The sequence below is a fragment of the Streptomyces albireticuli genome, from assembly GCF_002192455.1.
Lineage (GTDB): Bacteria > Actinomycetota > Actinomycetes > Streptomycetales > Streptomycetaceae > Streptomyces > Streptomyces albireticuli_B.
This window is the reverse complement of sequence record NZ_CP021744.1, coordinates 4,473,248-4,530,918: the sequence shown is the minus strand read 5'-3', so window position 1 is coordinate 4,530,918 and position 57,671 is coordinate 4,473,248. Positions and strand designations below refer to the sequence as shown.

Annotated in this window: 39 protein-coding genes (1 of these 39 cut by a window edge); 20 read left to right on the top strand and 19 right to left on the bottom strand. The window is 73.5% G+C overall.

Translation table 11 applies throughout. The features are described 5' to 3' along the window. Window positions 1-419, top strand: partial view of a MarR family winged helix-turn-helix transcriptional regulator gene (locus SMD11_RS19610; protein WP_087927679.1) — the 3' portion only. 121 nt of this gene lie to the left of the window's left edge; only the last 419 of its 540 coding nucleotides appear in the window; the start codon falls outside the window, past its left edge; the stop codon is at window positions 417-419. Here the strand turns inward: SMD11_RS19610 and SMD11_RS19605 are convergent. Both SMD11_RS19605 and SMD11_RS19600 read right to left on the bottom strand, forming a co-directional pair. Next, the gene (locus SMD11_RS19605) at window positions 349-999 is read right to left on the bottom strand and encodes a class F sortase (protein ID WP_234366427.1); all 651 of its coding nucleotides are present in this window, start codon (window positions 997-999) and stop codon (window positions 349-351) included. The genes SMD11_RS19610 and SMD11_RS19605 overlap by 71 nt on opposite strands. A 1,284-nt stretch (window positions 1,000-2,283) precedes the next feature. Further along, on the bottom strand, window positions 2,284-2,820 hold the full coding sequence (locus SMD11_RS19600) for a hypothetical protein (RefSeq protein WP_087927677.1): 537 nt from the start codon (window positions 2,818-2,820) through the stop codon (window positions 2,284-2,286). A gap of 419 nt (window positions 2,821-3,239) precedes the next feature. On the opposite strand from SMD11_RS19600, the gene SMD11_RS19595 reads away from it, so the two are divergent. The 4 genes from SMD11_RS19595 to SMD11_RS34985 are packed head-to-tail and all read left to right on the top strand — an operon-like array spanning window position 3,240 to window position 11,203. Next, window positions 3,240-5,039 (top strand): S1 family peptidase, encoded by a 1,800-nt coding sequence (locus tag SMD11_RS19595; RefSeq protein ID WP_087927676.1) that lies wholly within the window; start codon window positions 3,240-3,242, stop codon window positions 5,037-5,039. After that, the gene (locus SMD11_RS35490) at window positions 5,036-7,348 is read left to right on the top strand and encodes a serine/threonine-protein kinase (RefSeq protein WP_159395325.1); all 2,313 of its coding nucleotides are present in this window, start codon (window positions 5,036-5,038) and stop codon (window positions 7,346-7,348) included. The genes SMD11_RS19595 and SMD11_RS35490 overlap by 4 nt, the downstream gene beginning before the upstream one ends. Window positions 7,349-7,361: 13 nt before the next feature. Beyond that, a complete protein-coding gene (locus tag SMD11_RS19575; protein ID WP_087927674.1) occupies window positions 7,362-8,933 on the top strand; it encodes a VWA domain-containing protein in 1,572 nt (523 codons plus the stop codon). Next, window positions 8,930-11,203, top strand: coding sequence for an extracellular solute-binding protein (locus SMD11_RS34985; protein WP_107421966.1), 2,274 nt, complete (start codon window positions 8,930-8,932; stop codon window positions 11,201-11,203). The genes SMD11_RS19575 and SMD11_RS34985 overlap by 4 nt, the downstream gene beginning before the upstream one ends. Before the next feature lie 33 nt (window positions 11,204-11,236). Here the strand turns inward: SMD11_RS34985 and SMD11_RS19565 are convergent, their stop codons facing one another. Continuing rightward, window positions 11,237-13,123, bottom strand: a complete 1,887-nt coding sequence (locus SMD11_RS19565; RefSeq protein ID WP_087927673.1) for a hypothetical protein — start codon at window positions 13,121-13,123, stop codon at window positions 11,237-11,239. Window positions 13,124-13,344: 221 nt separating this feature from the next. Next, window positions 13,345-15,864 (bottom strand): D-alanyl-D-alanine carboxypeptidase, encoded by a 2,520-nt coding sequence (locus SMD11_RS19560; protein WP_234366090.1) that lies wholly within the window; start codon window positions 15,862-15,864, stop codon window positions 13,345-13,347. Window positions 15,865-16,350: 486 nt separating this feature from the next. On the opposite strand from SMD11_RS19560, the gene SMD11_RS19555 reads away from it, so the two are divergent. The 3 genes from SMD11_RS19555 (at window position 16,351) to SMD11_RS19545 (ending at window position 18,752) form a co-directional block, all read left to right on the top strand. Further along, complete coding sequence (locus SMD11_RS19555) at window positions 16,351-17,121, top strand: GOLPH3/VPS74 family protein (protein WP_087927671.1); 771 nt, start codon at window positions 16,351-16,353, stop codon at window positions 17,119-17,121. Between the two features lie 373 nt (window positions 17,122-17,494). After that, window positions 17,495-18,352 (top strand): helix-turn-helix domain-containing protein, encoded by an 858-nt coding sequence (locus SMD11_RS19550; RefSeq protein ID WP_087930610.1) that lies wholly within the window; start codon window positions 17,495-17,497, stop codon window positions 18,350-18,352. A gap of 196 nt (window positions 18,353-18,548) precedes the next feature. Next, the gene (locus tag SMD11_RS19545) at window positions 18,549-18,752 is read left to right on the top strand and encodes a DUF397 domain-containing protein (protein WP_087930609.1); all 204 of its coding nucleotides are present in this window, start codon (window positions 18,549-18,551) and stop codon (window positions 18,750-18,752) included. A 111-nt stretch (window positions 18,753-18,863) separates the two neighbouring features. On the opposite strand, the gene SMD11_RS19540 is transcribed toward SMD11_RS19545, so the two are convergent. The 3 genes from SMD11_RS19540 to SMD11_RS19530 all read right to left on the bottom strand — a co-directional run bounded on the left by SMD11_RS19540 (window position 18,864) and on the right by SMD11_RS19530 (window position 24,080). Next, window positions 18,864-20,009, bottom strand: a complete 1,146-nt coding sequence (locus SMD11_RS19540; protein WP_087927670.1) for an ADP-ribosylglycohydrolase family protein — start codon at window positions 20,007-20,009, stop codon at window positions 18,864-18,866. Window positions 20,010-20,086: 77 nt separating this feature from the next. After that, a complete protein-coding gene (locus tag SMD11_RS19535) occupies window positions 20,087-21,232 on the bottom strand; it encodes a hypothetical protein (protein WP_234366089.1) in 1,146 nt (381 codons plus the stop codon). 253 nt (window positions 21,233-21,485) lie between these two features. Then, complete coding sequence (locus SMD11_RS19530; protein ID WP_087927669.1) at window positions 21,486-24,080, bottom strand: bifunctional FO biosynthesis protein CofGH; 2,595 nt, start codon at window positions 24,078-24,080, stop codon at window positions 21,486-21,488. Between the two features lie 414 nt (window positions 24,081-24,494). Between SMD11_RS19530 and SMD11_RS19525 the strand changes: the two genes are divergently transcribed. Both SMD11_RS19525 and SMD11_RS19520 read left to right on the top strand, forming a co-directional pair. Next, window positions 24,495-26,546: a WD40 repeat domain-containing serine/threonine protein kinase gene (locus tag SMD11_RS19525; RefSeq protein ID WP_087927668.1), complete on the top strand. Its 2,052-nt coding sequence runs from the start codon at window positions 24,495-24,497 to the stop codon at window positions 26,544-26,546. Between the two features lie 110 nt (window positions 26,547-26,656). Continuing rightward, window positions 26,657-28,750 (top strand): WD40 repeat domain-containing serine/threonine protein kinase, encoded by a 2,094-nt coding sequence (locus tag SMD11_RS19520; protein ID WP_087927667.1) that lies wholly within the window; start codon window positions 26,657-26,659, stop codon window positions 28,748-28,750. A gap of 193 nt (window positions 28,751-28,943) precedes the next feature. Here the strand turns inward: SMD11_RS19520 and SMD11_RS19515 are convergent, their stop codons facing one another. After that, window positions 28,944-29,804, bottom strand: coding sequence for a TIGR03619 family F420-dependent LLM class oxidoreductase (locus tag SMD11_RS19515; protein ID WP_087927666.1), 861 nt, complete (start codon window positions 29,802-29,804; stop codon window positions 28,944-28,946). Between the two features lie 388 nt (window positions 29,805-30,192). On the opposite strand from SMD11_RS19515, the gene SMD11_RS19510 reads away from it, so the two are divergent. Together SMD11_RS19510 and SMD11_RS19505 are read left to right on the top strand one after the other, a co-directional pair. Further along, on the top strand, window positions 30,193-31,728 hold the full coding sequence (locus SMD11_RS19510) for a CehA/McbA family metallohydrolase (RefSeq protein WP_199843911.1): 1,536 nt from the start codon (window positions 30,193-30,195) through the stop codon (window positions 31,726-31,728). A gap of 47 nt (window positions 31,729-31,775) precedes the next feature. Beyond that, window positions 31,776-32,843, top strand: coding sequence for a GTP-binding protein (locus tag SMD11_RS19505; protein WP_087927665.1), 1,068 nt, complete (start codon window positions 31,776-31,778; stop codon window positions 32,841-32,843). Here SMD11_RS19505 and SMD11_RS19500 read toward each other — a convergent pair. Next, window positions 32,824-33,225: a DUF6415 family natural product biosynthesis protein gene (locus SMD11_RS19500; protein ID WP_087927664.1), complete on the bottom strand. Its 402-nt coding sequence runs from the start codon at window positions 33,223-33,225 to the stop codon at window positions 32,824-32,826. The two genes, SMD11_RS19505 and SMD11_RS19500, sit on opposite strands and share 20 nt — an antisense overlap. Window positions 33,226-33,488: 263 nt before the next feature. Between SMD11_RS19500 and SMD11_RS19495 the strand changes: the two genes are divergently transcribed. Continuing rightward, window positions 33,489-34,358, top strand: coding sequence for a helix-turn-helix domain-containing protein (locus tag SMD11_RS19495; protein ID WP_087927663.1), 870 nt, complete (start codon window positions 33,489-33,491; stop codon window positions 34,356-34,358). Next, window positions 34,348-34,578 carry a DUF397 domain-containing protein gene (locus SMD11_RS19490; RefSeq protein ID WP_087927662.1) on the top strand — a complete coding sequence of 77 codons (231 nt, stop codon included), beginning with the start codon at window positions 34,348-34,350 and terminating at the stop codon, window positions 34,576-34,578. The genes SMD11_RS19495 and SMD11_RS19490 overlap by 11 nt, the downstream gene beginning before the upstream one ends. Before the next feature lie 27 nt (window positions 34,579-34,605). Here SMD11_RS19490 and SMD11_RS19485 read toward each other — a convergent pair whose 3' ends face one another. The 8 genes from SMD11_RS19485 to SMD11_RS19450 all read right to left on the bottom strand — a co-directional run bounded on the left by SMD11_RS19485 (window position 34,606) and on the right by SMD11_RS19450 (window position 44,825). Further along, window positions 34,606-35,670: a class I SAM-dependent methyltransferase gene (locus SMD11_RS19485; protein WP_087927661.1), complete on the bottom strand. Its 1,065-nt coding sequence runs from the start codon at window positions 35,668-35,670 to the stop codon at window positions 34,606-34,608. Window positions 35,671-35,772: 102 nt separating this feature from the next. After that, window positions 35,773-36,180, bottom strand: coding sequence for a hypothetical protein (locus SMD11_RS19480; RefSeq protein ID WP_159395324.1), 408 nt, complete (start codon window positions 36,178-36,180; stop codon window positions 35,773-35,775). A gap of 137 nt (window positions 36,181-36,317) precedes the next feature. Then, window positions 36,318-37,934 (bottom strand): APC family permease, encoded by a 1,617-nt coding sequence (locus SMD11_RS19475; RefSeq protein ID WP_087927659.1) that lies wholly within the window; start codon window positions 37,932-37,934, stop codon window positions 36,318-36,320. A gap of 263 nt (window positions 37,935-38,197) precedes the next feature. Next, window positions 38,198-39,952 (bottom strand): N-acyl-D-amino-acid deacylase family protein, encoded by a 1,755-nt coding sequence (locus SMD11_RS19470; RefSeq protein ID WP_087927658.1) that lies wholly within the window; start codon window positions 39,950-39,952, stop codon window positions 38,198-38,200. 309 nt (window positions 39,953-40,261) lie between these two features. Continuing rightward, window positions 40,262-41,386 (bottom strand): LLM class flavin-dependent oxidoreductase, encoded by a 1,125-nt coding sequence (locus SMD11_RS19465; protein WP_087927657.1) that lies wholly within the window; start codon window positions 41,384-41,386, stop codon window positions 40,262-40,264. 141 nt (window positions 41,387-41,527) lie between these two features. After that, window positions 41,528-42,316: an SDR family NAD(P)-dependent oxidoreductase gene (locus tag SMD11_RS19460; RefSeq protein ID WP_087927656.1), complete on the bottom strand. Its 789-nt coding sequence runs from the start codon at window positions 42,314-42,316 to the stop codon at window positions 41,528-41,530. Window positions 42,317-42,520: 204 nt separating this feature from the next. After that, entirely contained in the window at window positions 42,521-43,432 is a 912-nt protein-coding gene (locus SMD11_RS19455) for a TIGR03619 family F420-dependent LLM class oxidoreductase (protein WP_234366426.1), read from the bottom strand. Between the two features lie 163 nt (window positions 43,433-43,595). Further along, complete coding sequence (locus tag SMD11_RS19450; protein ID WP_087927655.1) at window positions 43,596-44,825, bottom strand: amidohydrolase family protein; 1,230 nt, start codon at window positions 44,823-44,825, stop codon at window positions 43,596-43,598. Between the two features lie 154 nt (window positions 44,826-44,979). Here SMD11_RS19450 and SMD11_RS19445 point away from each other — a divergent pair, with 154 nt between their 5' ends. The 3 genes from SMD11_RS19445 to SMD11_RS19435 all read left to right on the top strand — a co-directional run bounded on the left by SMD11_RS19445 (window position 44,980) and on the right by SMD11_RS19435 (window position 49,976). After that, on the top strand, window positions 44,980-47,913 hold the full coding sequence (locus SMD11_RS19445) for an AfsR/SARP family transcriptional regulator (protein ID WP_087927654.1): 2,934 nt from the start codon (window positions 44,980-44,982) through the stop codon (window positions 47,911-47,913). A 561-nt stretch (window positions 47,914-48,474) separates the two neighbouring features. Further along, a complete protein-coding gene (locus tag SMD11_RS19440; protein ID WP_087927653.1) occupies window positions 48,475-48,729 on the top strand; it encodes a hypothetical protein in 255 nt (84 codons plus the stop codon). Between the two features lie 971 nt (window positions 48,730-49,700). Continuing rightward, on the top strand, window positions 49,701-49,976 hold the full coding sequence (locus SMD11_RS19435) for a hypothetical protein (RefSeq protein ID WP_087927652.1): 276 nt from the start codon (window positions 49,701-49,703) through the stop codon (window positions 49,974-49,976). Between the two features lie 380 nt (window positions 49,977-50,356). On the opposite strand, the gene SMD11_RS19430 is transcribed toward SMD11_RS19435, so the two are convergent. Beyond that, entirely contained in the window at window positions 50,357-52,042 is a 1,686-nt protein-coding gene (locus SMD11_RS19430) for an AMP-binding protein (RefSeq protein WP_087927651.1), read from the bottom strand. Between the two features lie 102 nt (window positions 52,043-52,144). Here SMD11_RS19430 and SMD11_RS19425 point away from each other — a divergent pair, with 102 nt between their 5' ends. From SMD11_RS19425 to SMD11_RS19415, 3 genes are read left to right on the top strand one after another with little or no spacing between them, the layout of a single operon-like run. Beyond that, window positions 52,145-53,296, top strand: a complete 1,152-nt coding sequence (locus SMD11_RS19425) for a lipid-transfer protein (protein ID WP_087927650.1) — start codon at window positions 52,145-52,147, stop codon at window positions 53,294-53,296. Window positions 53,297-53,302: 6 nt separating this feature from the next. Next, on the top strand, window positions 53,303-53,788 hold the full coding sequence (locus SMD11_RS19420; RefSeq protein WP_087927649.1) for a Zn-ribbon domain-containing OB-fold protein: 486 nt from the start codon (window positions 53,303-53,305) through the stop codon (window positions 53,786-53,788). Then, a complete protein-coding gene (locus tag SMD11_RS19415; RefSeq protein ID WP_087927648.1) occupies window positions 53,785-54,567 on the top strand; it encodes an enoyl-CoA hydratase/isomerase family protein in 783 nt (260 codons plus the stop codon). The genes SMD11_RS19420 and SMD11_RS19415 overlap by 4 nt, the downstream gene beginning before the upstream one ends. 102 nt (window positions 54,568-54,669) lie before the next feature. On the opposite strand, the gene SMD11_RS19410 is transcribed toward SMD11_RS19415, so the two are convergent. Next, window positions 54,670-57,195 (bottom strand): serine/threonine-protein kinase, encoded by a 2,526-nt coding sequence (locus SMD11_RS19410; RefSeq protein ID WP_199843910.1) that lies wholly within the window; start codon window positions 57,193-57,195, stop codon window positions 54,670-54,672. Window positions 57,196-57,671 lie beyond the last annotated feature (476 nt).

The following is a 57,671-nucleotide window of genomic DNA, read 5'->3' as shown; positions in this document are numbered from 1 at the left end:
TCCGCCAGGCCCGCGGCCAGATGCCCGACGAGCTGCGGACGGCCTTCGAGGCGCACAGCCTCACGCCCCGGCACGGTGCCGTCCTCCCGCAGCTGCTGGCCGAACAGCCCCTGGCCGTCGGCGAGCTGGCGCAGCGGCTGCGGCTGTCGCTGTCGACCACCAGTGAGCTCGTCGGCGCCCTGAGCCGGGCCGGGCTGGTCGAGCGCCGCGAGGACCCGGCGAACCGGCGCCGCACGCTGGTCGCCATCCCGGCGGACCGGCTGCCCGTCGTCCAGGAGTTCATCACCGCGCGCTCGCAGCCGATGCTGCGCGCGCTGGACAGCCTGTCGCCGCGGGACCGCGCGGGGTTCATCGCGGGGCTGACGGCGTGGGCGAGAGAGGTTCAAGCCCAGGACGGGGCGACTGCCGCACGCCGGTGAGGTGGGCGTAGACGACGACGTTGCCCAGGTAGGCGCGGGCCTCCTCGTCGAAGCCGCCGCCGCAGGTGATCACCCTCAACTCGGCGCGCGCGGTGTGCCCGTAGACCTTCCGCGAGGGGAAGTCCTTGCGGCTGTAGACCTCGATCGCGTCGATGGTGAAGACGGCCGTGCGGCCGTCCGCGCGCGGCACCTCGACCGCGTTGCCCTTCTTCAGGGCGCCGAGGCTGTAGAACACGGCGGGGCCGGTGGCCGTGTCGACGTGGCCGGCGACGATCGCGGTGCCGACGGAGCCGGGGGCGACGCCGTCCGCGTACCAGCCGGCGAGGTTCTGGTCGTCGTCGGGCGGGCTGGAGAGACTGCCGTCACGGAGCAGGGCCAGGGGACGCATCGGGGCGTCGACCCGGATGGACGGGATCCGTATCCCGATGGGCTGGGCGGGCGGCAGCGGGGGCGCCTCCGCGCCGTGACCGGGGGCGGCCGGGCCGGGCCGGCCGGTCGCGAACGCCTCGGCGGCGGAGGGCTGCGGCGGCGGCCCCTGCGCACCGGCGCCGTGCTGTATCAGCCAGCTCCCGACGCACAGCGCGACGGCGAGAACGACGGCGACGACGGTCTTCCGCCGGGACTCCTCGGCGTACCCGGAACGATGCCCGGAGCCGTAGGCGGGACGGTAACGGCCGTCATGAACCCCGGGCCCCTGGCGCGAGCGGGCGCCCTCACCCGCCCGCCGCCCCACCCGGGATTCCCGCCCGGGCCCGGAGGCCGACTCACCGTACGCACCGGAGCCCCGCACCCGCCCCCGCCGGCCCCACCACCCGTCGCACGGGCGGGCGCCATCGCCCGGCCGCCGCCCCGCCCGGGATTCCCGCCCGGGCCCGGAGGCCGACTCACCGTACGCACCGGAGCCCCGCACCCGCCCCCGCCCCCGCCGACCCCACCACCCCTCGTACAAGCGGGCGCCCTCGCCCGTAGGCCGTCCCGTCCCGGGCCCTTGGTCCGCCCTCGCCTCCGAACCCCGCGCCCGGCCCCGCCAGGCCCGCCGCCCCTCGTACGGGCGGGCGCCCTCACCCGCCCGCCGCCCGACCCCAGGCCCCGCCCCCGGCGCGGAGGGCGGGTCGCCGTACGCGCCCGCGTCGCGGCGGCCGTACGGGCGGGTGCCCCACGGCCCGTACCCGTACCGCCCGCCTACGCCCCACAGCCCGTACGCCCCGGCGCCCCACGTCCGCGCGCCGGGGAAGCTCCACGCCCCGCGCCGGAGGGCGCCACGCGCCGTGAGCCTGCGGAGGAGCCCCGGCGGGGCCTCCTCCCGCGCCCCCGCGGCGTGCTCCCGCCGCGCCGGATCTCCGGCAGCCGCCTCCTGGGGTCCGGCGGGCCCGGGAGCCCGCCCCTCCCGGGGCCCGCGCGTGCCTACGGGACCGTCCGGCCGCGCCACCGTCCCGGCCGCGTCGCCCGCCGCGTCCCGCCGCGCCACCGCGCCGTTCGCCCGCCCCCGCCCGGCCCCGGACGCGCCGGCGGGCCCGGCCCGCCGCGCTGCCGCCCCACGCGCACCGCCCGCACCGTCCCGCCGCCCCTCGGCCGCCCCGCGCGAACTCGCCGCACCGTCCCGCCGCGCCACCGCACCGCCCGCACCCGCCCGCGCCGCGGCCGCCGCACCACGCGCCCCCTCCGCGCCCGCGCCCTTCGGCGTCGGCGCCGCCGCCGACGCCGCCCGCTGCCGGGACTCGCGCGCGCGGCGCTGCCGGGCTCGCTTGCGGGAGCGCCGGCCTCCGTGCTTCTGGGACATCGGGATCCTCCACCGCGCCCCCGGTCCCCGGGCGTTCGCGCGCGGGGACCGGGGACGGAGCCTGCCGGACGGGGTACGCGGGCGTCAGACCCGGTTGCCGCCGCCGCGCCGGCGGAGGAACCAGGTACCGCCGACGGCCGCCGTCGCCAGCACCGCCGCGCCGGCAACGATCTCCGTCATGCCCGAGTCGTCGCTCGTGGAGCCGACACCGGTCTTCACGCCGCCCGTCGGGGGCTTCGTGGTGGCGCCGCCGCCCCCGCCGCCACCGCCGCTGGTGACGACCAGGTCACCGGTGGCCTCCTTGCCGTTCTTGCACTTCACGCCGATGCCGTACGTGCCCGGCTTCGCCGTGTTCGGCACGGTGAACTGGCCGACCACGACCTCCTTGTGCGTGCCCGGCATGAGCTGGAAGGAAGCCGGCCCGCCGACCGCGCTGGCGTCACCCGTACCGGAGCCGTTCGACCCGCAGGCGGTGGTGTTCACCGTGACCATCGTGCCGGGCTGCGCGGGGTTCGGGGTGACCTCCAGCTTCCCGAAGGTCGCGGCGAGCGAGGGCGAGCCCGCCAGCCCGAGGGCGGCTATGGTCATGGCGGTCCCGGTGAGCACTCGTGCTGTACGCATGCTTGTTCCTCCGTGAGCGCGGACGCGGCACCGGTGTGCCGGCGACGGAGTGGGGGGTTCCGCGCTCCTCCAAGCCGAGGGAACCGGCGTTCCGCCGCCCCCGCACCCTGACGTCACATCAGATCCACCGCCCCGGCCACCCACGCCGGGCCCACCGGACGGCGTAACGGCAGGTCACCGGGGGTGACCGTACGGTCACCGGTCCGGCGGCACCCGATCACGGCGAACGGGTGACCCGACGGCGCCCGCACGGCCACGCACACCACCCCGGCGTGCGCCCCCTTCCGCGCCTCAGGCGCCACCCCTCCCCCGCCACTCCCACCCCTCCCCGCGCGACCTCTGCCCTGAACCACACGGAACGGTGGCCCATGAGTCACAAGGGGTCACAGCCGAGGAGCCCGCGCGTATGCTCTGCGCCCATGGGGGAGAGCACCGAAGTCCCCGTCAACGACCAGGTGTTCGAGGAAACGTGGCGGGTGCGCATTTCCACGCCCGGCGGCGGCATGCTGGGCGCCGGGATCCTGCTGGGCGTCGACACCGTGCTGACCTGCGCCCACGTCATCCCGTGGGACGGCGGCCCGGATCCGGCCGACGAGGTCCTGGTCGAGCTCGTCGGCGTGGCCGGCGCACCGCCCGTGCGGGCCCGGGTCGCCGAGGGCGCCTGGGTGCCCGAGCAGCGGGACTCCCGGGGCGACGTCGCCCTGCTGAGACTGGCCGAGCCGCAGCACGCCCGGCACGCGGCCCCGCTGCACCGGATGGCGCCGTCCCCGGGCCGCACCGTGCGGATGTTCGGCCACCCGGACATCCCCGGGCTGCGCGACGGCGTGTATTTCTGGGCCACGATCGACGGCCCCTGCGGCCCGCGCGGCGAGTGGGTGCAGCTGTCCCCGCGCACCCCGGCCGAGACCGTGCGCCCCGGCTTCAGCGGGGCGGCCGTGACCGACGTCGAGACCCACCGGGTGCTGGGCATGGTGGTCAGCCGCTACGACGACCGGACCATGGACGCCCCCACCGGCCAGCGGCTGCACCTGTCGTACATGATCCCGATCGAGACCATCGTCCGGCACCTGCCGCAGATCGAGGAGCACGTCGGCGGCCGGCGCGGCAACGACCTGCCGTCCGTGCCCCGGGGCGCCCCGCTCGACCAGGACTTCGCCCGCTGGCTGGCCCGCTGGCTGGGGGCCGCCGACGGCGGCGGCCGCCGGGGCGTCGTCGAGGCGATCGTCATCAAGAAGGGCGAGGCGGCCCGCGCCGCGACCCTCAGCCGGGCCGTCGCCCTCGCCGACCGCGAGGTGACGGCCGACTGCCCGCCCCCGGCCGCCCGCCCCTCCGACCGGCCGCCCGACCGCCTCGCGCCACCCGGCCCGCCCCGCACGCTCCGCCCCCCGCGCCCCGCCGACGAGACCGTGCCGCCCATCGGCAGCGTCGACCTCGCCCTCGACGTCTCCGGCGGGACCGTCGCCCACGTCGCCGAGCGGGTCGCCGACCGGCTCGGCCTGCACACCGGCGACGGCGACGGCGCCACCGCCGTCGGCCGCTTCGGCGAGATCCGCACGGTGCCGCTCACGGTCGTCGCCGAGGGCGTCGACTACGCCGAGGACCCCATGGCGCTGGTCGAGTTCACCGACCTGCTCGCCGCCCGGGGCGCCCGGCTGCTCCTCGTCTTCCGAAACCCCGAATCGCAGAGCCTGGAGCTGGCGCTGAGGATGGCCGACCCGAGCAAGGACGAGATCACCGCCCGGCTCGACCGGGTCCGCGACCGCATCGAGCACATCGCCCGCCGCGAGCGCACCGCCTACGACCGGGCCGCGCTCGTCGCGCCCGTACGGGCCGTGCCGCAGGAGGCCACGGGGCTGCGGCTCGACCTCACCACCCTGTCCTGCGACCCCGAGCGCGGCAGCAGAAGGTTCCTCCCCAAGCTCGCGGCCTTCGAGAGCGCCGTGGAATCGGGACTGCTCCGGGTCGAGGAGGCCATCGGGGTGGCCGAGGCGGGCGTGGCCCGCCGCGACGAACTGCGCGGCCGCCTGGAGGCGTTCTACGCCCTGCTCGCCACCCGCAGCCTGGAGGAGGAGCGGGCCACGGCGCCCCTCTACCGCGTCGCCCACAACCTCCTCTACCAGGCGCCCTGCGAGCTCACCGAGGCCGAGCGGGCCGTGGAGCGGTTCGCCGAGGCCGTACGGCGGCACACCCACCGCCCGCGAGGAGGCGACCGGCAGTGACCCCACAGATCCCGCAGGCACCGCAGGCCCCACGCGCCGACTGCGAGCGTCCCGACTGCCGGGGCTGCTCCGCCGACGGCACCGGCTTCTGCCGCGTCACCGGCCACGCCCTGCGGGTCCCCGCGCAGGCCGACGGCCTCGCCGAGAGCCCGCCCACGGCCGGCACCCACCGCCGGAGGGCCACCGACCGCCTGTTCACCGTCGGCCCGGCCGGCGACGGCCTGCTCGACCTGCCCGTCGTGCGCGCCCCGTCCCCCGAGGACCTGGTGGTCACCGACCGGTACGCCCCGCTCGGCGGCCGGACGTGCGGCTGGGAGGGCTGCACCGCCGTCGTCGGCCGGGCCTACGCCGGCCAGCCCGCGCTCACCACCGGATTCTGCTCCCGCTGCGGCCACCCTTACGACTTCACCCCGCAGCTCTCCCCCGGCGACCTCGTCGGCGAGCAGTACCGCGTGGTGGGCTGCCTCGCCAACGGCGGCCTCGGCTGGATCTACCTCGCCGAGGACATCCGCCTGGAGGACCACCCCGTCGCCCTCAAGGGCCTCATCCACACCGGCGACCCGGGGACGCCCCTGCACATCGAGCGGGACTACCTCACCCGCCTCGACCACCCGCGCATCGTCCGCATCATCAACTACGTGACCCACCCGGGCCGTAGCGGCACCGACGGCGACCCCGAGGAGCCGCCCGTCGACTACATCGTCATGGAGTTCGTCAACGGCATGCCGCTCTCGCAGGTCCGCGACCGCATAGGCCGCCGCGAGGGCCCCTTCGGCGAGGACCGCGTCTTCGAGTACGTCCTCGCCTACGGCTGCGACATCCTCGACGCCCTCGACCACCTCCACCGCGAGGGCCTCGTCTACTGCGACCTCAAGCCCAACAACGTGATGCACCAGGGCGACCGGGTGAAGCTCATCGACCTCGGCGCCGTCCGCGTCATCGGCGACCTCGAAGGCCCGGTCATGGGCGCCCGCGCCTTCATGGCACCCGAGGTGATCGACCGCCTCGCCGCGGGCCTCTCACCGCGGTCCGACCTCTACAGCGCCGGGATGACCCTCAGAGCCCTCTCCGACGAGGCAGGCCCACGCCCGCCCGGCCTGGCCGGCGAGTCCTACGAGCGGGCCGTCGCCCGCGCCGTCGCCGAGGAACCGCTCGCCCGCTACCCCGGCGCCCGGGCCATGTCCGAGCAGCTGCGCGGCGTCCTCCGCGAGATCCGGTCGCTGCGCACCGAGCGCGAACACCCCGAGCCCTCCACCCTGTTCACCCCCACCGCCGCCCTCCTCGACGCCTCGCTCGGGCGCGTACCGCCCCTGGAGCGCTGGCTGACCGGCGGGCGGCGGCCGGTGCTCGACGGCGGCCTGCCCGCGCCCGACCGGGTGCCGCTGGACCTGCCCGTGCCCTCGCCCGACCCGGCGGACCCGGCCGTCATGCTCCTCCTCCAGCCGACCACCAGCGGCCCCGGCCGGCTCGTCCAGCAGCTGGAGGCCTCCGGGTACGACTCCGTGGAGATCCGGCTCCGGCAGTGCCGCGCCTCCCTGGAGCTCCGCGAACTCGACGCGGCGGCCCGCTATCTGGCGGACGCCCGGCACGCCCTGGCCCACGGCGGCCTGTACGACTGGCGGGTCCACTGGCACCAGGGGCTGCTCTGCCTCGCCCGGGGCGACACGGACGCCGCGGAGGGCGCCTTCGACCGCGTCTACAGCGATCTGCCCGGCGAGTACGCCCCGAAGCTCGCCCTCGGCTACTGCGCCGAGCAGCGCGGCGACCCGGACTCCGCCGAGCGCTACTACCAGGCCGTCTGGCAGCGCAACCGCTCCCAGGGCAGCGCCGCCTTCGGCCTCGCCCGCATCCGGCTCGCCGACGGCGACCGCACGGGCGCCGTCGACCTGCTCAGCAAGGTCCCCGAGGTCTCCCGCCACCACGACGCGGCGCGCACCGCCTGCGTGCGGATCCTCGCCGGACGGCTCCGCGCCGACCAGGGGCGCGGCCTGCCGGGCCTGGCCGAGCTCACCGAGGCCCTCACCCGCCTCCCGCAGCTCTATCTGGACGAGGGACACCGCACCGGCCCGGCCCGCGACCGCCTGGAGGCCGAGATCCTCGACGTCGCCCTGGACTGGGTACGGGCGGAGTCGACGCCCACCGCCGACCGCGCCGGCGGCGGCCTGTTCGGCACCGCCGACGAGGAGTTCACCATCCGCACCCGGCTGGAGGCGAAGCTGCGCGGCCTCGCCCGGCAGGCGAGCACCCCGGCCGACCTCGGCGCACTGGTCGACCTGGCCAACCGCGTCCGCCCCAAGACCCGCTTCTGACCAGGGGGACCAGATGCACCGAGCGAACGGCAGCCAGGCCGACCACCCCAGAGCGCACCGGCAGCCCACCGTGGCCGCGCAGCTGGGGCAGAACAAATACCTCGCCGCCGGCGACGGCACCGTACCGGCGCACGCCATCCTCACCGTGGAGGCCGACGGCCTGGACCGGCTCACCGCCCGCGCCGGGTCCGCCGAGGTCATCGTCATCGACTGCTCCGGGTCGATGAACTGGCCCAGCACCAAGATCGCGGCAGCCCGGCGGGCGGCCGCCGCGGCCGTCGACGTGCTGCGTGACGGCACCCGCTTCGCGCTCGTCGAGGGCACCGAGCACGCCCGCGTCGTCTACCCGCCCGGCGGGCGCATGGCCGTCGCCGGACCGGACACCAGGGCCGACGCCACCCATGTGGCGACCGGGCTCGTCGCCGCCGGCGGCACCGCCATCGGTGCCTGGCTCAGCCGCGCCCTCGACCTCCTCACCGGGCAGGACGCCCCCATCCGGCACACCCTGCTGCTGACCGACGGGCGCAACGAACACGACCCGCCCGGCCGGCTGGAGAGCGTGCTCGCCGACTGCGCCGCCGCGTTCACCTGCGACGCGCGGGGCATCGGCGACGAGTGGGCCGCCACCGAGCTGCGCGAGATCGCCACCCGGCTGCACGGCGTCGCGGACGCCGTGGAGGACGACTCCGACCTGGAGGCGGAGTTCCGCGCCATGATGACCACCGCCATGGCGAAGGCCCTGCCGGACATGAGGATCCGGGTGAGCCTGCGCGAGGGCAGCGAGCTGCGCTTCCTCAAGCAGGTCTTCCCCACCGAGCTGGACCTCACCGCCGAGGGCGTCCGGACCGGCGAGCTCACCTGGGAGTTCCCCACCGGGGCCTGGGGCGACGAGGCCCGCGACTTCCACCTCTGCGTCGCCACCGGCCCCGACGGCGACCCGCGCGGGCAGGACCTCCAGCTCGCCCTCGTCGCGCTGGTGACGGGCCCGGCCGAGGGCGGCGGCGCCGTGGAGGGCGTCTCCCTGCCCGCGCCCCGCCCGATGCTGCTGCACTGGACCGACGACCACGCCCTGTCCACCCGGATCCACCCCCGCGTCGCCCACTACGGCGGCTACGCCGACCTCGGCCGGGCCGTCATCGCCGGCTGCGAGGCGTACGAGCGCGGGGCGCGGGAGTCCGCGGAGCGGGAGTGGGGCCGCGCCGTGCGGCTCGCCCACGAGCTGGGCGACGAGAAGGTGCTGCGCAGGCTCGGCCGGCTGGTGCACGTCACCGACCTGCCGCGGGGCGCGGTGCGGGTCCGCGGCGACGTCGCGCCGGGCGACCTCAACGCCGCCTGGGTGACGGCCGACCACAGCACCCAGTGGACGGCGCCCTCGGAGCCCGCGGACCGGCCGCCGCGGCCGGTCCCCGCCGCCCGGCGCCCGGCCCCGGACCGGCGGTGCCCGAACTGCGAACGCCTCGCGGCGCCCGCGGACCGGCACTGCGCCCAGTGCCGCTACCTCTTCCCGGAGGCCCCCGGCGCCTCCGACACCTCCGGAGCACCTGGATCCCCCGGTACCCCCGACCCCCCTGGACACGCCGTATGAAACCGGAGCCCCCGAGCACCCGCCCGTACCTCATACGCCGCCTGGCCGCCCTGCTGACCGCCACCGCCCTCGCCTTCGCCGCCCTGCTGGCCGCCTTCTACGGGGTGGGCCGCAACGCCGCCGCGGTGACGGACCGCACGGCACCGGCCATCGTGGAGGTCGAGGCGGCCCGGAAGGCGCTGGAGACGTCCTACGCCGCGGCGCGGGCCAGCCTGGACGAGAAGGACACCGCCGAGGCCGAGGGCGTCGGCGAGACGTACGGCGCCGAACTCAACGCCGCCAAACAGCACCTGGTGAAGGCCGGCCTCGGCACGGTCGCCGACAAGGAGGGGCGGGAGACCCTGCGGACGGCGACCGGGCAGGTCTCCTCGTACGACTTCCTGATCCAGCAGGCCGCCCGCAGCCCGGACAACGAGACCCTCAGGAGGGCCTACCTCGGCTACGCGGAGAACACGCTGCGGAAGAAGGGCAGCGGCATCGTCTCCCGCCTTGAGAAGGTCCAGCTCAGCCAGCGCGGGACGCTGGCGGACGAGACGTCGTTCGACGGGCCGCTGTGGTTCCTGTGGGCCACGGCCTATGTGCTCTGCGCCGCGCTCGCCTGGCTCCTGGCCGGCACCCAGCGCGCGCTGCGCCGGCGGTTCCGCCGCAGGATCAGCCCGCCGCTGGCGGGGGCCACGGCGCTGGTGGCACTGGTGCTGCCCCTCCTCACCGTGCTCAGCCTCCAGATCCAGGACGGCCTGAAGCTGGCGGCCGGGCGGCTCGGCAGGATCGGCGATCCCGCCGGGACCCTGCCGAAGGTGGAACAGACCATGGCCGGCACCCACTGGCGGGCCGCGGTCGCGGGCTGGATCCCCCTGGCCGCCGTCGTCCTCGCCGCCCTGGTCGTGGCCGGCCTCCAGCCACGGATCGAGGAGTACCGCTTCGGGAAGGTACGGCGGCGCGGCGAGCGGCGGCCGCGGACCCGGTTCCACAACCGGATGTACCAGGCCACCGCCGCGTTCCTCGCCGTGTGCCTGGTGCTGCTCGGGTCCGTCGTCAACGGCGGCTGGCCCGACCTGCGCGAGGGCAGGGTCACCGTCCTCGCCTCCTGGACCGGCGACGAGGAGAAGCGCTTCGTGGCGGTCCTGGAGCGCTTCCGCGAGAAGGAGAACATCGACTTCACCTATCAGGGCACGACCTCCCTGCGCGACGTCCTGCTGTCCCGGGTGAAGTCGGGCACCGCCCCGGACATCGCGATCCTGCCCAGCCTCGGCGAGGCGGCCGAGTACATCGGCGATCTGCAACCGCTCGGGAAGGTCCAGGAGAAACCGCTCCGGTCCTACCGGGACTACGAGCCGCTCTGGACCTCCCAGGACGGCGCCGAGATCCACGCCGTCCCCGTCAAGGTCTCCCTGAAGAGCATCGTCTGGCACGACAAGGCGCTCTCCCGGGGCCTCGACGCGCGCTCCGCCCAGGGCGCCCGCTGGTGCGCGGGCATGGGCGGCGACGCGACGTCCGGCTGGCCGGGCACCGACTGGGTCGAGGACATCCTGCTCCAGCGGAGCGGCAAGGACACCTACATGGCGTGGGCCCGTGGCGACCTGCCCTGGTCCTCACCGGAGGTCCGGGACGCCTGGCGGCTCTTCGGCGAGCGGCTCGGCGCCGGGCCCGCGAGGACCGCGCTCCGGCAGGACTACACCCACGGCCCCTTCCCGAAGCCCGACGGGAAGGGCGACGTCCGGCCGCCCGGGTGCGACCTCCAGCACCAGGGCTCCTTCATCCGCACCACCTACCGGGACGGCGCGGCCGCCACCTTCACGCCCTTCCGCGACCTCCTGCCCGGGGCCGACCGCACCGGCACCGCCCGCGAGATCTCGGCGGACTTCGCGACGCTGTTCGGCAAGAGCGCGGCGGCCAGGAAGCTGATGAGGTTCCTCACCGAGGAGGAGGCCCAGCGCGTCTGGGCGAAGCCCCTGCCGGACAGCGAAGGCACGACCGTCACCGCCGGTGAGGACCCCTGGAGGCCCTTCTTCCTCACCTACCGGGAAACCCTGCCCAAGGGTTCCGTCAACGCCCGCGTCGACGAGGAGCTGCACGCCCGCGCCCCCTTGTGCCTGGACGCCTCGGACGTCATGCCCCCACGGATGCGCTCCGCCTTCCAGCACGGCGTGCTGGACTACCTCAGCTCGCCGGACGACGCGACGCTCACCCGGGTCCTGGACGACCTGGACGCGGTGCGCGTGGGCACGGCGAGGACCCCGCACGCGGACCCGCCCCGGGTGTGCAACTGACGCGGCGCCCCGTGGATCGGGGCGCCCCGCCCGCTACGGCAGCAGCTCCTCCGGGCACCCCGTACCGCGCGGCAGCTTGTACTTCGCCGCGATCCGGTACGTGCCCGCCTTCGGCGCGTGCAGCACCGTCCAGTTGTCCTCCGGCTCGCCCGCCCGGGCCTCCTGCACCCGCTTCGACAGGCACCCGTTGACGTTGACCGGCGGCTCCCCGTCCGGCCCCGTCCGCGGCGGCTGGACGTCCTTGCCGGACTTGTCCAGCAGGCCCAGCCACGGCGAGTAGGGGATGCGGACGAGCACCGGACCCGCCTTCCGCACCGTGATCGTCCACTCGTCGGCGTCCGCGCGCTCGACGGTGGCGGGCGGCTCGGCCAGCGGGGTCGGGGACTCCACCTCGTAGAGCCGCCAGTTCGCGTCGGACCAGACCTCGCGCAGGTACGGCTGGCCCTTGGCGACCAGCCTGGCCTCGCCCCGCGCGGCGGGGTCGGGCTCACCGACAGGCAGCACGACGTAGTGCACGGCCCAGCGGTCGAGCCAGGCGCGGTAGCTGGCCGGGGTGAGCATGCCCGGCTCGTAGAAGAGCGGGTTGCGCTCGCGGTCCGCCTGGCGGTTCCAGCCGCGCGCCAGGTTGAAGTACGGGGCGAGGGCGGAGGCCTCGCGGTGGCTGCGGGCCGGGACGACCTCGACCCGGCCCCGGCCGGCGTCCACCCGCTGGAGGCGGTCGACGACGGGCGCCAGCTCGCGCGCCCAGGACGCGGCGGGGGTGGCGTGCAGGATGTCGCCGATGGAGTTGGCCGCCTGCCAGGCCGTGATGGTGGTCAGGGCGAGGACCAGCGCGGTCCAGTCGCGCGCCGAGCGCAGCAGCTCGGACATGGGCGGCAGCTTCCGCTCCACCAGGACGGCGAGGAGCACCACCCCACCGATGATCATGCCGAGCCGGGAGATGTTGGTGCCGATCTGCGAGGGGATCAGCCAGACGAGCAGCACACCGACGGTGTAGAGCGCGGACACCATGCGGACCGTGCGCCACTCCTTGGGCACGAAGACCACGCCGAAGACGCCGCTGAGCAGCGGCAGGATCACGGAGCCGAAGAACATCGGCTGCGTGCCGGAGAAGGGGAACAGCCACGCCGACAGGCCCACGACCACGACGGGCGGCACGCCCAGCGCGTACGCCGCCGGGCGGCGCCTGCTCAGCCACAGGGCGGCCGCCACGATGCCGACGAACAGGCCGGCGACCGGGCTGGACGCCGTGGCGAGGGCGGCCATCAGGCCGGCCAGCGCGGCGCGGCCCCAGCGGTACTTCCCCTCGGAGCGCCAGCGCGTGGGCCAGGCGAAGATCACGGCCACGGCCGCCAGGCCGAACATCATGCCGAGGCCGAACGTCACCCGGCCGGAGATCGCGTTGCAGGCCAGCGCGAAGGAGCCGTAGAGGGCGGGCCACAGCGGGCGCCGCACGGCGCGGCTGCGCACCAGCAGCAGAGTGATCAGGCCGGCCGAGAGGGTGCCCGCGATCATCATGGTGGGGCGGACGCCGAGCTGGGCCATCAGGTACGGCGAGATCGCGCTGTACGAGACGGGGTGCATCCCGCCGTACCAGGAGAGGTTGTACGCCGAGGTCGGGTGCTGGAGCGCGAACTCCGCCCAGGCGTCCTGGGCGGCGAGGTCGCCACCGCTGGTGGCGAAGATCAGCACCCAGAGCACGTGCAGCAGCGCGGCGAAGCCGAGGGTGGTCAGGACGGGCCGGCGCGCGAGCGCGCGGCGGGTCCGCCGCAGACGCGCGCGCGGGCCCGTGCCGTCCGCACCGCCCGTGCCGTCCGGCTGCCGTCGTATCCCTGAGGGAGCGGTCCCGGAGGAGGCTCCCTCACTCCGTCCGCCCGGCCCTCGCGTCTTGCCGGTCCGTGTCGGCCCCACCGTGGTCACTGCCGTTCTCCCCGTCTTCCCCGAGGTCTTCCCCCATCGTGGGGCACGGCGCCCGGCCGTGCTCAAACCCTCGCGACGCTAGCACGCCGCCGGGACCCGTCCGGAACGGTGAACGGCCCCCGGCCCGTACCGGTGGGTACGGGCCGGGGGCCGCCGCGGCGCCCCGCCGTCCGGGGGCCTCGGGGGCCTCCGGACGGCCGGATCGGTCCTCCTGGGGCCGATCAGCCCAGACGGGTCAGCTTCGCGCCGAAGGACGGCTCCACGAGCTCCTTCTGGAGGGCCACCGGCACCTTCATCGCCCCGGTGCCGCTGCCGACGGTCAGCTCGCCGACCTCGGTGCCGGCCTTGGCCGTGTGCGGCACGGGCTTGGCGCCCTTGCCGATCGTGAGCTTGGCCGTCATGCCGGGCCAGCCCGCGCCCTTCAGGTCCTTCGTCGCCATGACCGGGGTCTTGCCGCCGAGGCCGTCCTCGACGTAGCCGACGACGTCGCCCTTCTTCACGATCGTCGCCGCCGCCAGGTTGTCCTGCACGGCCTTGATCATCTTGTAGCTGACGTTCTTGACCATCATCAGGCTGTTCTCGGCGTTCGGGTCCGGGCCGCCCTTGAAGTGCTGGTCCATCGTGGCGCCGAGGATCATGTGCTCCTTGCCGCCGACCGTGCGCTTCGCCGCCCACATCAGGGTGCCGCCGGCCGGGGTGCTGGAGCCGGTCTTGATGCCGAGCACACCGACCTTGAGCAGCAGGGTGTCGTTGTTGTTGTTCAGGTGCGGGCCGTTGGGCACGTCCGTGTTGGTCTTGGCGACGATCTCGCGGAAGACCTCGTTCTTCATGACCGCCTCGGCCAGCTTCAGCTGGTCGACGGCCGTGCTGACGGTCGTCTTGTCGAAGCCGCTGGGGTCCGTGTACGTCGTCTTCGACATACCCAGCTCCTTGGCGGCGTCGTTCATCTTCGCGACGAACGCGTCCCGGGTCTGGGCGTCCCAGCGGGCGAGGAGCCGGGCGGCGTTGTTGCCGGAGGGGATGAGCAGCATCTGGAGCATGTCGTACTCCGAGAACTTCTCGCCCTTCCTCAGGGGCACGCGCGACTCGTCCGAGGAGTTCGACTCCTGCTCCGCCTCGGCGTCGACCTCGATGTCGGGACCCTTGTCACCCTTCTGGAGCGGGTGGTTCTTGAGGATCACGTAGGCGGTCATGACCTTGGCGACGCTCGCCGTCGGTACGGGCTTCTCCTCGCCGTACGTGCCGAGGCTGCCCACGCCCTGGACCATCGCGGCGGCCTGGCCCTCGCCGGGCCACGGCATGGCGAACTTCTCGCCGTCGAAGGTGAACGTGGCCTTGGCCGAGGCGATCGAGAGCTTGGTGTCCGGCAGCGGCCGGAACGCCTGCACCGCGCAGAAGACGATCAGGAGCAGGACCACCAGCGGGGCGTAGATCTTGACCCGGCGCATCGCGGTGCGGGCGGGGGTGTCCGGCGGCGGCGGGGTGTTCGTCAGCTGCGCCAGCAGGTCGAGGGGCGCGGCGGGCTGCGCGGGCACCTCGGGCGCGGCGGCGGCGCCCTTGGCGGCACCGTCCTGGCCGGGCCCGCCCTTCGGCGGCTGCGCCTTCTGCGGGGCGGGGGGCGTGACGGAGACCGGTATGGCGGGCTTGGCGGCGGCCGGCTCGGCCGCCTTCTCGGACTTCGCGGGCGCGCCGTCGAGCGACTTCAGCGGTACGAACTGGCTCGTACGCTCCGAGTCCGACTCCGCGGGGGTCTTTCCCTTGCCGTCGGCCTTGGCGGCCGGCTTGACCTCAGGCTTGACCTCGGGGGCCTTGAGCAGCTCGGTCGGCTGGTCGACGGAGGCCGCGGCCTTGCCGTTCTTCTTCGGCGGGACGACGCCGAAGGCGGCGGTGGCACGGTCGGCGGGGGCGTCCTCGCCGCCCTTGGCCGCCTTGGCCGCCTTGGCCGCCTTGGTGTCCTTGGCGTCCTTCGCGAGGGCCTCCGCACCGTCGTCACCCTTGGGACGGACGGCACGGAACACGGCCGTGGCCTGGTCCGCGGGGGCCTTCTCACCCTTCGCGGGGGCCTCGGAGCCGCTCCCGGCCTCGGGCCGGACGGCACCGAAGACGGCCGTGGCCTGGTCGGCGGGGGCGGCGGCGTCCTTGGCGGGGGCCTTGGCGGCCTTGGTGGCCTTCGCGCCCTTGGTGTCCTTGGCGTCGTCCTTCGCGGGGGTCTCCGCGGCGTCGCCGCTCTTCGGCGGGACCGTACGGAACACGGCGGTGGCACGGTCCGCGGGGGCATCGGAGCCCTTGCCGGACGCCTCGTCGGCCTTCGCCGACGTACGCGCCTTACCGTCACCCTCGGCCGCCTTCGCGGGAGCCTCCGCGGCGTCGTCGGCCTTCGGCGGGACCGTACGGAACACGGCCGTGGCACGGTCCGCGGGGACGCCGGAGCCCTTGCCGGACGCCTCGGCACCCTCGCCGGCCTCGTCGGCGCCGTCGGCCTTCGCGGAGGCTTCCGAGCCACCGTCGGCCTTGGGCCGGAGCGCGCCGAAAACGGCCGTCGCACGGTCGGCGGGAGCCTTCGGGCCGTCCTCGTCGCCGTCGGCACCCTTCGCGGAAGACTTCGCTGAGGGCTTCGCGGAGGGCTTCGCGGGAGCGTCGGCCGAGCCGGAGGCCGCGTCCGCGTCATCGCCGCCGTCGGAGGCGGTCACCGCGCCCTCGTCCTCTTCGTCTTCGTCCGCGACGGCGACCCACGCCGCCACCGCGGCCTTCAGCCGGGCGTCACCCGCCTTGGGCGCGCCGGAAGACTCACCCTCGCCGGCCGGTGACTTTGCATCCGCATCGGTATCCGCGGCCTTCGGCGCAGCCGAATCCGCACCGGATTCCCCGGAATCCCGGAAAATCCCGAGCCGGGGATCACGCTCGCCGACAGTCGTCTCCCCCGACGACTTCCGCTGCTCCGACTTGTCGGGGGACTCGCCCGCCACCGATGCCTCCTCGAATTCCCACGCCATACGCCGCCGCGAGGAGCTGAGCACCCCGCCGCCCGAACCTTCACAACGCTTACCAGTGTCCTGTGTCGCCGCCACGCCACCGCGCAACCGCTCCGTCAATGGGGTTCGACTGGCCTCACCCCCGTGCAAGACGAGACGACATACCTACCGGTTCCCACCCGAAGCCACCACGCACTCTCGACAGACCAATGTGAGAGGGGTCACCCTGTCACTCATCCACGCGGGGAGGCATGGATGGGCAGGAGCCGCAGAACAATTCCGGAGGAGCTTCTGCTGCTCGCCTTGGACCCGGCCACGGGAACCACGGCGCAGCCGCAGTCGCTCGACCTCGGTCTCGCCGGAGCGCAGCTAGTGGAGCTGGCTCTGGCTGGACGGATAGCCCCAGACGGGGATCGTATCGCCGTGGTGATGCCACGGCCGACAGGAGATCCGACCCTGGACTCCGCACTGGAGCTGCTGCGTCGTCGTGGCAGTCCGGTGCGCGCGGTCCACTGGATCGGCGGGCCCCGGCTGGGGCTCCGTCAGACGTATCTCACGCACCTGGAGCGGTGCGGCATGGTGCATGCCGTGGCCGGCCAGATGTGCGGGGTGCTGCCGACAACTCGCTACCAGGCGACGGACACGGCCATCAGCCGGGAGATCAGGGCCCGGCTGGACAGCGCGATCCGCACCGGCGTCCCGCCGGACCCGCGGACCGCCGCCCTGGCCGCGCTCGCGCACGCGGTGGGTCTGGGCAAGCACCTCTACCCGGGGAACGAGGGGCGGTCCTCCCGCTCCAGGCTCCGGGATCTGATCAGGCACGACCCGATGGGCGGACTGGTGGCCCACGCGGTGATGGACGTACAGAACGGCGTCGCCGCCCAGCCGCGGCGGGCACCGGCCACCGCGGCCGGTAACGGCGCCGGACCGGGGCGCCGTGCGGCGTCCGTGCGGGCCTCGGTGGGATCCGCCGACCAGCCCGTGGCGCACGGTGCCGCGGTGATGGCCCGTGCCGGGGCCTCATAGCCGGTCCGCCGGCCGGTGAAGGCCGACCGCCGCGCACCCGTACTGCCGGCGGTTCTCCGCACCACGCACCCGGTTCTCCGCACCACCCGTACACAGCACACGCACAGCTCCAGCAGACCGCACCGCAGTCCCCCGGCCGATTCGGGAGCCGCGACATCGCGCGGGGTGGTGGGCCGGGCCGCCCGGGACGGCGGCGGGACCCGCCGCCCCGCGCACGCGTTCCCGGCGCACCGGGCCGGACTTCCCGGATCACCGCACGTCAGCGCTCACCACGAGCGCACTCTGTGTCGGCATTTCCCAGCGCCGCCCCGGCCAGTGGTGGCAGGCTGCGAGGTCAGGAGACAGCAGCATGACGGAGCCGGAGGTGCGTCCCGTGGCGTCCAGTGTCAATCCCACCGTTAGGCGACGCCGATTGGGGCAGGAGCTGCGCAAGCTCCGCGAGCTCAAAGGCATGACGGCCGAGGAGGTGGCGGAGCGGCTACTGGTGTCGCAATCCAAGATCAGCCGGTTGGAGAACGGGCGTCGCAGCATCAGCCAGCGTGACGTCCGCGACCTGTGCGGGGTGTACGGCGTCGAGGACCACCGCATCGTCGATTCGCTGATGCAGATGGCCAAGGAATCGCGCCAGCAGGGCTGGTGGCACGCCTTCGGCGACATCCCTTACAGCGTCTACATCGGTCTGGAGACCGACGCCGCCTCGCTGCGGGTGTACGAGGCCTCGCTCGTCCCGGGACTGCTCCAGACGCCCAATTACGCGAGCGCCGTGACGGAGGGCTCCTGGCCGGAGGCGACGGCCGCGGACATCGAGCGCCGCGTCCAGGTGCGCATGCGCCGGCAGGAACGCATCACCGACCCGGAGAACCCGCTCCGGCTGTGGGCGGTCATCGACGAATCGGCGCTGCGCAGGATCGTCGGCAACCGGGCCATCATGCGCGAACAGATGCGACAGCTGGTGCAGTTCAGCCTGGAACCGCACATCACGGTGCAGGTGCTGCCTTATGACGTGGGCGCGCACCCGGGCATGTACGGAAAGTTCTCCATCCTCGAGTTCACCGACCCGCAGGACGCCAGCACCGTCTATCTGGAGGGAATCACCAGCGACCTTTACCTGGAGAAGCCGAATGACGTCCAGACCTACAGCGTGATGTATGAACATTTGCGGATGCAGGCATTGAACGCGGACCACTCACGACAGTTCATCGACAGGGTCGCCGAGGAGTGGGCGAGCTGAGGCGGCCGCACCGTACACCGACTTACACCACCGAGGGAAGAGACTCCTGGTATATGCCATCCGGTCGAGTGAACGGGCCATTCATCAGCTGATGTTGGCGCGTAACGTCGGTCGCACCGCGGGAAAACCGGTGCTTCGACCGGCGGTTCCGGCGGAGCAATACTCACACGGCACTCACCAAGGCATGGGAGCAATCATGGCGATCCAGCAGGGAAAGACCACGTGGCGGAAGTCCTCGTACTCGCTGGCCAACGGCGACTGCGTGGAGGTCGCCTCCCCTCTCCCGCAGTCCATTGCGGTCCGTGACTCCAAGGACCCGCAGGGCCCCGTCCTCGGCTTCACCCCCGATGCCTGGGCCTCGTTCGTGACGACCGTTACCGATGGCGCTTACGACCTCTGATACGTCCGGCCGATAGAACCCTTCCTGATCCATAAGCAGTTCCGCGCAGAGCCCTCTCGCCTGGTGCGCCGTCCCGGCCGAGAGGGCTCGGCCGTGTCCGGGCCCCTTGTGCTATCGCAACCACTCCGCGTCCAAAGTGCCGGGATAGCGGTCCTGCCAGGCGCCGGAGGACACCCCGGGACCGTGCAGGGCCGCCCCCTGGAACAGCTCCATCGCGAAGTCGTCGGCGAGTTCCAGGATCGTCGACCGGCCCTCCAGTCCGGCGAGCCAGGCCGGCGGCAGCGCCGTCTCACCGTGCAGCGCGCCGAGCAGGTTTCCGCAGAGGGAGCCGGTGGAGTCGGAGTCACCGCCGTGGTTGACCGCGAGCAGCAGGCCGTGGGCCATGTCCTCGGCGACGAGCGCGCAGTAGACGCCCATGGCGAGCGCCTCCTCCGCCACCCAGCCCTGGCCGAGCGACTCCAGCCGCTCCGCCGTCGGCGGCCCCTGCCGGACGGCGGCCAGCGCCCCCTGGAGCGCCGCGGTCGTCTCCTCGTGGCCAGGCCGGCCGGCGAGCAGCGTGAGCGCCCGGTGGACGCCCGCGTCGAGGGTCTCACCGCGCGCCGCGGCCTGCACGACGACGGCGAAGGCACCGGACGCGAGGTAGCCGGAGGGGTGCCCGTGGGTCTGGGCGGCGCACTCGGCGGCCAGTTGGAAGACCTGCCGCGGCTCCCAGCCGGCGAGCAGCCCGAAGGGGGCGGAGCGCATGACCGCGCCGCACCCCTTGGAGCCGGGGTTCTTGGGCGCCTCCAGGGTGCCCATCCGGTCGTCGGCGAGCCCGGACAGACAGGCGTTGCCGGGCGCGCGCTGCGCGTACAGCCACTCCTGGCGGGCGAGCCAGCCGGTCCCCGGACGGTGCCCGGCCGGCCCCCGGGCGCGCTGGGTGAAGGCCCAGCGCAGATGCGCCCGGTGGACGTCGGCCTGCGGCTGCCAGGCGCCCCTGTCGCGCCGCACATGGGCCCGGATCAGGCCGTCGACGGTGAACAGCGTCATCTGGGTGTCGTCGGTGACCGCGCCGCGCCGCCCATAGGCGCTGACGTAGTCCCGCACGCCGTCCGGCCCGTGCGCGGCGCGGATCGCCGCGAGGGACTGGAACTCGATGCCCGCGCCCAGCGCGTCACCGATCGCCCCGCCCAGCAGGGCGCCCCGCACCCGGGCGCGGAAGTCCTGCTGCTGGGCACGGCTCCACAGCGCGGTGCTCGCGCCGGCGGTGTCGGTCACTTCCTGGTCTCCTGGTTCGGTGTCCGGTCCGGTGCCGGACCGGACGAGCACGGTGAGCGGCGGCGCCCGGCGGGGGCTCAGTCCTTGACCGGCCGGACCGTACCCATGATCTTGTCGATCTGCGCCTCGGACAGGGCATTGGGCACGCCCTGGTCGGCGTAGACGACCCAGCTGTGGAAGCTGCCGTCCGGGAGCTTCTCGACGATGCTCTTCACGATCGCCGTGGCCGGGACGCACTGGCTGGGCCGGTTGGCGACGGTGACCTTGGCGGTGGCCGTCCAGCCGTCGATGCCGTTCTTCTTCCACGGCTTGGCCGGAGTCACGTCGATCTTGGGCTTGTTGCCCTTGCCGCCGTAGGCGTAGAAGCCCCAGTTGCCGGCCCAGTTGCGGGCGTTCTCCTGGATGCTGAGGGAGGTGTCGCCGCCCATCGTGCCGACGTTGGCGAGCTGGCCCTTGCCCGCCTCGCCGATCGCGTTGGGGTTGGCGCCGGAGGTGCAGCCGCCCTCGCGGAAGCTGGCGGTGTCGCGCATGGTGATCTGCGGCTTACCGGCCTCGTCGGTGTACGCGATCATCGTGTCCTGCGGGAAGAGCTTCCACTGCTCGGCCTTGCCCGGCACGTCGTAGCGGAACTTGTACTCCCGGCTGGTCTGCGTCTGCCAGCCGGCGATCATCGGCTGGTCGCCGGCGGGCGGTGCGCTGTCGCCCGGCTCGGGCTTGTCGCCCTGGCCCTTGTCCTGCCCCTTGCCCTGGCCCTGCGCCGGGGCGGCCGACTCCTTCGACGGGGCCGGGTCCTCCTTGTCGTCGCCGCCCTTGAGCAGAATGAAGGCGCCGCCGCCTATGACGGCCAGCGCCACGACGCCGCCGACGACGGCGAGCAGCGTGCGGTTGCCCCGCCCGGAGGGCTGCGGCGGCTGGGGCGCCTGGTGCTGCTGCGGGAAGTGCGGCTGCTGCGGGGGCGGCGGCTGCTGGCCCTGCCACTGACCGTACGGCTGCTGCGGCCGCGCGGGCGGCCGCGCGCCGGGCGGGCCGGGGGCCGGCGGCGGGGGCGGCGGCACCTGCGAGGAGACGGCGGGCTGCGCGAACACGGTGGGCTGCGCGTGCACACCACCGGGCGGCGGGGCGACGGCCGGCTGGTCGACGGCGGTGGCCTCGGGGACGCCCGGCGGGGTGCCGTGGGGCTGCTGGGGCTGGTGAGGCTGTGGGGGGTTCTGGGGCCAAGACATGCGGGCCACCCTAGGCGACGGACTGTGGCCGCCCGGTCGCCTGTTCTCGACAGAACGGCAACATCGCTGGAGTTTCCCCAGCCCCGCCCCTTCCCGTAACCGGGGGCAAGCCCCCGGGCCCCTTTTCCGCGCTCCGCGCGGTGTCCTCAAGCGCCGGACGGGCTGAAATTCAGCCCGTCTGGGGGCACCTCCCAGCGGTAGCTGGGGGAGTTTGAGGACATTCGGGAAGGGGCGGGTAGGGGAAAAGCCCCCGTCAATCCCCCAGCACCGGCAGCAGCTCCGGCAGATGCCCGTCCGACGCCAGAGCCGCCGCGAGCCGCTCCGGCGGCACCGCCCCGTACGTCGTCGTCCGCGCCCGCGCCGGCCGCCCCGCCGCCTCCGCGATCGCCACCAGGTCCTGGATCGAGCGGTACGAACCGTAGGAGGAGCCCGCCATCCGGGAGATGGTCTCCTCCATGAGTGTCCCGCCCAGGTCGTTCGCCCCGGAGCGCAACATCTCCGCCGCCCCCTCCGTGCCCAGCTTCACCCAGCTCGTCTGGATGTTGGTGATGTGCGGGTGGAGCAGTACCCGCGCCATGGCCGTGACCGCCCGGTTGTCCCGCATGGTCGGGCCGGGGCGGGAGATGCCGGCGAGGTAGACGGGCGCGTTGGTGTGGATGAAGGGGAGGGTGACGAACTCCGTGAAGCCGCCCGTCTCCTTCTGGATCTCCGTCAGCTTCCGGAAGTGGCCCAGCCAGTGCCGGGGCTGGTCCACGTGCCCGTACATCATCGTGGAGGACGAGCGGAGCCCCACCTCGTGCGCGGTCCTGACGACCTCCATCCACGTGGCGGTCGGCAGCTTGCCCTTGGTGAGGACCCAGCGGACCTCGTCGTCGAGGATCTCGGCGGCGGTGCCCGGGATGGAGTCCAGCCCGGCCTCCTTGGCGGCGACGAGCCACTCGCGGATCGACATGCCGGTGCGCGTGGCGCCGTTGACGACCTCCATGGGCGAGAAGGCGTGCACGTGCATGCCCGGGACGCGCTCCTTGACCGCCCGCGCGATGTCGAAGTAGGCCGTGCCGGGCAGGTCGGGGTGGATGCCGCCCTGCATGCACACCTCGACGGCGCCGACCTCCCACGCCTGCTGGGCGCGGTCGGCGACCTGCTCCAGGGAGAGGGTGAACGCGTCGGCGTCGGTGCGGCGCTGGGCGAAGGCGCAGAACCGGCAGCCGGTGTAGCAGACGTTGGTGAAGTTGATGTTGCGCGTGACGATGTAGGTGACGTCGTCGCCGACGGTGGCCCGCCGCAGGTCGTCGGCGATGCCGCAGAGGGCGTCCAGGGCGGGCCCGTCGGCGTGCAGCAGGGCCAGCGCCTCGGCGTCGGTGAGGCGGGTGGGGTCGTCGGCGGCCTGCTTCAGCGCCTGACGCACGTCCCCGTCGATGCGCTCGGGCACCATGCCGGGCACCGCGGCCTCGCGCAGGGCCTCCCAGTCGCCGTAGACCTCGTCGAAGTCGTCCCGGCGGTCGGAGGTGCGGCCCTCGGTGTCGATGGTGCGGTTGAGCTCGGTGCGCCCGCTGGCGACGAAGACGTCCTCGGGCTCCTGCCAGGGGTGGCCCTCCACGACGGCGTCCTCGCGCGCCAGGCCCGTCTCCGGGTCGGCCAGGGCGCGCACGTGCGGCAGCAGGCGCGGGTCCAGCCAGGGCTCGCCGCGCTGGATGAACTCGGGGTAGACGGCGAGCCGTTCCCGGAGCCGGAAGCCCGCGGCGGCGGAGCGCTCGGCGAGCTCGTCGATCTGGGGCCAGGGGCGCTCGGGGTTCACGTGGTCGGGGGTGACCGGGGAGACGCCGCCCCAGTCGTCGATGCCCGCGCCGATGAGCCGCTCGTACTCGCCGGCCACCAGGTTGGGCGGCGCCTGGAGGCAGGCGGAGGGGCCCATGATGTGCCGGGCGACGGCGACGGTGGCGACCAGTTCGTCCAGCTCCGCGTCGGGCATCCCGCGCATCGCCGTGTCCGGCTTGGCGCGGAAGTTCTGCATGATGAGCTCCTGGACGCCGTGGTAGGCGCGGGAGACGCGGCGCAGCGCGAACAGCGACTCGGCGCGCTCCTCGTACGTCTCGCCGATGCCGATCAGGAGCCCGCTGGTGAAGGGCACGGAGCTGCGGCCCGCGTCCTCCAGGACGCGCAGCCGGACAGCCGGTTCCTTGTCCGGGGAGCCGTAGTGCGGGCCGCCGGGCTCGCTCCACAGCCGGGTCGCCGTGGTCTCCAGCATCATGCCCATCGAGGGGGCGACGGGCTTGAGCCGCTGGAAGTCCGTCCAGGACATGACGCCGGGGTTGAGGTGCGGGAGGAGGCCGGTCTCCTCCAGGATGCGGATCGCCATGGCGCGGACGTACGCGATGGTGTCGTCGTACCCCTCGGCCTCCAGCCACTCGCGCGCCTCGGGCCAGCGGTCCTCGGGCTTGTCCCCGAGGGTGATCAGCGCTTCCTTGCAGCCCATCTCGGCACCGCGGCGGGCGATGTCCAGGACCTCGTCGGGCGACATGAACATCCCGTGCCCGGCGCGCCGCAGCTTGCCGGGGACGGTCGCGAAGGTGCAGTAGTGGCACTTGTCGCGGCAGAGGCGGGTGAGCGGGATGAAGACGCTCTTCGAGTAGGTGATGACACCCGGCCGGCCGGCCGCCTCCAGGCCCGCGTCACGCACCCGCGCGGCGGAGGCGCAGAGGTCGTCGAGGTCCGCGCCGCGCGCCTGGAGCAGCACGGCGGCCTCGGTGACGTCGAGTGCCACGCCGTCGCGGGCGCGCTTGAGCGCGCGCCGCATGGAGTTCGCGGTCGGTGCTGCCTGCTCGGATCCCTGCGCGCTCGAAGTCATTGTCCGAGCATACGAGCGCACCCGGCCGCCGCCCGAGGGACCACCCGGACCTTTTGTGTGCCCCTCATCACGTCAGACGGAGGGAGCCTCCGAAAAGTTGGAGGGAGCGGCGGTCATGGCCTGGACCTGCGAAGACGGCTGCCCCAGCGGAGGGACGTCTTTCGGCCAGGGGGCTTCCGGCGGGCAAGGGGGCCGGGGACGCGGGTGGGCGGCCTCCGGTTCCAGGCCGCCCGTCCGCCACACCGGGGCCAGGAGTACGAAAGGGCCACCGACGCTCCCGGACCTGCGTCTTCCGGTACCGGCCCGCGCCCTGCGGCGGGCGAACCTCAGGGCTCCGTCCGCCCTCCCCCGAACATCCGACCATGGTTCAATGCCCTGCGTGATCACACGCATATCTGGAAGATTCGCGTAGCCATGGTGGGTCCCCTGGCCCCTTCGGATCCCCGGCACATCGGCCCGTACCGGCTCGAAGGGCGGCTCGGCGCGGGCGGCATGGGGCAGGTCTTCCTCGGGATCTCGCCGGGAGGGCGCAAGGTCGCGTTGAAGGTCATCCGGCCGGAACTCGCGGACGCCGCACAGTTCCGCGCACGATTCGCCCGCGAGGTCGAGGCGGCCCGACGGGTGGGCGGATTCCACACCGCCCAGATCGTCGACGCCGACCCCGGGGCCGCATCGCCTTGGCTGGCCGCCGAGTACATCCCCGGCCCCACCCTCCAGCAGGTCGTCACCGCACACGGCCCGCTCGCCCCCGACGCCGTGCTCCGGCTGGGCGCGGGGATCGCCGAGGGCCTGGCCGCCGTGCACGATCGCGGTCTCGTGCACCGGGACTTGAAGCCCGGCAACGTCATCCTCGCCGCCGACGGCCCGCGCATCATCGACTTCGGGATCGCGCACATCCCCGACGCCGGACCGATGACGCACACGGGCACCGTCATCGGCACCTACGCCTACATGTCGCCGGAACAGATCCGCAACCCCGCCCAGGTGACCCCCGCCGGCGATGTCTTCTCCCTGGGTTCGGTGCTCGCGTTCGCCGCCACCGGCCGGGGCCCGTTCGACGCGTCGACCGTTCCGGCGATCATCCACCGGGTCACGAGCGAGGCGCCCGTGCTCACCGGTATCGCCGAGGGCGGCCCGCTGCACGCCCTGGTCCGCCACTGCCTCACCAAGGACCCCGCCGGGCGCCCGCCGGCCGTCGAGGTCCTGCGCCGGCTGGCCGTCACGGCCCCCACGGCTCCTCCCGTACCTGCCATGCCCCCGGCGGCACCCCCGTTCCCGGCCACGCCCCCGGTCGCACCCCCGTTCCCGGCCACGCCTCCCGTCGCCGGACGTCCGGTCCGTCGCCGCTCCGTGCTGTTCGGCGGGCTCGCCGCGGCGACGGCCGCGGTCGCCGTGCCCACCGCCTTCGCGCTGTGGCCGGAGGACGAACCGACCGCCGGGCCGAAGGACAAGCCGAAGGCGAGCAGGAGCCCCGACCGCGACATCACCGGCCCCGTCGGCGAACTCAAGGGCCACGACGGGGACATCGACGGCCTGGCGGTCAGCCGGGACGGGAGGTTCCTCGCCACGGGCGGCTACGACAAGACCGTGAAGCTGTGGGACCTCACCGCGGGCCGTGAGAAAGCCACCTGCGAAGGCCACTCCGAGCCCGTCATGTCGGTGGTCTTCGGCGCCGACGGCGCCACCCTGTACTCCGGCTCCTTCAAGGAGCTGCTGGCCTGGGACGCGAACAGCGGGGCCGCGAAGAACAAACTCGCCACGTACCAGGGTGAGTTCGACTACGTCAGCTGCCTGGCCATGAGCCCGGACGGCAAGACCCTCGCCGTGGGTGTCGGCAGCCGGATCGAGCTGATGACCCCGGACACGGGCCGGGTCCGAGCAACCCTCGAAGGGCACACGGGGAGCATGCACGCGGTCGCCTTCGGCCCGGACGGCAAGACCCTCGCCAGTGTCGCCGCCGACCTCGGCAAGAGCGGCATCCGGTTGTGGAACACCGCGGACGGCCGCCCGCTGGACACCCTGCGCGACGGCGGGGAGAAGAACTACTCCGGGGTGGCGTTCAGCCCCGACGGCAGGACCCTCATCGCGAACGGCCCCGGCATCCAGCTGTGGGACGTGGCCTCCGGAAAACTCACCAGGAAGCTCACCGACCAGCACGAGTACCTGGGCAGCGCGGCATACCGGCCCGCCGGCACCGGGACCGCGGGGAAGGCGATCGTCGTGGGCGGCGGCGGCTACGTCGAGGTCAGCAAGACCGACACCGTCGGCCGCACGGTCAGCGTCTGGGACGCGGACAGCGGGAAACTCACCGCCACCCTGGTCGTAGGCGACCCGAAGACTCCCCTGCGGGCCTCCGTCGACCACCTCGCCTTCACCCCGGACGGCAGGACTCTGGCGGGCGTGTGCAGCCCGGCGGCCAGCGAGAACGGGGTCAAGCCGTCGGTGCAGCTGTGGAAGCTGCCGTAAGCGGCGGCCACGGAGGACCGCTCAAGCCTCCTGCGTCACCCTGCCTCCTCTGATCCCTCGCCCCTCCGATCCCTTACCTCCTCTGATCCCTTTCGCACCGGACGGAGCCCATGGACGCGCTCAGACCCGACGACCCGCAGTGGGTCGGCCCCTACCGCCTGAACGGACGGCTCGGCGAGGGCGGTATGGGATCGGTCTTTGCCGGTACGTCCCCGGGCGGCCGGAAGGTCGCGGTCAAGCTGATCAAGCGGGAGCTCGCGGCGACCCCGCAGTTCCGGGCGCGGTTCGCGCGCGAGGTGGACGCGGCGCGGCGGGTCGGCGGCTTCCACACCGCCCAGGTGGTCGACGCCGACCCCGGCGCCGAGTGCCCGTGGCTCGTGACGGCGTTCATCCCGGGCCCGACCCTGCACGACATCGTCACCAAGGACGGACCGCTGGACGCCGCCGCCGTGCTGCGGCTCGGCGCGGGGCTCGCGGAAGGGCTCGCCGCGATCCACAAGTGCGGCCTTGTGCACCGGGACCTGAAGCCCGGCAACGTCATCCTCGCCGATGACGGGCCGCGCATCATCGACTTCGGCATCGCCCGCGCCGTGGACGCCAGCTCGCTCACCGCGACGGGCACGATCATCGGCACCTACTCGTACATGTCACCGGAGCAGATACGCGCCGACCGGGCGGGGGCGGCGAGCGATGTGTTCTCGCTCGGCTCGGTACTCGCGTTCGCCGCGACCGGGCACGGGCCCTTCGACGCGCCCACGCTGATCGAGGTCGTCCAGCGCATCCTGGACGAGCCGCCCGCGCTCGACGGCATCGACGACGGCGCCCTGCGGGAACTGCTCCTCGCGTGCCTGGCCAAGGAGCCCGAGGCGCGGCCGGACGTCGACGGGCTGCCCGCGCGGTTCGCGGCGCGTGCGGGCGGCGGGGGCGGGGGTGCGGTCGTGGGGTCCGGGCCGGTGGAACCCGGACCAGCGGGACCCGGCCCGGCGGGACCCCGCCCTGTGGATCCTCGCGTCCCCATGTCTGCCGCGGGTGCCCCCGCGGCCGCCGCGCCCCCGCTGATGACCCACACGCCGACCGTCGCCGCACCCCCCGCCCCTCCGCCACCGGGGTCCGGGCCGGGGAACACCGCCGTCGACGCCGGCGACGCTCCTCGGACGGGCAGGCTGTCGCGGCGCACGCTCCTGTTCGCCGGGCTCGGGACGGCGGCCGCCGCCACGGCGGTCGGGCTGCCCGTCCTGCTCCGTGGCGGCAAGGCGGACGGCTCCTCGGACGCCGGCGCCGGGCCCGGTTCCCCGTCAGGCACGTCGAAACCGGAGAAGACCGAGAAGTACACCCGGCTCAAGGGCCTCCCCTCAGTGCGGGCGCTCGCCTTCAGCAAGGACGGCAAGCAGCTGTACGGCACCGGCAACAACACCATCTGGCGCTGGGACCCGAACACCGGGCAAGGCACCCCCGTCCGCATCGGCACCCCGGGGTACATCCAGCCCGCGGTGTTCAGCCAGGACCTCGGCCTCCTCGTCAGGGCCGAGGAGAACAAGGTCCGTGTCTGGGACACGGCCACCGGCAGGACCGTGCACACGTTCACGCTGCCCACCGAGGAGGGACCGACCCAGAAGGGCTGGCCCACGGGCCTGGCCATCAGCTCGGGCGGCGACATGCTGGCCGCGAACACCTCGGACGGCCTGCACCTGTGGGAGCTGCCGTCCGGCAAGGACAAGGGCACCTTCACCCACGCGTCCAGCGGCCCCGTGGCGATCAGCGGCGACGGCCGGACGCTGGTCGCCGGGCACCCCCTCAAGACCCTGACCCCCGCGGGCCAGAGCACCACCACGGTCAAGGCCAGCGACGGCGCCAGTGCCGTCGTCTTCAGCCCGGACGGAAGTCTCCTCGCGTTCGGGACGAACGGCGGCCAGGTGGCGGTGTGGAACGTCGAATCCCGCTCGGAGGTCGTCAGGTTCACAGACCTGGGCACGCTCATGGCCCTCGCGTTCCACCCTGGGGGCCGGCTCCTGGCCGGCGGCGGCGCCGGTCCGACCGCCCGGGTGTGGGACACGCTCGCGGGGAAGGAAGTCGGCAGCTTCAAGTGCCCCAACTCGGTCGAGGCGATCGCCGTCAGCCCGGACGGGAAGACCGTGGCGATCGGCCTGAGCATGGCGATCGACTACGACGCCAAGGACTCGGTCCTGCTCTGGCGGCTTCCCTGACAGAGCTCTGACGGTCGCCGATAGGGCCCCGGGCCGCAGGCCGGCCACCACCGGGGGTGGGCCGGCCCTCACCCCGGGAGACCGCCGGACGGCCCTCCCCGACGGAGCCCGCTGACCGGCGTCGGAGCAAGTCCGCCCGTCGAAGGACCCACCCGTCAGACGAGGTCCGCCCGTCAGAGAGAGTGTCCGGCCGTCACAGAAAATCCGCATGCGCGTCCAGCGCCCGGAGCACCTCCGCCTCGTCCGCCGCCGGCAGCCCGACCACGACCTCCCGCAGGCCCAGCTCGGCGAAGTGCGCGAGCTTCCCGGCCGAGGGGTGCACGGCGTACGGCACGACCTCCGGCTCGCCCTGGCGTCCCGCGTCCTCCCACGCCCGGCGCAGCCGAGGCAGCGCCTCGCCCAGGCCGCTGCCGCCGATGGGCAGCCAGCCGTCCGCGTACTCCGCGACGTGCGCGAAGAGCTTCGGCCCGGCGGCTCCGCCGATCAGGACGCGCGGCCCGTGCAGCGGCTCCGCGCCCTTGCGCTCCCGTGGCGCGCGCAGCGGCTTGGGGTGTGCCCAACTGGCCCGTACGGACCCGAACTCGCCCTCGTACGCTGTGGGTTCCGGCGCCCACAGCGCCCGCATCAGGGCCATCCGGTCGCGTACCAGCGCCCGCCGCGTCGACCACTCCACGCCGTGGTCGGTGCCCTCCTCCACGTTCCAGCCGAAGCCGATGCCCAGGGTGAAGCGGCCGCCGCTGACGAAGTCGAGCGAGGCGACCTGCTTGGCGAGCACGATCGGGTCGTGCTCGGCGACCAGCGCGATCCCGGTGCCCAGCGTGATCCGCTCGGTCACCGCGGCGGCCTGGCTCAGCGCGACGACGGGGTCGAGGGACCGCCCGTACTCACGCGGCAGCGGGTCGTCGCCCGACGGGGCGGGCGTCTCGCGGCTGACCGGGATGTGGGTGTGCTCGGGCAGATAGAGCCCGTCGAAGCCGCGCTGCTCCAGCTCGCGGGCGAGCCGGACCGGGCTGATCGTCTCGTCCGTGAGAAAGATCGTGGTGGAGATCCGCATGCGGGGGCACCTCCGTCGTGGCATGACGTGTGACTGGCGGGTGACATGACATGGGGCAGGGCGTGGGGCGGGGCGTGGGGCAAGGCGTGGCGGCGCCGGGTGCGGGGCACGGGTGGCGTGGGATCACCGTAAGCCCAACAGCGCGCCGTGGATCCCGAACGGCGCCGAACGCCATGCGACTGTCGCAATCGGGCCCCTGGTCCGGCCTTTCCCTCCCGGACCTCTGAAGGCTGCCCGGTCGGGCGGCCGGACAGGTGACGGCGGACCGCAATCCACCCGTCCGCACCCGTTCCGCTGTGCGCCACCCGGGCGTACAACGGTGTCCCAGGCGCACTTCCGTCTCCTCTTTCCCGCCCCTGTGCCGTTCCCGTCCTCCCGGAGGCCCCGGATGCACCGACGCGACCTGCTCAGACTGACGGCCGCCGCCGCGGGGGCGGCGAGCGCGCTTACGCTCGACACCGTGACGTTCGCCCACGCCGAAGGGGCCGCGGGGGCCGCCGGGTCCGACCGGTCAGGCCCGGCGGAGGAGTCCCGCACGGTCACCGGACGGCTGCCCGCCGGCGCCCCGGACTTCGTGTACCTCCCGGTGGACGTTCCGCGCGGTGTCCGGGAGATCGCCGTCTCGTACTCCTACGACAGACCGGCCGTACCGCCCGGGACCCCCGGCAACGCCTGCGACATCGGCATCTTCGACGAGCGGGGCACGGGGCCGGGCGGGCCCGGCTTCCGGGGCTGGTCGGGCGGGGCGCGCACGGAATTCACGGTCGGCGCGGAGCGGGCCACGCCCGGCTACCTCGCCGGGCCCGTACGCCCCGGCAGGTGGCACGTCTGCCTGGGCCCGTACACGGTCGCGCCGCAGGGCCTGGCCTACGAGGTGACGGTCACCCTGCGCTACGGGGCGGCGGGCGCGGCCCCGGCGCCGGTGTACCCGCCGCGGCGGGCGAAGGGGCGCGGCCGCGCCTGGTACCGGGGCGACAACCACCTGCACACCGTCCACTCCGACGGCAGGCGCACCCCGGCCGAGGTCGCGGCCGCGGCGCGGGCCGCCGGGCTGGACTGGATCACGACGACGGAGCACAACACGACGTCGTCGCACGGTGCCTGGCAGGGGCTGTGGAGCGACGACTTCCTGATCCTCACGGGCGAGGAGGTCACCACCCGCAACGGCCACGTCGTGGCCCTCGGTACCGAGCCCGGCACGTTCGTCGACTGGCGCTACCGTGCCCGCGACAACGCCTTCGGCCGCTACGCCCGCGCGATCCGCCGCGCGGGCGGCCTGGTGGTGCCGGCGCATCCGCACGCGACCTGCGTCGGCTGCAACTGGAAGTTCGGCTTCAACGACGCGGACGCGGTGGAGGTCTGGAACGGCCCGTTCACGCCCGACGACGAGGCCACGATCGCGGAGTGGGACAACACGCTGGTCGCGGCGGCCCGCGGCGGCGGCCGCTGGCTGCCGGCCATGGGCAACAGCGACGCCCACCGCGAGCCGGAGCGGGTGGGCCACCCGCAGACCGTGGTCCTGGCGGACGGCCTCTCGAAGGAAGCGCTGCTGGCGGGCATCCGCTCCGGCCACAGCTGGATCGCCGAGTCCTCGGCCGTCCGGCTGTCCTTCACGGCGACGGGCGGCCGGGGCGCCCACGCGGGCATCGGCGAACGGCTGCGCGTGGACGACGACGCGGGCGTGACGGTGCGGCTGGAGGTGTCGGGCGTGCCGCGCGACTGCATGGCGTCGTTCGTCACCGACCAGGGCCGGCTGCTGAGCGCGCCCGTACCGGCGGACGGCCGGCTGGAGTGGCGCACCACACCGTCGTACGCGGCCTACGTACGGGCGGAGGTGCGGCATCCGGCGGCGGACGGCGGCACGCCGGGGGTGCCGGGGCCGATGGCGGCGATGACGAACCCGATCTTCCTGGGGCGAGAATGAGGAGGTGACGGCGGAGTCCCGGCCGCCGGGGCCTCGGGGAGAACGTCATGACACGGCCGGTGCGGCACGAGCACGTCGAGTACGTCGGGGAGCCGGGCAGCGGCACGACGACGCTGGTCACGGCGGTGAGGAGGCTGACGGGCTCCGAAAGTGAGCTCTCGGCCGCTCTGAGCTGGCCCGCCCACACCCCCGCCGAGAAGAAACTGATCTCGCGCCGCCCTGCCGGGATCGTCCTCGTGCTCGACGCCGGGTCGGGCCTGACGGCTCGCGGCGGCGCACTCCTGGGCCTGGCGCGCCGGGTCGGCGTGCGGCACGTGTCCGTCTTCGTGAACAAGGCGGACCTGCTGCCCGACCCCCAGCTGCGGGAGGTGGTCGGGCTGGAGATCCGCGAGGCGCTGACGGCGCACGGCTACGCGGGCGAGGAGACGCCGCTCGTCTTCGGCTCGGCCCACGACGCGAAAACGGTGAACGCGCTGCTCAGGACTCTGGAGGCGGCCGTTCCCAGCCCGGACGAGGCCGCGGACCGCCCGTTCCTGATGCCGGTCGAGGACACCTTCCACCTGAAGGACCGCCCGGCGTCCCACCGCCTCGTCGTGACCGGCCGCATCGAACAGGGCACCGTCCACCCGGGCGACACCCTCGAACTCGTCGGCCTCGGCGAGCCCGGCCGCACGGTGACGGCGACCGCCGTCGAAAGGCTCTGCCGAGCCCCCGACAACGTCAGCCTGACCCTGACCGGCACCACCCCGGAGGACATCGCACGCGGCCAGGTCCTCACCACCCCGGGAACGGCCACCGCCCACACCGAGTTCGATGCCGAGGCGTACGTCCTCCCCGAGCACGACGGCGGCCTCGACGTCACCTTCTTCGGCAGACCCGAGGCCCAGTTCCACTTCCGCACCACGGACGTCACGGGCCGCGTCACCGCCCTCCGTCAGGACGGCGACGTACGCGAGTTCACCCGGGGCGGCCATGTCTCCATGACGGTCCGCCTGACGGCGCCCCTCGCCATGAGGGCGGGGACGCCGTTCTCGATGCGTGTGTCAGGCAAGGCGATCGGGCCGGGGGTGGTGACGCGGGTCGTGGCGCCGGCCGTCAAGCCGGACCAGGATTGATCCGGCGCCGCTGCCGGACCAGCGCGTCGGCGGCCTGCCCGAGGCTCCTCGTGAACGCCATCGCCGAGCCGTACCCGTCCCCGGGCCCGATCCCCCGCCGGTAGCGGGCCTCCTTGACGACGGCGAGGGCGTCCCGCCGTACCGGGTCGTCCATGGGCAGGTCGTTCACGTCCTCCTCCAGCGCGGTGGCCGCGGCCCCGACGAAGGCGAGCAGGCGGGTGGTGAGGGCACGCATGCGGTCGGGGGTGGGCAGGAGGCGGTCCATGGAGAGGGCTTCGCGGATCACGTCCTCGATGGCGGACCGGCTCGGAGCCCCGGCGGCCTGAGGAGGTACGGGGGTGAGCTCTCCGACGTGGTGTCCGGTGCGGGAGAACGCGGGCATGGGACGGCTCCTTCACGAGCGTGACGGGGGGTGGCCGAACTACCGTCCCGCAACAGCGAGTTACACCACAAGCTAACCGAAGGTTCTCGGGAGAATTGGAATATGCCCAACCCTGGTCATGGCTTGCACAGCAGGGGACAGGCGGTGGAAGACTGCCAGCAGCAGGGACCTCGGAAGGCGACAGGGTCCTGTTGCGAACCAACAGCAATGGGCTGTCGGGGTACAGAGGCGCGGCACCGGGTACAGCACCGGGAGGGCTCAAAGTGGCAGCACGACGCGGTCCGACGTTCCGTCGGAGGGAGCTGGGCAAGGAGCTCCGCCGCCTGCGGGAGAAGAAGGGGTACAGCACCAAGGAAGCAGCCGCGGCCATCGAGAGCTCGGACACCAAGCTCAACAGGGTCGAGTCCGGACACAACCAGCTTCCGCGTGTCCGCGATCTGGAAGACCTGCTCGATTTCTACGGCGTAACCGACCGCAACGACCGTGATCAGCTGCTGGAGCTCCACCGGGATTCCCTCAGCGCTGACTGGTACAGGCCGTATCAGAACTACATGCCGTCCGGCCAGCTGCTGTACGTAGGACTGGAGACCGATGCCCGTACGATGCGCGCCTGGCACTCCCAGGTCGTCTTCGGCCTCTTGCAAACGGAACGCTACGCACACGCCTTGTTCACGACGGCCAAGCCGGTCGAGGAGAGGACAACCGAGTTCGTGGAGGAGTCCGTGGCCGCCCGAATGAAGCGCAAGGAAGTGGTCTTCGGCGATGATCCTGTCGAGCTGCGCGTGATCCTCGACGAGGCCGCCCTACGACGCGTGGTCGGTAGCCCTGCTGTCATGCGTGAGCAATACGAAGAGATCGCGAGGGCGGCTGAGCTCGACCACGTGACGGTCCAAGTCCTCCCGATGAACCTGCCCACCTACAGGGCGAACGCGAACTTCGTCATCCTGGAGTTCGACTCCGGTCTCGACCCCGTCGTCATGGAAGACAGCCCGTCCGTCATGACGGTCAGCGACCGGCCGCGCGAGGTCTGGAAGCACGCCCGGAAGTTCGACGCGCTGCGAGAGGGCGCCCTCGCTCCCGCCAAGACAGCGGATTTTCTGCACCGACTGGGAAGAGAGATCGATGAGCACTAGCCCCCGCCTCACTGCCCTCGAAGTAGCCCCCAGCGACGTCTGGTTCAAGTCCTCGCACAGCGGCGACAACGGAGCGGGTGGCTGCGTCTCGGTCGCGGCGCTGCCCGACCGCGTCGGCTTCCGCGACTCCAAGCAGCGCAACGGCCCCGCCGTCGTCGTCCCGACGACATCCTGGTCCGCGTTCATACACGGGGTCCGTTCCGGACGACTGGGCCGCTGACGCGGCCCAGTCGTCCGGACCAAGCAGTCACGCCGCCACTCCCCTACGCACCACGATCCGGTACGCGTTCGAGAACCCCGTCCGGCTCAGGACCGGCGCGAGGGCCCGGTCCAGGCCGTACACCCCGGCCAGCAGCGGAAAGGCCGACCAGAACAACGCCGTACGGGCGACCCGTTGCCGCCCCGAGGGCGGCCGCGCGTGCCAGGGCTCGTCGGCCGGTGGCAGGACGTGGCCGAGGGCGAGGGCCGCCGCGCACGTCAGGTCGACCGCGGTGTGCGGTTCGTACCGTTCGGTGGCGACGACGGTGAAGCCGAGTGACTCCAGTTCGCGGTGGAGGTTGGCGAACGGGAAGAGGTGCAGGTGCTGGGGCTGGAGGTACGGGATCCACCAGCGGCCCAGGATCCGGCTCATCGCGCATTCGGGGTCCGGTACCTCGATGATCAGGCGGCCGCCGGGGGCGAGAAGGGTCTTCGCGGCGGCCAGTTCGGCGCGCGGGTCGATGCTGTGTTCCAGGTAGTGGAACATGCTCACCACGTCGTAGCGCCCCTCCAGCTTCGGGGCGAGTTCGGTGAGGAGGCCGCGGTACGCCTCGGCGATGCGGCCCTCGCGCTTGGCCTCGTCGACGCCCGCGCTGCGGTCGAGGCCGTCGAAGACGGTGGCCGGATGCACCGTGCCGGCGGCCCGGGGGAAGTGCCCGTGCCCGGTGCCGACGTCGAGCCAGCGGCGGGGAGTGCCGAACGGGAGGAGGGCGCGGGCACTGGCGAGGTAGCGCTTGCGGCTGCCCCGGGGGCCGAAGAGCCAGTCCGAGTGGGCGACGCCGAGGCCGTCGTAGTAGTCCCGGTAGTAGAAGTCCAGCCCCTCGGGTGTGAGCTGGGGGTTCTGGAAGGAGTGGGAGCAGTCGCGGCACTGGTCCACGACGAAGGCGCCGGGTTTGTGCTGGAGCAGGTCGGCGGTGCGCAGTCTGGTGCGCAGCCGGGAGGAGCCGCACCAGGGGCACGTGGTGCGTCCCGGCGCGTGGAAGCGTTCCGTGCCGAGGGCGAGTTCGCGCTGGTAGCCGGCGCGGAGCCGGGCGACCTCCTGGGTACGGTTCATGGATTTCCCGGTTCTCCCTGTCGTGTGGAGGCGGAGGAAGGAACGGGGGTGCGCCGCCGCCTCGGCAGCGCACCCCGCCGCACGGAAGGATTCCCGGACGCGTCAGGCCAGATCGCCGCCGTGACACGTGCGCCGTACCTCGAACCACACCTTGGCGTCCGCCCCGTTGTGCCACCCCGTCTCGTACTTCGGGCTGCGGCCGGGCGACACCGGGTCGAAGTAGGTGTACGTCACGTCGTACGAGCCGATCAGCACGCGGGCGAACGGGTCGGCGCAGTAGGCGCGGTCCCACAGGTACATGCGGACGCTGCTCTGCCGCTTGCCCTTGTACGTGCGCTGGCATTCCGTGTACGTGACCTCCCCGCCCGTGTCGGTGATGGTCCGGGGCGACTGGCAGGTCTCCGCCGCGACACGGGACTCCGCCGCCGCCGGACCGGCGGCGAGCCCGCCGGCGAGTACGGCCGCCGCTGACGCGGCCAAGGCGAGGCTGGTGCGTATACGGGTTCTCATGGACCTACTCCCCCTGTGATGAGGTCGAGGATGCCGTCAGCCGCACATGCTGCCCATCAGCCGGAGGCTCGGCCAGAGCCGTGACCGAGCATGTCCGGAACAGAGGGGGCTTTGGCAGGGCGGCACCCCGGCTCCGCTCACTCGCCGACGACGACCGACACGGGCGTCGCCCCCGACAGCACCTCGCCCCGGAAGAACGCCGGACGACGCCACCGCATCACCAGCATCAGCGCCATCCCCACCAGCAGCAGCCCCACCCCTATGACGAAGACCGAGCCGATGCCCAGGACGGAGCTGCCGCTGCCGTACGCCGGGTCCCACATGTCGTAGAGCGTCTTGGAGAAGACGGCGGCCAGGAGGAGCCCGCCCAGCACGGGGAAGACCCCCTTGAAGAGCGCGTCGCGCACGGAGTCGCGGAGTGCGCCGCGGAAGTACCAGGCGCAGGCGAAGGCGGTGATCGAGTAGTAGAAGCAGATCATCAGCCCGAGGGCGTAGATCGTGTCGATCAGGACGTTCTGGCTGAGGAAGCTCATCACGGCGTAGAAGACGCCGGTGGCGATGCCCGCCGCGACGGTCGCGCGGCCCGGGGACCGGAAGCGCGGGTGTATGCGGGCGAAGGACGGCGGCAGCGCCTGGTAGGCGCTCATGGCCAGGACCGTGCGGGCGACCGGCAGGAACGTCGTCTGGAGGCTCGCGGCGGCCGAGGCCAGGACCGCGACGAAGAGCAGGACGCCCAGTGCCGTGCCCATGACGGGGTCGGCGAGGGCGGCGAAGACGTTGTCGGCGGTCTCCGGGTTGCCGAGGCCCAGGCCCTCGTCGCCGACGCCGGCGAACATCTGGGCGGCGACGGCGGTCAGGAGGTACGAGCCGACGAGCACGACCATGGCGATGAGCGCGGCCCGGCCGGGCGTACGGTCGCTGCCCTCGGTCTCCTCGTTGACCGTCAGACAGGCGTCCCAGCCCCAGAACATGAAGATCGACAGGGACAGCCCGGCCGTGAAGGCCGCGAAGGACCGCACGGCGAAGGGGTTCAGCCAGCTCCAGGAGAAGCCGACGGCCCCGGCCGGGACGGAGAGATCGCCCGAGCGGGCCTTGACCAGGGCCATGGTGACGAACACGGCCAGCACGGCCAGTTGGAGGCCGACGAGGGCGTACTGCACGCCTTTGGTGGCGGTCATCCCGCGGTAGCTGACGGCGGTCGCGAGGGCGATGAAGGCGAGGCAGGTCGCCACGTGCGCGGGCCGGTTGCCGTCGAGGGCGGCGACCGCGTCGCTGCCGGTGAGCTCGCCGAGGAGGAGGTAGAAGAAGGAGGTCGCGACGCCGGCGAGGTTGGACAGCACGATGATCGTCGCGATCACCAGGCCCCAGCCGCACATCCAGCCGACCTTGGGCCCGAAGGCCCGGACGGTCCAGGTGAAGGACGTACCGCAGTCGGGCACGGCCTTGTTCAGCTCGCGGTAGGCGAAGGCGACCAGCAGCATCGGGAGGAAGCCGGCCAGGAAGACGGCGGGCATCTGGACGCCGACCTGGCCGACGGTGGGGCCGAGGGTGGAGGTCAGGCAGTAGACGGGCGCGACGGTGGAGATGCCGATGACGGCGCTGCCGAGCAGTCCGACGGAGTTCCCGCTGAGGCCCTTGCCACCGGCGGCGGCACCGGCGCTCCCGCCGGCGGGGCCGGGCCTTCCGCGACGCCGTCCGCGGCCGGCGCTCATTACCGTGTCTCCGGCCCGTGGCCGCGGGGCTGTCTGCACCATGGGCAGGACGTTAAGCGCTGCTGTTTCCGCATCCCGGGTCTCACGGTCCAGCTTTCGGACCTTGAACGTAGCGCCTTCCAAGGTGAGTTGACCTGGCAAAGAAAGGCCATCCGTAAGTTACGCCAGGTAACACCAAGGGGGCGGACCGATCCGGCCGCTTTGCGGGAACCGCAGCGACGCCCCTTTTGTCCCGGTTCAAAAATTTCCCGAGCCCGCCCCGTAACACCGGGACCGTCTCAGCACCCGGTCCCCGCCGGCCCCGCTCAACCCCCCGTCCCCACCGTCTCCGTGTCCCTCCCCGACCGCAGCACCCGCCCCGGCAGCGCCCCCGTCGCCACGTCGTGCCGCACCGTCTCCACGCCGTTCACCCGCACGCTCACCACGCCCACCGCCCGTGAGTCCAGCCGCGGCCCGTCGCCGGGCAGGTCGTGGACGAGCGAGGCGGGTCCCGCGTCGATCCGGGTCGGGTCGAAGAGCACGAGGTCCGCGTGCGCGCCCTCGGCGATCCGGCCCCGGTCGCGGAGGCCGAAGAGGCGGGCCGGGTCGTCGGTCAGCATCCTTACGGCCGTCTCCAGGGGCACCAGCTTCCGCCCGCGCAGGCAGTCGCCCAGGAAGCGCGTCGTGTACGGCGCCCCGCACATCCGGTCCAGGTGGGCCCCCGCGTCCGAACCACCCAGCAGCACGTCCTCGTGCTCCCAAGTGGCACGGCGCAGCTCCCAGCTCGCGGCGTCGTTGTCCGTGGGCATCGGCCACAGGACCGTACGCAGCTCGTCGGCGGCGCAGATCTCCACCAGGCAGGCGAAGGGGTCCAGGCCGCGCTCGGCGGCGATGTCCTCGACGACCCGCCCGGTGAGACCGTCGTTCTCGCGGGCGTACGTGTCCCCGACGACGTACCGCCCGAAGTCCGACAGCCGCCGGAACACCCCCGCCTCCTCGCTCCGCGCCCGGCGCAGCATCTCCTCGCGGACGGGCGCCCGGCGCAGCTCGGCGATGCGCCGGGGCACGGGCAGGGCGAGGACCTCGCCCCAGCCGGGTATGAGGTTCAGGGCGCAGAAGGTGCCGAGCGACATGTTCATGGGTGTGAGGATCGGCATGGTGAGCGCGACGATCCGGCCGCCCGCGGCGCGGGCCCGCGCGCTCGCGGAGAGCTGCCGGGGCACCCGCTCGGGGACGGCGGCGTCGATGGTGAGGACGTTCCAGTTGAGCGGCCGCCCGGCGGCGGCCGTGAGACCGGCCAGGAGGTCGATCTCGGCGTCCGAGAAGCGGTCGAGGCAGCCGGTGACGATGGCCTCCAGCTGGGTGCCCTCGTGCGCGCCCACGGCGCGGGCCAGGGCCAGCAGCTCGTCGGGGAGGGCGTGCCGGGACGCCACGGGCGCGCCGTCGCCGTCGGAGTGGGTGGTGGACTGGGTGGTGGAGAGGCCCCAGGCGCCCGCGTCCATCGCGTCGCGCAGCAGGCCCGTCATCGCCGCGAGCTGCCCGGCGTCCGGCCGGCCGCCCACGGCGTCGGGACCCATGACGTGGCGGCGCAGCGCGCAGTGGCCGACCATGAAACCGGCGTTGACGGCGATCCGCCCGTCCAGCGCCGCGAGGTACTCCCCGAAGGTCGACCAGTTCCAGGGGGCGCCTTCTTCGAGGGCCGCCAGCGACATCCCCTCGACCTTGCTCATCATCCGGCGCGTGTAGTCGGCGTCGGCGGGCCGGCCGGGGTTGAGGGGCGCGAGAGTGAAGCCGCAGTTGCCGCCGACGACGGTGGTGACGCCGTGGCTCAGGGACGGGGTGGCGCAGGGGTCCCAGAAGAGCTGGGCGTCGTAGTGGGTGTGCGGGTCGACGAAGCCGGGAGCGAGGACGAGCCCGCTCGCGTCCTCCTCGGTCCGGGCCCGTTCGCCGATCCGCCCGGCGTGCACCCTCGACCGCCCGATCAGGGCGATCCGTCCGTCCCGGATCCCCACGTCGGCGGTGTAGGAGGGGCCTCCGGTGCCGTCGACGACGGTCGCGCGCCTGATCAGGTGGTCGAGCATGAGGGCTCACCTCGGTCTCTGTCGGGAGCGTGGGATGACACCCGGCCGGTGGAGGTCGAGCCCGCCCGGCCCCGGAGGGCACGCGGCCGGAAGCCGGGGGCGCCGTGCGGGGCGCCCGGCCGGGAGCCGGGAACGCCGTACTGGGCACCCGGCGGGAAGCCGGGAACGCCGTACGGGACACCCGGCCGGCGGCCTGAAGTGCCGCGCAGGGCACCCCGGCCGGAAACCGGGAACGCCGTACGGGACACCCGGCCGGAAGCCGGGGCGGTGACCCGGGAGGCACCGCCCCGGCGTACTGGGGTGCCCCGGTCAGCCCGCCGTCCGGCGGAGCCGCGTGGTCCGGTGCAGGGGATCCGTGTCGATCTTCGGGATGACGTGCTCGCCGATCAGCCGGATCGTCCGCAGGGTCTCCTCGGACGGCACGCCCACCGGCAGCCCGAACGCCAGCTGGTCGGCGCCCGCCTGCTCCCACCGCTTGCACTGGCGGAAGACCTCGTCCGGGTCGCCGCAGATCATCAGCTCCTCGGCGATGAGCAGCTCGATGATCTCCTCGGTGTACTCGGGCAGCAGCTCGGGCCACCGCGGGATGCCCTCGGGGCGGGGGAAGGTGTCGTGGTAGCGGAAGAGGAGCGACTGGAGGTAGTGCAGCCCGCCACGCGCCGCCGTGGCGACGGCCTCGGCGTGGGTCTCGGCGCAGATCGCGGTCGAGGTCACCATGACGTTGTCGTTGACGAAGGCGCCGACGGCGCGGGCCTCCTTGATCGCCGTCTTGTAGGAGTCGACCACCCACTCCATGTCGGCGACCTTCTGCACGCTGAAGCCGAGCACGCCGAGACCCTTACGGGCGGCCATTTCGTACGAGGAGGGGGAGCCGGCCGCGTACCACATGGCCGGGTGGGCCTTCCCGTAAGGCTTGGGGAGGACCTTCCGCGGCGGCAGCGACCAGTGCTTGCCCTGGAAGCCCTGGTATTCGTCCTGGAGCCACATCCGGGGGAACTCGGCGATCGTCTCCTCCCAGATCTCCTTGGTGGCGTTCATGTCGGTGACGCCCGGCATGAACCCGAGGATCTCGTGGCTGCCCGCGCCCCGGCCGGTGCCGAACTCGAAGCGGCCGCCGGAGAGGTGGTCGAGCATGGCGGCCTTCTCGGCGACCTTGGCGGGGTGGTTGACCTGGGGCAAGGGGTTGAAGATGCCGGAGCCGAGGTGGATGCGGTCGGTGGCGTGCGCGAGGTAGCCGAGGAAGACGTCGTTGGCGGAGAGGTGCGAGTACTCGTCCAGGAAGTGGTGCTCGGAGGCCCATGCGTACTTGAAGCCGGACCGGTCGGCCTGGATGACGTACTCGGTCTCTTCCATCAGCGCGTGGTGCTCGGCCTCGGGGTCGGTCCGCGACCGGTCGGCCGGTACGTAGCCCTGCACGAAGATCCCGAATTCCAAGGAGGTTCACCGTCCCTAGATCCCTGACGGATTCCTGGCAGCGGTCTGACAGTTTTCTGACTCTCCGTCAGATCTCCAGACTCTGGCACCGGTGCGGGACACCGTCAAGACATCGCAAGGGCCCGGCCGGAGGCACGCCCGTCAGGCGGGCATCGGCGCCCCGGCCAGCCAGCCGCCGTCCACGACGAACTGCTGCCCGGTGACGTACGAGGAGTCGTCCGCCGTAAGGAACAACGCGAGCCGCGCCACCTCCTCGGGCCGCCCCGCCCGCCCCATCGGCACCAGCTTCCGGTAGAACCCGGCCATGCCCTCCGCGACCCGCACGGGGTCGGCGGCGGGGTCGAGGAGGGCCGGGTTGCTCATGGGGGTGTCGATCGCCCCTGGGCACATGGCGTTGACGCGGATGCCCCGCCCGGCGAGCTCCAGGGCGGCGACGCGCGTCATCGCGACGACGGCGCCCTTGGTGGCCGCGTAGGCGGTCAGGCCGGCCATGCCCGCGAGCGCCACGTACGAGGCCGTGTTGACGATCGTCCCGCCCCCGGCGGCGGCCAGCTCGGGCGCGGCCTCCCGCATACCGAGGAACGTGCCGAGCTGGTTGACGCGGACGACGTCGAGGAACTCCTCGCGCGGGGTGCCGGCCAGCTCGTTGAGACGGAGGATCCCGGCGTTGTTGACCAGCCCGTCGAGCTTGCCGAACCTCTCCTTGGCCGCGGCGACGGCCGCCGCCCAGTCGCCCTCCTCGCCGACGTCCAGATGGACGTACAGAGCGGAGTCCGCGCCCAGCTCCTCGGCCACGGCCTTCCCTCGCTCGTCGAGTACGTCCGTAAGGACAACACGCGCGCCTTCGGCGACGAAGAGGCGCGCTTCTTGCTCGCCTTGGCCGCGGGCGGCGCCGGTGACGAGGATGACGCGGCCGGTGAGAGGGGGCATGGGGGCCTCCTGGGGTGAGGGGGTGTGGTGGAGGGTGGGCGGGGTGCGGGGGTGGCGGTGCGGATGCGGGTGCGGGAGGCGCCTGCGGCGGGCCTTTCCCCAGCCCCGCCCCTTCCCGATACCGGGGCGGAGCCCCGGTATCGGGAAGGGGCGGGGCTGGGGAAAGGCCCCGCGCAGCGGCACCCCACCCGGCACACCGCACCCCTAATCCACAAGCAACGGACCGACCTCCCCCGCAAACACCCCCATCTGCTCCAGCAACTCCCCCACCCCCCGGCAACGGAACCGCACCTGCACCTGATCCACCCCCATCCCCCGGTACACCCGCAACGACTCCGCCACCGTCCCCGCCGCCCCCGTGAGCGTCCCCGCCCCCGTGTCCCAGGAAGGCGTCCCCACGTACAGCGGCTCCGTGATCGCGCCGACCGCGAAGGGGCCGTCCCGCCCGGCCTCCTCGCGCAGCCTGCGCAGCGTCGCGACGCGGCGGGGCAGGACCTCGCGCCGGTCGCCCTGGGAGAGCCAGCCGTCGCCCCGGAGCGCGGCACGGCGGAGCGCGGCGGGCGAGGAGCCGCCCACCCAGAGGGGCGGCCGGGGCGTACGGGCCGGCCGGGGTGCCTGGCCGAGGCCGCGGAAGGCGAAGCGCCGGCCGCTGAACTCGGGGAACTCCGCCGGGCCCAGGGCCGCCTTGAGGGCGTCGACCGTCTCGTCCAGGACGGCGCCGCGCCGTGTGAAGTCCACCCCGAGCGCCTCGAACTCCTCGCGCACGTGTCCGGCGCCGACGCCGAGGACGAGCCGGCCGTCCGCGAGCCGGTCGACGGTCGCGTACTGCTTGGCGAGGGCGAGCGGGTGCCGCAGCGCGGCGACCGCGACATGGCTGAGCAGCAGGGTCCGCTCGGTGACGGCGGCGAGATGGGCGAGGGTGGCGACGGGGTCGTACCAGACGGTCCCCATGGCGGCGGCCAGCCTCGTGGGGACGGCGACGTGGTCGCAGGTCGCGAGGTAGGCGAAGCCGAGCCGGTCGGCGGCGCGGGCGACCTCCCGCAGCTCGCGGGGGCCGGCCTCGACCTCCCAGGGTTCGGCGTAGAGCGTGCTCAGGGAGGTGACGGGCACCTGCATGCCGTACGAGAGCCGGTCGCGGGGCAGCACCCGGAGCCCGGTGCGCGGCGCACCGGACTCTCGACCGTCCCCGCCGCAGCCCTCACGACCGTCCTCGTGAGAGCCACGACCGTCCCCGCAGCGACCCTCACGACCGTCCCCGCCCCCGCTCCCCCGCATCACCTCACGCACCCCCGGCCCCCGCCCAGAGCCCCTCCCCCGTCAGCCCCAGCAGTTCGATCGCGTTCCCGCGCACGATCCGCTCGACCACGTCCGGCGCCAGGTGTCCCATCTGCTCCTCCGCGACCTCCCGGGAGCGCGGCCAGGTCGAGTCCGAGTGCGGGTAGTCCGTCTCGTAGAGGACGTTGCCCGCGCCGATCGCGTCGAGGTTGCGCAGGCCGAAAGCGTCGTCGAAGAAACAGCCGTACACGTGCGCCGCGAAGAGCTCGGAGGGCGGGCGGAGCACCTTGCCCGCGATGCCGCCCCAGCCGCGGTTCTCCTCCCAGACGACGTCCGCGCGCTCCAGGATGTACGGGATCCAGCCGATCTGTCCCTCCGCGTACATGATGCGGAGACCCGGGAAGCGGTCGAAGGCCCCGGACATCAGCCAGTCGGCCAGGGAGAAGCAGCAGTTCGCGAAGGTGATGGTGGAACCGACCGCGGGAGGCGCGTCCGCCGAGGTGGAGGGCATGCGGGAGGACGAGCCGATGTGCATCGCGACGACCGTGCCGGTCTCGGCGCAGGCCCTCAGGAAGGGGTCCCACGCGTCGGTGTGGATCGAGGGCAGGCCCAGGTGCGGCGGGATCTCGGAGAAGCAGACGGCGCGTACGCCACGGGCGGCGTTGCGCCGCACCTCGGCGGCGGCGAGGTCCGCGTCCCACAGGGGGACGAGGGTGAGGGGTATCAGGCGTCCGTGGGCGTCCGGGCCGCACCACTCCTCGACCATCCAGTCGTTGTAGGCGCGGACGCCCAGCAGGCCCAGCTCGCGGTCCTTCGCCTCGGTGAAGGTCTGCCCGCAGAAGCGCGGGAACGTGGGGAAGCAGAGCGCGGACTGGACATGGTTGCGATCCATATCGGCCAAACGTTCCGGCACGCTGTAGGACCCTGGGCGCATCTCGTCGTAGGTGATTCCCTCCAGCCGGACCTCGTCCCTGGAGTATCCGACGGCGGTATCCAGCCGCGTGAGTGGACGGTGCAAATCCTCATAGACCCACCAGTCCGCCACCGGGCCGTCGTCCCCGGTGGCCCCCATGACCGGCGCGAATCTGCCTCCGACGAAGGTCATTTCCTTCACGGGAGCCCTTACGATTCGCGGTCCGACGTCGAGGAACTTCGCCGGGAGCCGGTCCCGCCAGACGTGGGGAGGCTCGACCGTATGGTCGTCCACCGAGATTATCTTGGGGAAGCTCGCCATGGCTGACACGTTAGCGACGAACTGACGGCCCGTCAGCATGCTGGTGCGACGGTCTGTGGCAGGCCTTGTGGAGAGGCCGGACCCCTGCTGACGTAGAGGGTCCGAACAAGGCAGACTGGCCGGTGCGACCGAGCGGGACAAGCAGGGGGTCACAATGGCCGGCGACACAGGGCACGGGCAGCAGCTTCGTTTCACCGTGCTCGGGCCCGTGCGGGCCCGGCGCGGTGCGGAGCTCCTCCACACCGGTTCGCCCCAGCAGCGCGCGCTCCTGGCCGCGCTGCTGCTGCGCGGCGGCCGCACCGCCACCGCGGCGGAACTCGTGGACGCACTGTGGGGCGAGGAACCACCCCACGCCGCCCTCGCCGCACTGCGCACCTACGCCTCACGACTGCGCAAGGTCTTCGGCCCCGACGCCGACGCCCTCGTCAGCGAATCCGGCGGCTACGCGATACGCGTCGGCGAAGGCTGCCTCGACACCGACCGGGCCGAACACCTCGCCACCGACGCGGAAAAAGCCCGCGCCACCGGCGACCGCCCCCGCGCCCGCGACCTCATCAACGAAGCCCTCGACCTCTGGGACGGCGAACCTCTGGCCGGGCTCCCCGGCCCCTTCGCCGAAACCCAGCGCACCCGCCTCGAGGAATGGCGCCTCACCCTCCTCGAATCCCGCCTCGACCTCGATCTGGAGGTCGGCGCCCACGCCGAGGCCGTCTCCGAACTCACCGCCCTCACCGCCGCCCACCCCCTGCGCGAACGCCTCCGCGAACTCCTCATGCTCGCCCTCTACCGCAGCGGCCGCCAAGCCGAAGCCCTCGCCGTCTACGCCGACACCCGCCGCCTCCTCGCCGACGAACTCGGCGTCGACCCCTGCCCCGAACTCTCCGAACTCCAGCAGCGCATCCTCCAGGCGGACGTCGATCTCGCCCTGCACCTGTCCCCGGCCGACCGGCCCGGCTCCGGCCCCGCCTTCATCCGGCCCGCGCAGCTGCCGGCGACGGTCTCGGACTTCACCGGGCGCGTCGCGTTCGTCGACGAGCTCAGCGATCAGCTGGCCACGGCCGAGGGCCGCATCATGGCAGTCTCCGCCGTCGCGGGCATCGGCGGCGTGGGCAAGACGACCCTGGCGGTGCACGTGGCGCACGCCGCCCGGCACCACTTCCCGGACGGCCAGCTGTACGTCGACCTCCAGGGCGCCGGGCCGGTGCCCGCCGAGCCCGAGGCCGTCCTCGGCGCCTTCCTGCGCGCCCTCGGCACACCCGACAACGCCATCCCCGAGGGCCTCCAGGAGCGCGCCGCCCTCTTCCGTTCCACCCTGGACGGCCGCCGCGTCCTCACCCTCCTCGACAACGCCCGGGACGCCGCCCAGATCCGCCCGCTGCTGCCCGGTACCGAGGGCTGCGCGGCGCTGGTCACCAGCCGCTCCCGCATGGTCGACCTGGCCGGCGCGCACCTCGTCGACCTGGACGTGATGAGCCCCGAGGAGGCGCTCGTCCTCTTCACCCGCATCGTCGGCACGGAGCGCGTGGGCGCCGAGCGCGACGCCGCCATGGACGTCGTCGCCGCCTGCGGCTTCCTGCCCCTCGCCATCCGCATCGCCGCCTCCCGGCTGGCCGCCCGGCGCACCTGGACGGTCTCCGTCCTCGCCCGCAAGCTCGGCGACGAGCGCCGCCGCCTCGACGAGCTGCGCGCCGGCGACCTCGCCGTGAAGGCCACCTTCGAGCTCGGCTACGGACAGCTGGAGCCCGCCCAGGCCCGCGCCTTCCGCCTCCTCGGCCTCGCCGACGGCCCCGACATGTCCCTGGCCGCGGCCGCCGCCGTGCTCGACCTGGACCTCGACGCCACCGAGGAGGTCCTGGAGTCGCTCGTCGACACCTCGCTGCTGGAATCCGCCGCGCCGGGCCGGTACCGCTTCCACGACCTCGTGCGCCTCTACGCGCGTGCATGCGCCGAGCGCGACGAACAGCCGCCCGCCGAGCGCGACGCCGCCATGTCCCGGCTCCTCGACTTCTACCTGGCGACGGCCGCGGGCGGATACGTCCTGGAGCGCCCCGGCGACCAGCTCCTCACCCACCTGACTCCCACCACTCACCCGGGCCTCACCTTCGCCGAGCGCAGCGCCGCCGGCGACTGGCTGTTCGCCGAGGCCGGCTGCCTGCTCGCCTGCGTGCGGCAGCACGCCGCGTCCACCGGCAGCACGCTGCGCCGCGCCGTCGACCTGCTGCTCGCCGCGAAGGACCTCGCCGAGTCCGGCGCCGACTCCCGGCTGTACGAGCAGGCCGCCGCGGCCCTGCTGGTCGCGGCCCACGAGGCCGGCGACCCGCAGGCCGAGGGGCGCGCCCGCTACGTCCTGGCCCATGTGCACAGCATCGGCGGCCGGTTCGACCTCGCCGACGAGCAGGCCCGGAAGGCGGTCCTCCTCGGCCGCTCCTGCGGCGACCCCATCCCTTGCTGCTACGCCTCCAACATCCGCTGCATCATCGCCATCTACGAGCACCGGCACGAGGACGCCGAGGTGTACGTGGGCCAGGCGCTCGCGGCCTTCCGCGCCGACGGCAACCGGCCGGGCGAGGCCAGCGCCCTCAGCAACCTCTCGCGCGTACGGCTCGACGGCGGGCGCGTCGGCTCGGCGGTCGAGCTCGCCGAGCAGGCTCTCGCCCTCTACCGCGAGATCGGCGCCTCCTGGCGGGTCGCCAACGCCCTCTACGCCCTCGGGCTCGCCCTCACCGAGGGCGGGCGCTACGAGGAGGCGCTCGACCGGCTCTCGGAGGCGCTGCCGGTCTTCCGGGACAACCGGCAGCGGCTGTGGGAGGGCATGACGAACTACCGCCTCGCCGAGGTCCACCTCGCCGCCGGGCGGCCCGCCGCGGCCGCGCACCACGCCGAGCAGGCGCTGAAGCTGCGGGGCATCGGCGGCGAGTGGCGGCGCGGCAACGTCCTGATCGTCCTCGGCCGTTCGCTCGACGCGCTGGGCCAGCCGGGGCGGGCGCGCGCCTGCTGGACGGAGGCCCTGTCGATCTTCGAGCAGCTGGGCACCTCGGAGGCCGCCGACGTCCGCAGGCTCCTCACGGGAGTCGTGACGGCGGCCTAGCGACCTCCGGAGCCGCCCGCACCCCGCCGGCCGGGGAGCGGGCGGCTCCGGTGCGCCGGGGGTTTGCGGGCGGGTGTACGCGGGGACGGTGCGGGTCGGGTGGCGGAGTGACGGCGGCCGGGTGCCGGCGGCCGGCTTGACCGGCTCGGCGGGCTCGGCGGGCTCGGCGGGCTGGTGGCTCACCGATCGACGTCTTCCGCCCCAGGAGGGACTCCGGCCCCCGGACAGCGCCGGACAGCGCCGGTGGCGAACCGCTCATTACAGGGCGGCGGCATGGTCGTACCAGGGCCGAAAGGCTCCGAAAAAGCGCTGTCACGTGGCCGTTCATCGATCGTTTATCGCGACGCGCCAATCTACTCATGTCGATCCGTCGCGTCGGGGGGCAGGCGGGTCGTAGGTGAGGCATACGGCTTCACCTCTGGGGTGGTCACCCTGATCAGCCCCATCCCCCGTCCGGCGATCCTCGGGGGAGTCGCCGGGCGGGTTTGCTATCCCGGAGAAACACCGCACCACTTCCCCTTCACACCAAAACGACTCGCACTGACCAACGGAGTGATCGCTATGAGCGACGAGAAACTGCTCAGGCCGGGAGTGGTGACTACACCGCAGGACGACCACGCCGGCGGTGCCACTCTCGCCGCACCACAGCTCGTGCCGCCGGACGACCACGCCGGCAGCCCGAAGCCGCTGCTCGCCCCGATGGACGACCACGCCGGGACCCCCAAGCCGCTGATCGCCCCCATGGACGATCACGCCGGGAGCCCCAAGCCGCTGAACGTCGTCCAGGACGACCACGCCGGCAGCGAGCCCGTCTGACCACGGGACGCTGAACGCGCCCGGCCGGCCGGGAATCACGGGCCGGCCGGGTGACCAGGGGGATCACGGGGGAACGACCGGGGGAACCACGGGGGAAAGCAGGGGAACCCGGAGGGGGAAAGACGTGGGAAACCTCCAGGGAAAGGCCTCACGGGGGTGTCCGGCGGAAGCCGGGCGGACGGGGGCCCGACCTGGAGGAGAGAAGTTCCACGGGGGAAAGCTTCACGGGTGGAACGCCCACGGGGGAAGCACCAAGGAAAAGCGCACCACGGAATGAGTTCGACAATTCCATAGCGGCGGCACGGACAACGGGGGAGCACGACGGGGGAAGTGCCGCCGCACAGCGGGAACCCACATCGGGGGGGACCCACAAAGGGGAGACCTGCAATGGGGGGGACCCACGAGTGGGAGACCTGTAGGTGGGGGCCCGTAACGGGGGAAGTCGCACGGGGGAAAGTCGCACGGGGGAGCTACCACGGGGGAAGTACGACGGGGGAGTGCGACGGGGGAAGTACCACGGAGGATCCGCCACGGGGGAAACACAGGGGGATCCACCGCAGGGGGGAAGCACCAAAGGGGCGCTCGACGGCCGGGGTTCGACTGACGTTCTCGAACGGGGGAGTCGAACCGGAGCCGCCGGGCGCCCCGCACGACAACTGAACAGGTAAGTCCCAGCGGGGGGACCGACCAACGGGGGACTGACAGGGGCCGGCGTCGGCAGCGCGGAGGGGGAGCCGTCGACGCCGGCCCCTGCGGTCATGTGTCGAAAGGCGTCAGGAAATCGCCAAGGCCGCAGCGGCCGGAGCCGGTGGACCACCGCCGAGCCGCCTCGATTCACCGTCGATCACGGGCGAACCGGCCAAGGTTCATCTGTTTCCGGCCCACATCGCGGACGCCGTCTTCCTCTGAGGCTACGTTCGCGTCCACGGGCATCACCACCGCAACACCGCCCCCGAACAAAGGAGTTGGAAATGAACAGCACGCGCACCCGCACGAAGCGGGCGCTCGCCATAGCCACCTTCGCCGCCGCTGCGGCGATCGCCACCGCGGTGCCCGCGAGCGCCGTGAGCGCCGACGACCACCCCACCCTCCCCCCGGCCGCCACCTTCCTGGGCCACGGGGGCGGCAGCGGCGCCCCGCACGACGACCACCCCACCGGCATCGACGACGACCACCCCACCGGGGCCACGACGGACCGGGTCGACGGCGGGCGGGACGACCACCCCACCGGTGAGAACGCCGGCTAACCCCTGAGGCCCGCTCGATCCACCCGGATCAGCCGAGCGCCGACGCCGCGGCCGTACGCCGGCCGCATCCACCGACACGGAGTCGGCCGGCCCCAGGCCGAGCGCCATGCCGCGGCCGCCTCCGCCGGCGGCCGGCGAGCCCCGCGCCCCACCGGGGGGCACGCGACGACCGGCATCGGCGACGAGCCACGCCTCACAGCGGGGGTGCGGCCGGTGACGCGCCATGACACCACCGCCTGTCCGGTACCACCCCGGACCGGGCACGCGCACCGTGCCGCATCCCTCGCGCCGAGGCCTCGGCCCAGCGGGGCAACTCGAAGGCCTCACCAGGCGCGACCGAGCCACGCGTGGTCCGCGCCCTCGCCCCTAGCCCTTCGCCCCTAGCCCTTCGCCCCGCGCCCTTCGCCCTGCTCCTCTCCGCCCCCGCCCTCCCGCAGGGCGCGCTTGAGCACCTTCCCGGACGCGTTGCGCGGGAGCGCGGCCACGAACTCCACCGTGCGCGGCACCTTGTAGTTCGCCATCTCCCGGCGGGCCCATCCGATCACCGTGTCCGCGGTCAGCGCCCGGGCGTCACGCCCCCGCACCACGAATGCCTTGCCCACCTCACCCAGCCGGCCGTCCGGCACGCCGACGACGGCCACCTCGGCGATCCCCGGGTGCCGGACGAGCAGCCGTTCGACCTCCGCCGGGTAGACGTTGAACCCGCCGACCACAAACATGTCCTTGACACGGTCGGTGATCCGGAGGTAGCCGTCGGCGTCCAGCACCCCGACGTCCCCGGTGTGCAGCCAGCCCTCCGCGTCCACCGCCCGCGCCGTGGCCTCCGGATCCTCGAAGTAGCCGGCCATGACCTGGAAGCCGCGCACCAGGACCTCGCCGGGCTCCCCGGGGGGAAGCGCCTCCCCGCCGGCGCCCACCACCTTGACCTCGGTGTCCGGGAGGGCCCGGCCCGAGGAGGCCGCGACCGCCTCCGGCGGGTCCCCGCGCCTGCACATCGTGATCACGCCGGTGGCCTCGCTCATCCCGTACGCGGTCAGGACCGTCGGCACGCCGAGCTCACCCCGCAGCCGCTCGACCAGCTTCCCGTCGACCATGGCCGCGCCCGTCACCACCAGCCGCAGCGGTGAGAGGTCGTGCGCCGCCCGCCCGGGGTGGTCGAGCAGCGCCTGGAGCAGGGTGGGCGGGCCCGGCAGCACGGATATCCGCTCGGCCGTGGCGTTGGCCAGCACGGTGTCCGCCGCGAAGACGGACTGCGGCACCATGGTCGCGCCCCGCATCAGGCAGGCCAGCACACCGGCCTTGTAGCCGAAGGTGTGGGAGAAGGGGCTCACGATCAGATAGCGGTCCCCCCTCCGGAGTCCGGCCAAGTCGCACCAGGCGCCGAAGGCGCGCAGCGTCTGGGCGTGGGTGGCGACGACACCCTTGGGCTCGCCCGTGGTGCCCGAGGTGAACATGATGTCCGAGGGCGCGTCGGGCCCGACGGCGTTGGCCCGCGCCCGTACGGCCCAGCCCGGCTGTGACTCCCCCGCCGCCAGGAACTCCTTCCAGGTGCGGAACTCGGCCGGGGCGTCATCGGCCAGGACGACGACTTCGCGCAGGTCCGGCAGCCCCGGCAGCGGCCCCGCCACCGGCGCCGCCGCCGACCCGGGTCCGCCCCCGGGCCCCCGGCCGGTCCCCCGCCCCGCCGCCCGCCGCAGGGCGGCGACGTACGACGTGCCGAGGAAGGTGCCGGTGACGAAGAGCAGCCGGGCGCGGGTCCGCGCCAGCACCTCGACGACCTCGGCGCCCTTGAGCCGGGTGTTGACCGGGACGAGGACCGCGCCGGCCGAGACGGCGCCCAGCGAAGCGACGACCCAGTCGAGGGTGTTCGGGGCCCAGACCGCCACCCGGTCGCCCGCCGCCACACCCGCGGCCAGGCACCCGGCCGCGGCCTGCTCCACGCGCCCGGCGAGCTGCGCGAAGCCGATCCGGGTCCGGCCCTCGACCACGGCCTCACGGTCGGCGTACCGCGCGGCGGCCGTGCGGACCAGCCGGGGTACGGACATGAATTCCAGATCGCCGCGCATCGCGTGACCTCCCGGCCCACCGCCATTGGCTGACTCTGCGTCAGATTAGCGATAGCCTTCCGCGCTGTCAGCAGTGACAGCAGCGACAGCACGGAGGTGGCGATGGCGACGAGACTCAAGGACGCGACCGCGATCGTCGGCATAGGACAGACCCCCTTCGCACGGCAACTCCCCTCATCGGAAAAGACCTTGGCCTGCCACGCGATCCTCGAAGCGCTCGACGACGCCGGCATCCCTCCCTCCCAGGTCGACGCCTTCGCCTCCTACACCATGGAGGAGACCGACGAGGTGGAGGTCGCCAAGGCCATCGGCGCCGGTGACGTCACCTTCTTCGCCAAGGCCGGCTACGGCGGTGGCGGCTCCTGCGCGACCGTGGCCCACCTGGCGATGGCCGTCGCCACCGGGCAGGCGCACGTCGGCGTGGCCTGGCGCTCCCGCAAGCGCGGCTCCGGCCCCCGCCCCTGGCGCGACACCCGGGCCCAGCTGCCCACCCCCGCCCAGTGGACCCGCCCCTACGGCCTGCTGCGCCCAGCCGACGAGATCGCCATGCTCGCCCGCCGCTATATGCACGAGTACGGCGCGACGCGCGACCACCTCTTCAACGTCGCCCTCGCCTGCCGCAACCGCGCCAACCAGAACCCGGCCGCGATCATGTACGAGCGCCCGCTGACCCGCGAGATGTACATGACCTCGCGGTGGATCAGCGAACCCCTCTGCCTCTTCGACAACTGCCTGGAGACCGACGGCGCCCTCGCCTGCGTCGTCGTCTCCGCCGAGCGGGCCCGCGACTGCCGCCGGCGGCCGGTGTACGTGCACTCCGCCGCCCAGGGCCTGCCCGCCCAGCACCACGGCATGGTCAACTACTGGAACGAGGACCCGCTGACCGGCCCCGCCTGGACTGCCGCCCGCCACCTGTGGAAGCGCTCCGACCTCGGCCCGCAGGACGTCGACGTCGCGCAGATCTACGACGCCTTCACCGCCCTCGTCCCGCTCTCGCTCGAAGGCTACGGCTTCTGCGGACGCGGCGAGGGCGCGGCCTTCACCGAGGGCGGCGCGCTGGAGACCGGCGGCCGGCTCCCCCTCAACACGGCCGGCGGCGGTCTCAGCGAGGCCTACGTCCATGGCTTCAACCTCATCAACGAGGGCGTCCGGCAACTCCGCGGCACCTCCACCGCGCAGGTCCCCGGCGCCGCCACCTGTCTGGTCACGGCAGGCGAAGGAGTCCCCACTTCAGCGCTGCTGCTGAGGAGTTGAGTCTTCATGTCCTCCATCATGAGGGGCACCACTGACAACGCCCCCGACGACCGCCGCCCGGGTCCTCTGCTGCCCGAGCCGGACGACGACGGCGCCCCCTTCTGGGAGTTCGCCGCCCACGGCGAACTCCGCGTCCAGACCTGCGCCGAATGCCACGAGCCGCGCTTCCCGCCCCGGCCGTGCTGCCCGCGCTGTCAGTCCTTCGCCACCGCCTGGCGCCGGATGTCCGGCCGTGGCCGCATCTGGTCGTACGTGCTGCCCCACCCGCCGCTGCTGCCCTTCTACGCCGAACTGGCCCCGTACAACGTCGCGGTCGTGGAGCTCACCGACGCTCCCCGCATCCGTCTCGTCGGCAATGTCGTCGCCGCGCCGGGCGCCCCGGCCGACTCCGTGGACCCCGCCCTGCTGCGGATCGGGGCGCCCGTGCGCGTGACCTTCGACGCGCTCGCCGAGGGCGTCACCGTGCCGTGCTGGCTATTGGAACGGCCATGACGGCCGCCGCGCCGACGGTCCGTACCGAGACCGGCGAGGACGGCGTCGCCCTCGTCACCCTCGACCGCCCCGAGCGCCACAACGCGATCGACCTGGCCACCGCCGCCCGACTGAAGGAAATCTGGCGGGGCTTCCGCCACGACGAGGCCGTCCGGGCCGTCGTCCTCACCGGCGCCGGTGACCGGGCGTTCTGCACCGGCGTCGACCGCTCCGCCGACGTCCCGCAGCCGCCCTCCCCGTACTCGGTCGACGACCCGCTCCTGACCGTCGGCCCCAAGGCCGCCGACCTCTGGAAGCCGGTCGTCGCGGCGGTCGGCGGGATGGCGTGCGGCGGGGCGTTCTACCTCCTGGGCGAGTCGGAGTTCGTCGTGGCCGCCGAGAACGCCACCTTCTTCGACCCCCACACCTCCTACGGCATGGTCAGCGCCTACGAGGCCGTCCACCTGGCCCACCGCATGCCGTACGGCGAAGCCGCCCGGCTGGCCCTCATGGGCACGGCCGAGCGCCTCTCCGCCCGGCGCGCCTACGAGACCGGCCTGGTCTCCGAGATCACCCCTCCCGGAGAAGCCGTCCCGGCCGCCCTCCGCGCGGCCGCGGTCCTCGCGTCCTTCCCCACCGAAGCCGTCCAGGGCACGGTCCGGGCCCTCTGGGCCGCCAAGGAGGCCACCCGCGACCGGGCCCTCGCCCTGGCCCCGCACCTGATCTCCCTGGGCAACCGCCCCCCGGCCCAGCAGACGGAACTGTTCACGAACCGGAGCCGCGCCTATCGCACGCGATAGGCCCACGCCAGGACACGGATACCGACGGCCCGGCACCGGGGCCTGGGCCTTCCACCTGGTGTCGGGCCCCGGATGCCATGCCGCGACCCCCGCGACCCCGGCTCAGCGGCGCTGGGTGAGGCCCGTGCCCTTGGCCGCGTCCAGGGCGTAGACGCAGCGGTCCTTGCTGCACGCGTAGACCACGCCGCCCGTCGCCACGGGCGAGCCCGTGATCTCGCCGCCGGTGGCCAGCTTCCAGCGGAGCTGGCCGCCCGCCGCGTCGACCGTGTAGAGGCAGTGGTCGGCGGAGCCGAAGTGGACCCGGCCGTCGGCCACGACGGGGGCGCCCACCACATCGCCGCCGGCCGCGAAACGCCACTTCGGGGTGCCCGTGACCGCGTCCAAGGTGTAGAGCGCGCCGCCGCTGCCCAGGTGCACCGAACCGGCCGAGACCAGCACCGGCTCCGTCGACTGCCGGGGCTCCGTGGCGATGCGCCAGCGGTCGCGGCCGGTCGCCGCGTCCAGGGCGTAGACGGTGCCCAGATAGTCGGCCACGTAGACACCGCCGCCCGTGACGGCGGGGCCCGGCGCGAACGCCGGCGGGCTCAGGAAGACGGCCGGCGCCTCGAACCGCCAGCGGACGTCTCCGCGCGCCACGTCGATGGCGAGGACGCGGGTGCCCGCCACGACGTAGACGGCGCCGTCCGGAGCGGGCAGCAGCCGCACCGGCACGCCGCCGCAGGCCGCCGTGTCGCCCACGGGGTACGACCAGCGCTCGGCGCCCGTGCGGGCCTCCAGGGCGCGCAGCCGGGCGTCGGCCCACACATAGACGGTGCCGTCCTGGAGGAACGGGCCGCAGTCGGGCGTCTCGAAGTCTGTCTGGAGGCCGCCCATCTCCCACAGCAGCTCGCCGTTGGCCGCCTCCCAGGCCTGGACGCCGCCGCCTCGCGTGCCCGTGACGACCGTGCCGCGGTCGGCGCGGAGGGAGTAGACCCAGCCGTCCGTGGCCAGCCGCCACCGCTCGGCGCCGTCGGCCGCGTCCAGCGCGTAGAGCGTCGGGCCGTCCGAGGCGTGGATGCGGCCGTCCGCCACGGCCATCGCCCAGGCGACGTCCCGCGTCTTGAACTGCCGCCGCCCGCTGGCGACATCGAGGGCGTGGACCTCGAAGGAGGTGACGTACAGCAGGTCGCCGGCGACGGTCGGGGTGCCCCAGACGTCGTTGGACATCCGGAAGCGCCACGGGCGCCAACGGCCCGGCTCACCTTGGGTGTTGCCGCCGTCCGCCTGCGGGGCGGGCGTCTGGACCGGCACGGACGCGGAGGCCGGGGCGGTGGCCGGGAGGCCGGCCGGGGGCCGCACCCAGCCGGTGGCGGGCCCGGTGCCCGTGCGGGCCTGGGACTCCCGGCCGTCGGCGACGCGCGGACCGGGGCCGATCGGCACCTGCGAGCCTGCCAGCCGCACCGACCCGTCGTGCGCGGGCACGGGCGCGGCGGCGTGCCGGCCCTGGCCGCCGGCCTGGCCCGTGCCGGGACCGGCGGGCGGCGCGCCCAGGCCACCGCGCGGGTCGCGGGCGGCCATACCGGAGCGGCCGGTGCCGCCGTCGCCCCACGCGGGGCCGCTGCGGGCGTCGGCGGCGGGCTCGTAGGCCGGGGCGGGGGTGCGCGGCGGGGTCGGCGGCTGCGCGGGGCGGGGCGGGGCCACGGACCGGGCCCGGCCGCCGCGGGCACCGGCGCCGGCCGCGGCGGGCCGCTGCCCGGCCCGGCGCTGCTCGATGAGGGTGGTGGCGTTGTCCGGCAGCCAGGCGGAGGCCGTGCCGCTGTCGTCGCCCCCGCCGGAGGCGAAGAGATGGGGTGCCAGCTGCGCCTGGAGGTCGGCGGGGGACGGCCTGAGCTCCGCCGCCGTCTGCATACAGGAGTCGATCAGCGGCCGCAGCTCGTCCGGCAGCCCGCTGAGGTCGGGACCTTCCCTGAGCAGCATGAAGACGGTCTCCACGGGGTTCGCCCCGTGGAAGGGGGCGTGGCCGGTCGCGGCGAAGACCAGGGTGGAACCGAGCGAGAAGATGTCGCTCGCGCCCGTGACGCTGCGGGAGTCGCGCGCCTGCTCGGGGGACATGTAGGCCGGGGTGCCGACCGCGACGTTCGTCATCGTCAGCCGGGTGTTGGAGACGCCCGAGGCGATGCCGAAGTCGATGACGCGGGGACCGTCCTCGACGACCAGCACATTGGACGGCTTGAGGTCGCGGTGCACGAGGCCCGCGCCGTGGATGGACTGGAGGGCCTCGGCGACACCGGCGGCCAGCCAGCGCACGGCCTGGGCCGGGAGGGGCCCGCACTCGTTGACGATCTCCTCGAGCGAGGGCGCGGGGACATACGCGGTGGCCAGCCAGGGCACGGCCGCGCGCGGGTCGGCGTCGACGACGGCGGCGGTGTAGAAGCCGCTGACCGCCCGGGCCGCCTCCACCTCACGGGTGAAGCGGACCCGGAAGAGCTGGTCCTCCGCCAGCTCCGTGCGCACCGTCTTGATCGCGACCCGTCGGCCGGATGCCGAGCGGGCGAGATAGACCAGCCCCATGCCGCCGGCGCCGAGTCGGCCGAGCACCTCGAACGGGCCGATCCGTCTCGGGTCGTGCTGCGTAAGCTGCTCCACCACTGGCCTGCCACCTCCCCGTGGGGGCTTGAAGGGATTCAGCCCCGTGCAGCGTCTCACCGCGAATTATCTCCGGGGTACGCATGCTGATTCTTCCTGGCGAAGGCCGCGGTTGCGAACCCGGGTCGTGCTTCGCCGTGTCTCCACCACATGCGGAACGTCCTGTCCCGCGACTGTGCTCCCGCCTCCGACCCGCCTCCCGCTCCGTGACTCTCCGTTACCATCAGGGGGCTTCACCCTGACTCGCGCACGCTGTTCCGACTGCCACGTTATCGGGGTATCGAGCCTTTCGCCCGGGCCTGTGGATAACCGTGGGGAGTCCGCCCGACCTGCGTTGTCCACAGCCTGTTGATAAGACGATTCACCGGTACGGGCCAATCCACCTCGATCTCCGGGCGGACCCCGATATGCCGCCTGAGCTGGCCTTTCACCCCTCCCCACCCCCCTGCCCCCATTTGCATGCGGCCGAATCGCGCTCC

Excerpts from the sequence above, each read along its gene's own strand:
- SMD11_RS19600 (WP_087927677.1), bottom strand. The coding sequence starts at position 2,820 with ATGCGTACAGCACGAGTGCTCACCGGGACCGCCATGACCATAGCCGCC.
- SMD11_RS19595 (WP_087927676.1), top strand. The coding sequence starts at position 3,240 with ATGGGGGAGAGCACCGAAGTCCCCGTCAACGACCAGGTGTTCGAGGAA.
- SMD11_RS19575 (WP_087927674.1), top strand. The coding sequence starts at position 7,362 with ATGCACCGAGCGAACGGCAGCCAGGCCGACCACCCCAGAGCGCACCGG.
- SMD11_RS34985 (WP_107421966.1), top strand. The coding sequence starts at position 8,930 with ATGAAACCGGAGCCCCCGAGCACCCGCCCGTACCTCATACGCCGCCTG.
- SMD11_RS19555 (WP_087927671.1), top strand. The coding sequence starts at position 16,351 with ATGGGCAGGAGCCGCAGAACAATTCCGGAGGAGCTTCTGCTGCTCGCC.
- SMD11_RS19545 (WP_087930609.1), top strand. The coding sequence starts at position 18,549 with ATGGCGATCCAGCAGGGAAAGACCACGTGGCGGAAGTCCTCGTACTCG.
- SMD11_RS19535 (WP_234366089.1), bottom strand. The coding sequence starts at position 21,232 with ATGTCTTGGCCCCAGAACCCCCCACAGCCTCACCAGCCCCAGCAGCCC.
- SMD11_RS19530 (WP_087927669.1), bottom strand. The coding sequence starts at position 24,080 with ATGACTTCGAGCGCGCAGGGATCCGAGCAGGCAGCACCGACCGCGAAC.
- SMD11_RS19525 (WP_087927668.1), top strand. The coding sequence starts at position 24,495 with ATGGTGGGTCCCCTGGCCCCTTCGGATCCCCGGCACATCGGCCCGTAC.
- SMD11_RS19520 (WP_087927667.1), top strand. The coding sequence starts at position 26,657 with ATGGACGCGCTCAGACCCGACGACCCGCAGTGGGTCGGCCCCTACCGC.
- SMD11_RS19515 (WP_087927666.1), bottom strand. The coding sequence starts at position 29,804 with ATGCGGATCTCCACCACGATCTTTCTCACGGACGAGACGATCAGCCCG.
- SMD11_RS19510 (WP_199843911.1), top strand. The coding sequence starts at position 30,193 with ATGCACCGACGCGACCTGCTCAGACTGACGGCCGCCGCCGCGGGGGCG.
- SMD11_RS19505 (WP_087927665.1), top strand. The coding sequence starts at position 31,776 with ATGACACGGCCGGTGCGGCACGAGCACGTCGAGTACGTCGGGGAGCCG.
- SMD11_RS19500 (WP_087927664.1), bottom strand. The coding sequence starts at position 33,225 with ATGCCCGCGTTCTCCCGCACCGGACACCACGTCGGAGAGCTCACCCCC.
- SMD11_RS19490 (WP_087927662.1), top strand. The coding sequence starts at position 34,348 with ATGAGCACTAGCCCCCGCCTCACTGCCCTCGAAGTAGCCCCCAGCGAC.
- SMD11_RS19485 (WP_087927661.1), bottom strand. The coding sequence starts at position 35,670 with ATGAACCGTACCCAGGAGGTCGCCCGGCTCCGCGCCGGCTACCAGCGC.
- SMD11_RS19480 (WP_159395324.1), bottom strand. The coding sequence starts at position 36,180 with ATGAGAACCCGTATACGCACCAGCCTCGCCTTGGCCGCGTCAGCGGCG.
- SMD11_RS19475 (WP_087927659.1), bottom strand. The coding sequence starts at position 37,934 with ATGGTGCAGACAGCCCCGCGGCCACGGGCCGGAGACACGGTAATGAGC.
- SMD11_RS19470 (WP_087927658.1), bottom strand. The coding sequence starts at position 39,952 with ATGCTCGACCACCTGATCAGGCGCGCGACCGTCGTCGACGGCACCGGA.
- SMD11_RS19460 (WP_087927656.1), bottom strand. The coding sequence starts at position 42,316 with ATGCCCCCTCTCACCGGCCGCGTCATCCTCGTCACCGGCGCCGCCCGC.
- SMD11_RS19455 (WP_234366426.1), bottom strand. The coding sequence starts at position 43,432 with ATGCAGGTGCCCGTCACCTCCCTGAGCACGCTCTACGCCGAACCCTGG.
- SMD11_RS19450 (WP_087927655.1), bottom strand. The coding sequence starts at position 44,825 with ATGGCGAGCTTCCCCAAGATAATCTCGGTGGACGACCATACGGTCGAG.
- SMD11_RS19445 (WP_087927654.1), top strand. The coding sequence starts at position 44,980 with ATGGCCGGCGACACAGGGCACGGGCAGCAGCTTCGTTTCACCGTGCTC.
- SMD11_RS19440 (WP_087927653.1), top strand. The coding sequence starts at position 48,475 with ATGAGCGACGAGAAACTGCTCAGGCCGGGAGTGGTGACTACACCGCAG.
- SMD11_RS19435 (WP_087927652.1), top strand. The coding sequence starts at position 49,701 with ATGAACAGCACGCGCACCCGCACGAAGCGGGCGCTCGCCATAGCCACC.
- SMD11_RS19430 (WP_087927651.1), bottom strand. The coding sequence starts at position 52,042 with ATGCGCGGCGATCTGGAATTCATGTCCGTACCCCGGCTGGTCCGCACG.
- SMD11_RS19425 (WP_087927650.1), top strand. The coding sequence starts at position 52,145 with ATGGCGACGAGACTCAAGGACGCGACCGCGATCGTCGGCATAGGACAG.
- SMD11_RS19420 (WP_087927649.1), top strand. The coding sequence starts at position 53,303 with ATGTCCTCCATCATGAGGGGCACCACTGACAACGCCCCCGACGACCGC.
- SMD11_RS19415 (WP_087927648.1), top strand. The coding sequence starts at position 53,785 with ATGACGGCCGCCGCGCCGACGGTCCGTACCGAGACCGGCGAGGACGGC.